The organism is Kitasatospora sp. NPDC058492 (genome assembly GCF_042720685.1).
In the GTDB taxonomy this organism is placed as follows: domain Bacteria; phylum Actinomycetota; class Actinomycetes; order Streptomycetales; family Streptomycetaceae; genus Kitasatospora.
Window position 1 is genome coordinate 163,357 of record NZ_JBHXMU010000006.1, and the last position, 43,464, is coordinate 206,820.

Consider the following 43,464-nt stretch of genomic DNA (forward strand, 5'->3'; position numbering starts at 1 on the left):
GGGTCCGCCCCCTCCTTATTCCGCGTGGGGCCCGGCGGCGTTATCCACCCTACCCACCACGGACCCCCCCCCCGGGCGGCCCCGGGCCCTTGCGCCGGCTTCCGGGAGGCCGTCGCAGGGCCATGCCGCTTGGCTCCCCGAGGGGGCTACCGCGAGCCGGTCGGCTGTCGCGGTTCTGTTTTCGCATCATCTTCCCTTGCCAACAATCCTCAGCCATCGTCTTGACCTCCACGTGCGAGTACGCTTCGAGAGCGTAGGCAACGACACTGACAACCAGCCCTGGGGCAAGGAGAGATGGCAGCGACGCATCGGCTGTTCGACGGCGCCTCTACCGATCGAACTGAATCAATCAGGCCCCTCGCCCGCTAATCACTGCAGGTCAGGAAGTATCGGCCCCGCGCTCGCGGGGGTTGCTCGCTTCCTGCTCGCGGCGGGCCCGCGCGTCCTCGATCGGCCCCGCGCTCGCGGGGGTTGCTCCGTCGACAACCCGCGCATCCCCGCCGTCAGCGCATCGGCCCCGCGCTCGCGGGGGTTGCTCCGCTCCTCGATGAAGCGCGCCCGACAAGCCGCAATCGGCCCCGCGCTCGCGGGGGTTGCTCCCGTGTCACGGCCTCGTCCGCCTTGTTGAGGATATCGGCCCCGCGCTCGCGGGGGTTGCTCCCCGGTCACCGACGACGTAGCGGCGGCGGCGTGATCGGCCCCGCGCTCGCGGGGGTTGCTCGGAAGAGGGCACTAAGCCGATGGCCTGGTATCTATCGGCCCCGCGCTCGCGGGGGTTGCTCCCACAGGTCGCCGCACAGGTCCTCGGCGGTGTCATCGGCCCCGCGCTCGCGGGGGTTGCTCCTGGCTTGGTACCGGAGGGTGTCATGGGGCTAGATCGGCCCCGCGCTCGCGGGGGTTGCTCCCCGTGGTGCTGGAGCAGGGTTCCGTCCGGCCGATCGGCCCCGCGCTCGCGGGGGTTGCTCAACCAACGCCTCCTCCGGCTCACACACCCGCAGATCGGCCCCGCGCTCGCGGGGGTTGCTCCGTGCCGCTGTTTCACAAGGCGCTGCGCTACGCATCGGCCCCGCGCTCGCGGGGGTTGCTCCTTCGGCCGCCCCTACACGGAGGCGCCGGACGGATCGGCCCCGCGCTCGCGGGGGTTGCTCCACCTCACGCTCCCGGCCGGAGAGGCCGGACACATCGGCCCCGCGCTCGCGGGGGTTGCTCTCGGGCCGCCGCCCTCCTCGACGACCACGGTCAATCGGCCCCGCGCTCGCGGGGGTTGCTCCGCGGCCCCCGAGGCCGGCCGCCCGGTCGCCGTATCGGCCCCGCGCTCGCGGGGGTTGCTCCCGGGAGATCGTCACCGTATGCGCCCTGTACGGATCGGCCCCGCGCTCGCGGGGGTTGCTCCCTGGTCAAGGCGTACGGGACAGCCGACGTGTAATCGGCCCCGCGCTCGCGGGGGTTACTCCGTCGTGCGGGACGCGTCATCGGGGTCGGGGGTATCGGCCCCGCGCTCGCGGGGATTGCTCCGGCGTGCTGGTGGACAGGATGCGCTCGCCGGAATCGGCCCCGCGCTCGCGGGGGTTGCTCCCGTGCGGACACGGTTCGAGCCCGCGATCCGCTATCGGCCCCGCGCTCGCGGGGGTTGCTCCTGCGAATTACGGCGGGCACGGCTCCGCCACTGATCGGCCCCACGCTCGCGGGGGTTGTTCCCTTGCCCGGCACCTGGGGGTGGAGCCGGTGCGATCGGCCCCGCGCTCGCGGGGGTTGCTCCGATCCGGGCCGGGGCGGGGAACGGCGAGCGCCATCGGCCCCGCGCTCGCGGGGGTTGCTCCGCCGTACAGCCCAAGGACGACGGCCCGAGATATCGGCCCCGCGCTCGCGGGGGTTGCTCGGTGCGCTTCGGTGCGCAGCTCGTCGATCTGCTATCGGCCCCGCGCTCGCGGGGGTTGCTCGGTGTCGGTCAGATCCCGGCGGATGCGGGCGTCATCGGCCCCGCGCTCGCGGGGGTTGCTCTACATGTACACGAAAGCCGAGTTGACCCGCGCGGTCGGCCCCGCGCTCGCGGGGATTGCTCCTGCGCGAGCAGCAGAAGCACGTCATCACCGTCATCGGCCCCGGGCTCTCGGGGGTTGCTCCGGCTGGGTACGCCTGGACTGGGTGCTGCCCATGTCGGCCCCGCGCTCGCGGGGTTGCTCCACTCTGTATTCACGGTCGACGTCCATGTGGGGTCCTCAGCCTCCCGGTGATGTCCCTTGCTGTCGCCGAGGGCGGTGGCTGGTGAGTTCCTGCCGCCGGTCGGGGGAGGGCTTCAAGCCGTTGCGCGCCTTCGAGGTCCGCTTGGTGCTCTTGGCCTTGCGCGGGCGCTTGTGGCCTGCGTCCGCCTGGCCGTGTCGGTGCTGGCTGCTCGGAGGATCGCGGGCGGTTCGGGGAAGACCGCAAGCCCCGCTGCGCCCCGCGCAGCGGAGGCCGGGGCGGCGCCGTTCCAGCGGGCCCGGGGCCGCAGCGCTTACCCGGCCTACACCTGAGAAGCGCCGGAGCCGCACACGTACGGTGCCCGGCCGGCGGCCGCGTGGCGGAGGAGGGTGAGGGCCTGTTCGGAGGGGGAGTTGGCGGGGGTGGTGCACACGATGAGCGCCTGGTCTGGTGAGCGGGCGATGGACAGGGTCTGCTGGGTCACCGTGACCGTGCCGACGACGGGGTGGTGCAGCTCGTAGGACGAGGCGTCGCACGGCACTACGCGGTGGTCTGCCCACAGGGCGACGAACTCCTGGCTCTTCATGGTCAGTTCGCCGATCAGACCCGCGAGCAGCGCGTCCTCCGGATGTCTGCCGACGGCGATGCGCAGGTTGCCGACCACCGCGCGTGCCTTGCGTTCCCAGTCCGCGTACAGGTCTCGGCAGTGCAGGTCGAGGAAGAGCATCCGGCTCATGTTCGGTCGTCGTGCCGGGTCGTCCGGGCTGAGGAGGTCGAGGTGGCCGGCCAGCAGGGCGTGTCCGAGGGTGTTCCAGGCCAGGACGTCGGTGCGGCGGCCGAGCACGATCGCGGGGACGCCGTCGACGGCGCGGAGGAGGTCCCGGGTTTCGTCGGCGAGCTTCTCGGGCCGTGGGCGGCGTGGCCGGGGCGTGTGGCGGGCGGTGTCGGCGAGCCGGTCGAGGTGGGCGCGCTCGTGGGTGTCGAGCAGGAGTGCGCCGGCGATGGCGTCGAGTACCTCGGCGGAGGCCCCGCGGGACAGGCCCTGTTCGAGCCGGGTGTAGTAGGAGACGCTGACGCCCGCGAGTTGGGCCAGTTCTTCGCGCCGGAGCCCGGCCACCCGTCTGCGGGGCCCGAGGTCGCGCAGGCCGACGTCCTCGGGCCGCAGCTGCGCCCGTCGGGCTTGGAGGAAGGCGCCGAGTGGGCCTGGTCCGTTCATCGCCCCAGTATTCGGTGGCGGCCCGGTCCCTGCCACACCCTGCGAGGGGTAGGACAAGCCGGGAGTGGTTGGTGCCCGTCCGGGTGTCCAGGATCGGTCTCATTCGGCCACCAACTCGGCCGCGTATCCCGGACCCGAGGACGGACCGCATGGATCAGAACATGAACGAGAGCATGGACCAGAACATGGATCAGGACCCCGACCAGATCACCCTGGGCGACGTCACCGTCACCCGCGTCAAGGAGTTCTACGGCTCGGCCGGGCTGGCGCCGGGCCAGTTCTTCCCGGACAGCCCCGACGGTTCGTGGGACGAGCACCGCGACTGGCTGGTGCCCGACTTCTGGGACCCGGAGACGGACGAGTGCCGTACGGCGATCCAGTCCTGGCTGCTGCGCAGCGAGGGGCGCACGATCCTCGTGGACACCGGCGTGGGCAACCACAAGGACCGTCCTTACGCGCCGGTGTGGAGCCGCCTGGACACGGGCTACCTCGACAACCTCGCCGCTGCCGGCGTGCGGCCCGAGGACGTCGACGTCGTGGTCAACACCCATCTGCACGTCGATCACGTGGGCTGGAACACCCGCCTGGACGGCCGGGACTGGGTGCCGACCTTCCCGAACGCCACGTATCTGATGCCCCGGCGGGACTTCGAGTTCTGGGACCCGGCCAACGGGCACAGGAGCGTACTGGGCCGGGGGAACCAGAACGTGTTCGAGGACAGCGTCGCGCCGGTCCACGCGGCGGGGCTGACACACCTGTGGGACGGGACGTACCGGATCGACGGGAATCTGCGTCTCGATCTCGCTCCCGGGCACACTCCCGGCTCGTCCGTGCTCACCCTGGAGTCCGGCGGCGACCAGGCCCTGTTCGTCGGGGATCTGGTGCACACCGCGTTGCAGATCGCGGAGCCGGAGACCAATTCCTGTTTCTGCGAGGACCCGGCGGAGTCCCGCGCGACCCGGCGCAGGCTGCTCGGCCGCGCCGCCGAGAACAACGCGCTCGTCCTCCCTGCGCACTTCGGCGGCCGAGGGGCGATGGAGGTCGCGCGCAGCGGGTCGAAGTTCGCGATCAAGGAGTGGGCGGGTTTCTCCCGGATCTCCTGACGTCCTGATCTCCTGACGTCCCGTCCGGAGATCCCTCAAACCATGTCCCTTTCCAGAGAGGAAGTCATCCCGTGTCCCGACAGGCAGATCCGGTCGCCGAAACCCCGGCGGGCGCCGTGCGCGGCGTCCGTGACGAGTCCGGCGAGCGCTTCCGCGCCCTTCCGTACGCGGCGGCGCCGGTCGGTGCCGGCCGGTTCGCCGCGCCCGCGCCGCACCCGGGCTGGTCGGGTGTCCGTGACGGCAGCAGGCCCTCGCCGACCGCTCCCCAGCCGGCCCGGGACTTCGGCCGGCTCGACATGAGCCCCTACTTCGGGCCGGGCTGGGTGCCCGGCGAGGAGTACCTGACCGTCGACGTCCACACGCCGGCCGCCGACGGGGGCGGGCGCCCCGTCATGGTCTTCGTGCACGGCGGCGGGTTCGTCACCGGTTCGAACCGTGCGGCGCTCTACGGCGGCGGCGCGTTCGCCCGCGACGGCGTCGTCCTGGTGACGGTGAACTACCGCCTCGGCGTGCCGGGGTTCCTGGAGCTGGCGGGTGCTCCGGCCAACCGCGGGCTGCTCGACGTGCTCGCCGCGCTCAGGTGGGTGCGGGGCTCGGTGGCGGCCTTCGGTGGCGACCCGGGGAACGTCACGGTCTTCGGCCAGTCCGCGGGTGCCACGCTCGTCGGCGCGCTGCTCGCGACTCCGGCGGCCGCCGGTCTGTTCCGGCGGGCGATCGTCCAGAGCGGCAACGGCTGCGGCGCGTTCACGCCGGAGCAGGCGCAGCGGGTCACCGCCGCGGTGGCGGCCGCGCTGGGCGTCGAGCCGACCGTGGAGGCGTTCGCCCTGGTCCCGGACGAGCGTTTCGTGGCGGTCCTGCCCGCGCTGGCCGGCCTGGATCTGCGGACCGGCACCGCTTCGGACCCGCTGGCCGGGCTCAGCCCGTTCAGCCTGGTCCTGCCGGCGCAGCCCGCCGACGCCCTCGCCGACGGCCCGGCCGCCGACGTCGATCTGCTCATCGGCACCACCACCGAGGAGGGGCACCTCTACGTCGTCCCGCAGGGCGGTCTGGGGTCCACCACGGACGCCGACGTGCTCGCCGTCGCCGCCCGGGTGCACGCGGACCCGGAGGCCGCCCTGGCCGCGCACCGCGCGGTTCGGCCGGGTGCGACACCGGGCGAGCTGCGCTCCGCTGTGCTCGGCCAGGCCCTGTTCGAGACCGGTACGGAGCGTCTGGCGCAGGCGCACGCGCGGGTCTCGGGCGGCCGTACGCACCGTTACTCGTTCGGGTACCGCTCGACGGCCCTGGGCGGGCGGCTCGGCGCCGCCCACACCGTCGAACTGCCCTTCGTGTTCGACGTCGCCGACGAACCGTGGCTGCACGGCGACACCGGGCTGCTCGGACCCGAACCCGCCCCGGCGGGGCTCGCAGCCCGGGTCCACGGTGCCTGGGTCGCGTTCGCCGGCACCGGGGACCCGGGCTGGGCCGCCTACGACCTGCGGCGACCCGTGGTGGAGGCCTTCGGCGGCTGAGCGCCGCCAGCAACCGCCAGGGGCTGCCAGTGGCCGCCCGAGACATGGCTCCCCCGAGGCCGGACGGGGGACGCGGACCTGGCTACTTCGGGTCCACGGTCCACCGTTCGGGCCTCGCCTCACCCAACGCCGAAGAGGTCACTCGGCCCTCAGCGGTTTGACGATCGTGTGGGTGATGATCTGTCCCTGGATGGTCTTGTTCCCTAGAGTCTGCTGACCGACCTGCTTGGCGGCGGGCTTGGCAACGGGCTTGGCGGCGACAGGCTGGGCGGGGGCCTCGGCGGTGGTGGTCTCGTCGGGCTGGTCGTCGGACATGGGCAGTCTCCTTCTGTTGTGCTCCGATCAGGCGTAGTCGATCTTGCCGTCCGAAGTCCTGGAACAGCCAGTCGATTACGAGCCATGGTCATCAGCAGCCGTAGCCGACCAGGCACACCAGCCCGGTGATCTTCAACTACGGGGTGCGAACAGCTCATTGGCTCTCCCCCAGCTGTCCGTCCACCCGGGTCGCCGGGTCGCCGGTGGTCGCGGGCCCGGTCAGGCGACCAGGCGCAGCCAGGCTGCCGCGAGTGCGGCGTGGCCGGCGGGCGTCGGGTGGACGCCGTCCTCGGACCAGTGTTCCGGGCCGGCCGCGGCGGCGAGTTCGGCGAACATGCCGTCGGCGGCGAGCAGGTGCGCGCCGTAGGTGCGGGCGAGCTTGCGCACGGCCTGGATCTTGGGGTCCAGGTCGGTGCGCCATTGCTGCCGCTGATGCTCTCCGATGAAGGCGGCGCCGGCCTCGATGACGCCGTGGATGGGCAGGAGGAACGGCTCGATGAGCATCAGCTGCGCGCCCGCCTCGGCGAGGGGCGCGAGCAGGCGGTCGTAGCCCGCTTCGAACTCCTCTGCGGGGATCACGCGCCCCGCCGGGTCCAGCGTGTGCCAGCCCATGTCGTTGACTCCGACGAGGATCGACACCACGTCCGGGCGGGCGTCGAGCACGTCGGTCTGCCAGCGGGCTTCGAGGTTCATCACCTTGTCGCCCGCGTTCCCGGTGTTCAGCCAGGTCACGGGCCGGTCCGGGTGCCGGAAGCCCCACTCGCCCGCGACGCGCAGCGGGTAGCCGTACCCGAGGCCGTCTTCGCTCTGCTGCCGTTGGCAGTCGGTGATCGAGTCGCCGGTGAACATCACGGTGCTTCCCGGTCGGATGGTGATCGTCATGTGCGCTCCTTGAACGTGAATATGGAGGCGGGCGTGGACGTGGACGTGAATTCGGTTGACGTGGAAGTGAATTCGGGCGAGGAGAGGCAAGGCCGGACCTCTCGAAGGTGCCGGACCTCGCCGTCATCGGGCTGACAAGCGCCGCCATGTCACCGCCATGCCCCCGTCATCGCGCTGACGGCCCCCGAGGCCGGTGGGCCGCCGCCACCCGGGCCGGTGGCTTTTCTGCTTCAGTCGAGGATTCAGAGGATTCGACAGCCCCGCGGATCCGACAGCAGAAGCCGCGAGACCGAGGTGCGGATGACGTCCAGCCCAGTTCCCAGTCCGTCCGCCAGCCCCTCTCCCAACCCTCCGGAGCGTGCGTCGGGCCGCTCGGCCGGCCGTCCGCTCGTGCCCGGTGCGGTCGCGTTGTCCGGGGTCAGCAAGGCGTTCGGCGTGGTCAGCGCCGTGGACGGGATCGATCTGGAGATCAGGCCGGGCGAGTTCTTCTCGATGCTCGGGCCGTCCGGGTCGGGAAAGACCACGGTGCTGCGCATGATCGCGGGCTTCGAGGCGCCGAGCGCCGGCCGGGTGCTGCTGGGCGGGGTCGACGTCACCGGCTTGCCCGCGTTCGACCGCGACGTCAACACGGTGTTCCAGGATTACGCCCTCTTTCCGCATCTGTCGGTGTGGCAGAACGTCGAGTACGGGCTGAAGGTCAAGCGGGTGCCGCGGGCGGAGCGGGCCGCACGGGTGGCCGAGGCGCTGGCGAGCGTGCAGTTGCCCTCCTTCGGTGATCGGCGCCCGGCCGAACTGTCCGGCGGGCAGCGCCAGCGGGTCGCGCTGGCCCGCGCGCTGGTCAACCGCCCGTCCGTGCTGCTGCTCGACGAGCCGCTCGGCGCCCTCGACCTGAAGCTCCGGCTGGAGATGCAGCTCGAACTCCAGCAGATCCAGCGCGAGGCCGGGATCACCTTCGTCCTCGTGACCCACGACCAGGACGAGGCGCTCACGATGAGCGACCGGATCGCGGTCCTCAACGCCAGCCGGATCGAGCAGGTCGGCACTCCCGCCGAGGTGTACGAGCGGCCGGCCACCGCGTTCGTGGCGGGCTTCGTCGGCACCTCGAACCTGCTCCGGGGCGCCTGCGCCGAGCAGGTCTTCGGCCGGCCCGGGACGTACTCGGTGCGCCCCGAGAAGATCCGCATCGCCCGTGCGGAGGACCCGCCGGGGCCCGACGAGTACGGCGTCACCGGGACGATCGGCGAGGTCGTCTACGCCGGCGCGCAGACCCGCTTCCTGGTCGACCTGGCGGCGGGCGGCCGGCTGGTGGCCGTCCGGCAGAACCTCGACGGCTCCGGTCTCGACGGCTCCGGTCTCGACGACTCCGGTGCCGACGCCTCCCGCCGCCGGGGGGCGAGCGTCCTCCTGGCCTGGCGGCGACACCACACCGTCCGTATCGACAACTCCTGACCCTCAACCCTTGACGAAAGCGATCGAGTTCATGAGCACAACGCGCCCCCTACGCCGCCGGACCCTGCTTCGCCGCCCCCGCCGCCCCCGCCTCCACCGCCGCCCCCTGAGCGCCCTGGCGGCCGCGGCCGCCCTGCTGCTTCCCGTGGCGTGCGCGTCGAACTCCGGTGGCGGCGGCGGCACGGGCACCGGGTTCACCGCACCGGACATCCCCGCGCAGAAGTCCCTCGGCCCGGGCGAGGGCACCGTCAACATCGTCGCCTGGGCCGGCTACGTCGAGTACGGGCAGGACAACAAGGCCGTCGACTGGGTCACCCCGTTCATCCGGCAGACCGGCTGCAAGGTGAGCCTCAAGGTGGCGGGCACCTCGGACGAGATGGTCGCGCTGATGAAGACCGGCCAGTACGACACCGTCTCGGCTTCCGGTGACGCGACGCTGCGCCTGATCGCGGGCGGCGACGTCGCGCCCGTCAACACCGCGCTCGTCCCCAACTATGCCGATATCTACCCCGGGTTGAAGAACCGCCCGTGGAACTCGGTCAAGGACGTACCGTACGGAATCCCGCACGGGCGCGGCGCCAACCTGCTGATGTACAACACCGACAAGGTCACCCCCGCGCCGACCTCCTGGGGTGCGGTCTTCACCCCGGACTCGCCCTACGCCGGGCACCTCACCGCGTACGACAGTCCGATCTACATCGCGGATGCCGCGCTGTACCTGATGAGGACCAGGCCCGAGCTCGGCATCAGGAACCCCTACGCCCTGACCTCCTCCCAACTGGACGCCGCGGTGGCACTGCTCAAGGTCCAGAAGAAGCAGGTCGGCTCCTACTGGAGCGACTACACCAAGGAGCAGGCGGCGTTCGACTCCGGCGACGCCCTGATCGGCACCACCTGGGAGGTGATCCAGCAGGCGGTCGCCGCCGACGGCAGGGTGCGGACGCAGGCGGTCCTGCCCGTCGAGGGTTCCACCGGCTGGTCCGACACCTGGATGGTCTCGGCGCACGCCCAGCACCCCAACTGCGCCTACGCGTGGATGGACTACATCGTCTCGCCGTCGGCCAACGCGCAGGTCGCCGAGTACTTCGGCGAGGCCCCGGCCAACTCCAAGGCCTGCGCGCAGATCACCGACAACCCGGGCTTCTGCGCCGACTACCACGCCACCGACGAGAACTGGTGGAAGGACGTCTACTACTGGACCACGCCCACCGCGCAGTGCGCCGACGGCAGCGGCCGCGACGACTGCACCGCGTACGCCCAGTGGGTCACCGCCTGGAACGGGATCAAGAGCTCTTGAGCGCCCCTGCCCCGGCGCACACCCCCGCGCGCACCCCGACACGCACCCCGATGCGCCGGCTGGCCGGGCTGCTCGACCGGCGCCCCGGTCTGCGGCTCGCGGCGCTGCTGGCGGCGCCGATGACCTGGCTGGTGCTGGCGTACCTCGGCTCGCTGGCGGTCCTCCTGCTGTCCGCGTTCTGGACCACCAACGCGTTCACCTCCGCCGTCGAGCAGCGCTGGACCGTCGACAACTTCCGGTCGCTGCTGACCGATCCCCAGTACCGGACGGTCGCCGTGCGTACGCTGGGCATCGCGGTGTCGGTGACGGTGATCGACGCGGTGGTCGCCCTCCCGATGGCCTTCTTCATCGCCCGCGTCGCTCGACCCGGGAGCCGGCGCCTGCTGCTGGTGGCGGTGCTGACGCCGCTGTGGGCCGGCTACCTGGTCAAGGCCTACGCCTGGTGGGTGATGCTCAGCCACGGCGGTGTCCTGGACTGGGTCGCCGCCCCCTTCGGCGGGCACTCCCCCGGTTTCGGCGTGCCGGCGGTGGTCATGGTGCTCGCGTACCTGTGGCTGCCCTACATGGTGCTGCCGCTGTGCACCGCGTTCGGGCAGCTGCCGGACAGCCTGCTCGCCGCGGCGGCGGACCTCGGCGCCGGCCCCTGGCGGACCCTGCGCACGGTGGTGCTGCCGCTGGCCAGGCCGGCGCTCATCGCCGGGTCGGTCTTCACCTTCTCGCTGAGCCTGGGCGACTACCTGACGGTGCAGATCGTCGGCGGCACCACGTCCATGCTCGGCAACGTCATCGCGTCCAACGTGACGCTGAACCTGCCCCTGGCGGCCGCGGTGTCCTGCGTCCCGGTGCTGCTGATCGTGGGCTACCTGCTCGCCGTGCGCCGCACCGGCGCGCTGGACAGTCTGTGAGGCCGACGCCCTGATGCAACTCTCCCGCGGTGCCCGGATCCTGCTCCGGACGGCGACAGCCCTGGGGTTCGCCGTCATCTACGCCCCGCTGCTGCTGGTCCTGGTGAACTCCTTCAACGCCTCGCGCTCCTTCGCCTGGCCGCCGTCCGGCTTCAGCACCCGCTGGTGGACGGCCGCCTGGCAGGAGACCGGGCTGCGCGAGGCGCTGGCCACGTCGCTGAAGGCCGGGCTCGGAGCCACCGGGGTGGCGCTGGTCCTGGGCACCATGGCGGCCTTCGCCGCGACCCGGTACCGGTTCTTCGGCCGGCAGTCGGTCTCCTTCCTGCTGATCCTGCCGATCGCCCTGCCCGGCATCGTCACCGGCATCGCGCTCAACGCCGCGTTCCGCACCGTGCTGACCCCGCTCGGGGTGGGCTTCGGCCTGTTCACCGTGGTCGTCGGGCACGCCACCTTCTGCATCGTGGTGGTGTTCAACAACGTGTCGGCGCGGCTGCGGCGCATCGCGCCGTCGGCCGAGGAGGCGTCGGCGGACCTCGGGGCGGACACCTTCCAGACCTTCTGGCACGTCACGCTGCCCGCCGTGCGCGGCGCGCTGCTCGCCGGGGCGCTGCTGGCCTTCGCGCTCTCCTTCGACGAGATCGTGGTGACCACCTTCACCGCGGGCCCCGGCACCCGGACGCTGCCGCTGTGGATCTTCGAGAACCTGGCCCGGCCCAACCAGGGCCCGGTGGTGGATGTCGTGGCCTCGGTGCTGATCGTCCTGGCCGTCCTGCCGGTCTACCTGGCGCAGCGCCTGTCCGGCGAGCCGCTGGAGGGGCACGGCCCCCGAGCGGCCCCCGGCCGCAGGCGCTCGCGGGGGGGGCGCGCCGGGCGCCGGGACCGCGCCGGGCACCAGGGCCGCGCCGGATTCCGTCGGCGCGGCCCCGCTCAGGACGAGCACGCCCAGAACGAGCCCGCTAAGGCAGCTGTACCGGGGTGAAGGTGCCCGCCGGGGTGTCGGCGAGGGCGCCGTTCATGGCGTCGCGCCAGATCGGGCCGGCCAGGGTGCCGCCGAAGGCCTGGCCCACGACGGTGCCGCCGATGCGCTGGCCGTCCAGGGGCTTGGGGTTGTCGGTGTCGCTGACGACGGTGGCGCCGGCCATCTCGGGGGTGTAGCCGACGAACCAGACCTGGCGGCTCGCGTCGGTGGTGCCGGTCTTGCCGGCGCTGTCGCGGCTGCTGAGGCCGGCGGTCTGGCCGGTGCCGTCCTCGACGACGCCCTTGAGCATCGCGGTGACGGTGTCGGCGGTGGTGGTCGACATCACGGCGGAGCAGTTCGCCTGCGGCACCGCGAGCTGCTTGCCGTCGGGGCCGGTCACCGAGGCGATGGCGGTCGGCGCGCAGTAGGTGCCGTGGGCGGCGAAGGCCGCGTAGACGCCGGCCATCTCCAGCGGGGTCAGGTCGTTGCTGCCGAGCGTCATCGACGGGACGACCTGGAGCTTCTCGCCGCCCGCCTGCTGGGTGATGCCGAGCTTGTTGGTCATCTGGGCGACGTTGCAGAGCCCGGCGTCGCCCTCCAGCTTGGCGAAGTAGGTGTTGACGGACTGCGCCATGGCCGTCTTCATGTCGAACTGGCCGGTGAGGCTCTGGCTGTCGTTGTGCACCTGCCCGGCGGAGGGGAACCGGCCGCCGGAGCAGTCCGTCATCGCCGGCCACGGGATGCTGTAGTCGGTGGTGTAGCTCTGGCTCGGCGAGATGCCGTTCTCCAGGGCCGCCGCGGCGACGATCGGTTTGAACGTCGAGCCGGTCGGGAAGCCGAGCCCGCCGCCCATGGCCTTGCCGACGTTGTAGTTGATCTGGGTCTGGTGCTGCTTGCCGTCGACTCCGTACGGGCGGCTCTGGCCCATCGCGAGGATCTTGCCGGTGCCCGGCTCGACGATGCTCATCGCGGTCGCGGCCTGGTCGCCGGCGTTCACGTGGGCGGTGACGGAGGCGTAGAGCGAGGCCTGGGCCTTGGGGTCGAGGGTGGTGTGGATCTGGAGGCCGCCGCGCTTCCACACCGCCTGCCGTTCGGCCGCCGACTTGCCGAAGGCCGGGTCGGTGAGCACCGTCTGGCGCACGTAGTCGCAGAAGAAGCCCTCGCCCTGCTTGGCCAGGATGCAGCCCTGCTGCGGCGCCTGGACGTTGAGCCCGAGCGGGGTCGCGATGGCCTGCTGGGCCTGGTCCTTGGTGATGTGCCCGTACTCGGCCATCTTGCGCAGCACGGTGTCGCGCCGGTCCTTCGCCGCGGTCGGGTTGACCGTCGGGTCGTAGCCGGTGGGCGACTGCACCAGGCCGGCGAGCAGCGCGGCCTGCGGCAGGGTGAGGTCCTTGGCGTGCACGCCGAAGTAGCGCCGCGCTGCCGACTCGATGCCGTAGGCCTTCTCGCCGAAGAAGGTGATGTTCAGGTAGTTGGTGAGGATCTGGTCCTTGCTCAGGGTCTCCTCGACCTTGATCGCGTACTTCAGTTCCTGGATCTTGCGGCCGACGGTCTGGCGCTGCGCCTCGGCCACCTTCTGCGGGTCGTCGCCCGCCTCGTCGACGAAGACGTTCTTCACGTACTGCTGGGTCAGGGTGGACGCGCCCTGCGCGGTGCCGCCGGAGGTGGCGTTCTTGTCCAGGGCGCGCAGCACGCCCTTGAGGTCGATCGCGCCGTGCTCGTAGAAGCGGTTGTCCTCGACGTCGACGAGTGCGGTCTTCACCAGCGGGGATATCTGGTCCGCCGGGACGACGGTGCGGTCGCGGTCGTACACGGTGGCGATCGTGCCGCCCTGCGCGTCGAGGATCGTCGAGGCCTGTGAGAGCGCCGGGGTCTTGAAGTCGTCGGGCAGGCTCTGGAAGTCGTCGGCCGCCGACCGGGCGCCGAGCCCGGCGGCCGCCACCGCGGGCAGGGCTATGCCCGCCGCCACGATCCCGGCGATCACGCTCACCCCGATCAGCCGCGTTCCGTGCCCCAGTTTCCGCATCTCCATCGCCTCCCGCTTCTCCGCCATGTCGTGCGCGACGTTACGTGCGCGTCATGAGGAACTCCTTGGGAGGCGGACCCCGCCGTGTCACAGCCCTGTGACAGTCCGCCGCTCGCCTCGGGTTCTGGCGGTTGTCGCGACACCCCGTCCAGCCCAGCTCCGGCGAACTCCGCGAAGTCCGTCATCCGAGGCGGCGGAATTGACACTTCCTGCCGTTGGCGCCGGAGAGGGCAAGGGCGGTCTTTCCGAATCCGGCAGCCCCGGGGGGAGGCTCCCGCGAAACCCGGGGCGACAAATTCGCCCGTGGCGGGCCCGAGCCTGCTAGAGTCGTACGAGTTGCAGTAGTGGTTCCCATGGACTTTGTGTGCGCCTGCTGATGTTTTGCAGGCGCATTTTTGTTTCCCGGCTCTTCCCCGGGTGGGTGCTCATCGCGGCGACTCGGAGCCTGCATGGTGCGGGCTTCGGACAGCCCTTGAAGGAGATTATTTTTATGGCTAATGGCACCGTGAAGTGGTTCAACGCGGAAAAGGGCTTCGGCTTCATCGAGCAGGAGGGTGGCGGCCCGGACGTCTTCGCCCACTACTCGAACATCAACGCCAACGGCTTCCGTGAGCTGCTCGAGGGCCAGAAGGTCGAGTTCGACGTCACGCAGGGCCAGAAGGGCCCGCAGGCCGAGAACATTCGCCCGCTGTAGTTTTTCTGCCACGGCACCCGCCTAGCAGCGAGGGGCCCGCACCGCGTACATGTTGCCCGGTGCGGGCCCCTCGGCATTGCGTCACGGACGCATTCCCGGCCGCTCAGGCCCCCTGGCTCCGCCACCGGCGGCCATCCCCACGCGAGACCCACAGCTCCGCGTCCGGATCGGCGCCCTGCCGTGACAGCTCACGGTTCGAGGTCGTTCGCTCCCGCCCCTCCCGGGTGAGCGCCGACCGTAGGTGACGTGCCGCACGGTTCTACCGTCCACGCTCCGCCCGTCACACTTCCGGCCCGTTCCCTTGCGGTCTCCGTCGGCGCCCCGCGCCACGGGGCCTTCCTCGTGACGCGCCGCCTTGAGGAAGGTTTCCACGTGAACCGCTCCAGTCGCTCCTCGTACCAGAACGCCAACTCCCGCTCCGGCGCAGGCTCCCGATCCGCCGCAGGCTCCCGCTCCGGCGGCAGTTCCTTCTACGGCTCCCGTCCGGCCGGCGGCCGGCGCTCCTCCGACCGGGGCCGCCGCCAGGACTCCTCCCCGCAGGGCGAGTTCGCGATGCCGGTGAGCACCACTCCCGCCCTGCCGGCCGTCGAGTCCTTCGCCGAACTGGACATGCCCGCAGCCCTGTTGAAGACGCTGACCCGCCAGGGCGTCACCTCGCCGTTCCCCATCCAGGCCGCGACGCTGCCGAACTCCCTGGCCGGCCGCGACGTGCTCGGCCGGGGCCGCACCGGCTCCGGCAAGACCATCGCCTTCGGTCTCGCCGTCCTGGCCCGCACCGCGGGGCAGCGGGCCGAACCCCGCCGCCCGTTGGCCCTGGTGCTGGTCCCCACCCGCGAGCTCGCGCAGCAGGTCACCGAGGCGCTCACCCCCTACGCCCACTCCGTGCGCCTGCGGATGGCGACCGTGGTCGGCGGGATGTCGATCGGCCGCCAGGCGCAGGTGCTGAACCGCGGGGCGGAGGTCGTGGTGGCCACCCCCGGCCGGCTCAAGGACCTGATCCAGCGCGGCGACTGCCAGCTGGACGGGGTCGGCGTCACCGTCCTCGACGAGGCCGACCAGATGGCCGACATGGGCTTCCTGCCCCAGGTCACCGAGCTCCTCGAACAGGTCGCCGAAGGCTGCCAGACCATGCTGTTCTCCGCCACCCTGGACCGCAACGTCGACCGCCTCGTGCGGCACTTCCTGAACGACCCGGTCACCCACTCGGTGGACCCGTCCGCAGCAGCGGTCAGCACCATGGAGCACCACGTGCTGCACGTGCAGAACCACGACAAGAACGCCACGATCGCCCACATCGCCTCCCGCGACGGCGGGGTGATCATGTTCACCGACACCCGGGACCGCGCCGACGCGCTGGTCGAGGACCTGCTCGCCAACGGGGTCAAGGCCGCGGCCCTGCACGGCGGCAAGTCCCAGCCCCAGCGCAACCGCACCCTGGAGCAGTTCCGCACCGGCCAGGTCACCGCGCTGATCGCCACCAACGTCGCCGCCCGGGGCATCCACATCGACGGCCTCGACCTGGTCGTCAACCTCGACCCGCCGAGCGACCACAAGGACTACCTCCACCGGGGCGGCCGCACCGCCCGGGCCGGCGAGTCCGGCACCGTCGTCACCCTCGTCCTGCCCAGCCAGCGCCGCCAGATGGCCCGGATGATGACCACCGCTGGCATCACCCCCGTCACCACCAGGGTCCTCGCCGGCGACGAGGACCTGACCCGCATCACCGGCGCCCGCGTCCCCACCGGTGTGCCCGTGGTCATCGCCGACCCCGTCGTCGAGCGTCCGCGCCGCAGCGCGGCCACGAACCGCGGCCGCCGCGGACGCCCCGCCCCCACCGGAGGCGACACCCGCGCGGCCTCCGGGCGCGACAACCAGGGCTCCTCAGGCCGTCGCCGGGCGCCCAGGCGCGTCACCCTCGCCGCGTAGCACCCCGGAGCGGGCCCGGTTCACCATGCGGACCGGGCCCGCTCAGCCGCTCCCAGGCCTCCCCAGTCCCTCCCAGCCCTCCGCGGCACCCCGGCAGCAGCGACACGAAGGAGCCCGCCCATGACCATCGCCCCCGGACACCCCGCAAGCACCGCCACGGTCGGCGACCTCATGAAACGCCCGGAACTGCAGATCAGCGACGACGTCATGGTCGACACCGCGATGGACGTCCTGCAGAGCTCCGGAAGCGACCACCTGCTCGTCCGCGACGACGACGGCCGCTGCGCCGGGCTGCTGACCCGCCTGCACCTCGCGCCGTTCCAGGCCCGGTCCTGGTACACCGAGCGCACTCCGGTGCGCGACATCGTCCTCGACCGCGCCCCGTTCGCCACCGCCGACATGCCCGCCACCACGGCGGCCACCGCCATGCGCGCCCGCGGCCTGGACGCGTGGCCGGTGGTGGACCACGACGGCCACGCCATCGGCCTGCTCAGCTTCTAGACACGATCCCCTCGACGATCCTCATCAGGCGCTCCCCCGCCTGGTCGACGCTGCCGTTCTGCGCGCAGACCTGCGCCCCTTCGAGCACGAAGGTGATCTCGGCTGCGGTCTGCGCCGGGTCGGGCAGCCGGGCCTCGGCGCACATGGCGACCAGCCTGCGCAGTTGGCGGGCCTTGTGCTCCTCGATGACCTGCCGCGCCGGGTCGGAGCGGTCGGGCAGTTCGGCGATGGAGTTGATGAACGGACAGCCCCGGTGCGAGATGGCCGGCAGCCCCTCGGCGATGAAGCGGGCCAGGCCCAGGATCTGCTCCCCGGGCCGGCCGGGGTGCGGCCGGGTTCCTCCGCCAGCCGCTGGAGCGTCACCGGGGCCGGCCACGACCGCCGCCTGGACGTCGCCCTCAACGACCGCGACTTCGCGTCGGAGATGGAGGAGATCCGGGAGGACGGCTACTTCATCTCCCGCCACCGCTACGAGTAGACGGACGTCGGCAGCGTCACCCGAGGTAGATCCTCTGCCACTCCAAGGACGTCATGGTCAGCGCTGCCTCCGCAAGGGTGCGAGCCGACTCGGTCTTGAGGCTGCCGAGACTGCTGTCAATCCACGGCTGGACGTTCTGGTAACCCTGCTCGCGGTACTCCACGGCCTGAATCAGGCACTCCAGCTTGTCCGCGTCATGGGCGACGGTGACTTCCAAGCTCTCGGCGTTCTCGTACTCCTCCACAATGGCCTGAACCCCGGCAACAACGGCCGGGTGAGCGGCGCTGACCTGGTCGGCGGTCACGCGCTCGTTCGAGACGGCGGTGAGGTAGCGCCGGCTGACGTGCGGGATATCGCTGACCCGGGTCTCCTGGGTGTCGTGGAAGAGACACAGGAGGGCGACCTTGGCCGGGTCGGCACCCTCCATCATCGCGAGCACCGCGCCGACTACGCCCGTGCGGAACGAGTGCTCCGCGACCGACTCAGGGTCTTTGACTCCAGCGATCCACCAGCCCTGGCGCTTCGCCCGCTTGAGCATGCCCGCCTCGAACAGGTAGCTCGCGGTGCCCTTCCCCTGCTTGTCGTCCGTCATAGCTGTCCTTCGCTGTTGGATCGGTAGTTGCTGGACCCACCTACCCGCAGACCGTAGTGCACAGACTCCAACTCTCGACGGGACTGTCGTGAAAGACCGTCACCATCAAGCAGCGTGCGCACTCGTGCGGCCAGGTCGCGGGCTGTACGGGGGTCCGCATCGGCCAGGCCGCGTCGGGTGAGCATGAGTGCCCAGATCGAATGGACGTACAGGTCGGTGTACTCGCCCGCGCGGTCCAGCCGGATGGCGAACTGCCGCAGCAGCGTGGAGGCGTCCCACACCGGGCGGTCCTGCTCGGCCATGAAGTCATCGCTGATCTGGGGACGTGAGTCGAGCCCGAGCCAGTGAGCCCAGTAGTTCAGGTTCGCGGCTTCGAAGTCGTCGTTGTCGGTGATCGAGCGGGCGATGAAGTCCCGGAGCAGCTCGGGGTCCCCTTGTCGCGCCAGTGCTGCCGCGACCGACCGCGCTTCGGCCCAGCGGGGTGACCACCCCGAACCGGCCGAGGGAATCCGGCCTCGGCGCTGCATCCCACTGAACCACTCGGCCACATCGCGTGCCCGATCGTAGGAGGACAGGTACCAGACCTGTCTCCGGAGTAGAGCGGTCTCCTCACCCCCGGCCTCCACCAGGTCGGCGGTGTGCCGGAGGTTGTCGAAGAAGCACGAGCGCACGTCCTGCCCAAGGAGCGGCGCAGTGGAGACGGGCCCGCGTCGTGCGGCAGGGATGCTCAACTCGGCGGCCACCGCACCGGGCAGAACCCCGCTGATGGCCCAGCCGATCATGTGCGTGGTGTCTCGGGTAAGCACCCAACCGGCCAGCGGATGCCCCAGAACCTCGGCCTTCGTGGGCCGGGACCGCAGTATCTCGCCGAGGACGAAGTCTGCGTCCATCGCGAGGCTGATCAGGTCCACCAGCCCAGTCGGCGCGCCGAGCAGGATCAGCTTCCGGCGCAGCACCACCAGGTTCCCGGCCCTGGTGGAGGAGAGCGGCCGACGGCCGGACTCCCAACCCTGGACAGTGCTCTTGTCGATGCCCAGGTCCACGGCCAATTCGTCCTGAGTCCTCGGGATCTGCTCCCGGATGACCTTGAACAGGAAGCCGGAAATCACCCCTTCGGGAACCCGAACGAGCGCGGGCTGACTGTCAGTCAGTGTTTCGCCGCGCCTCGGTGGTGTCCGAGCAGCCATTTCGGGCCCCCCTTTGCCTCGATCATCCGGGCAACTCGTACTGGCAGTCCGTCGAGCCCTGGATTCACCGACCGTAACTTCATGACTACGGCATCGCGGGGTGACAGCGGAAGCCTAGTACCAACTCCGTCTCCTGCGAACAGCCGTGATGCCCTGCCGTAGATCCCCGTGCGGCAGCCTCAACCACCCAGCAGGAGGACCAGCATGTCCACCAGCACCATGCCGGCGGCCGACAAGGTCGGCGAGCGCGCCCGCGAGATCCTGGCCGCCATCACCGCGGACCCCGAGTTCTCGGCGTTCGAGGCGGCGACCCTGGAGTACTCCAGTGACTGGCAGTGCTTCACCGGGTTCCCGACCATCAGCCAGTGGAACCTCGACACCGACAAGGTTCCGCTGTTCGCCGAGGGCCTGCGCGCCATCGCGCTCAAGGCGGCGGCCTACGAGCTGACCGGCAGCGAGACCGACGCCGAGCTGGCCTTGCCCGTCCCCGTGGACGAGATGACGCACGCGATGATCGCGCAGCCGCAGTTGCTCGCCCGCATCGCCGAGCGAACCGGCTTCACGCTGATCCACCAGACCGATCAGGAACACACCGACTACACCGGCGGCGAGTACACCCACGCGGCGTACCTGGCCGCGTGGGGCACCGAGCCGCCCACCCGCTACTGGCTCGACAAGGCCGAGGTGGACCGCCGCCTGGCCATCCTCGCCGAGAAGTACGGCTCCATCGGCTTCGGTCGCAGCGGGCGAGAGCACGCCATCACCTTCTAGCCCTCGGGCAGCTCCTGGCCGGCACTCGCGTACCGGCCGGGAGGCAGCCCGATGCGGTCTCCGTGCACACAGGCCGGGATTCCCTCCCGGCTGTACCGGAAGCCGTCGTCCGGGTTGAACGGGTAACCCCTGCTGGGGCGTTCGAGCACATCGAACGCCCCAGCAGGGAGCCGGAGGCTGGGGCAGATCCAGCACGCATCGTGATCGTCGTCATCGTTGATGAACGGCTCGGCGGACATGAACGCAGAGTAGCGATCGAGACACCGAAGCGCGCAAGCCCCAGGTGTCGCAGGAGTTCCGAGGGCCGCCGCGCCCCACAGCCGCCCTCGGCGAAGGAGCACAGACCGATGGCGCGACGCACCCCCAAGCGTGAGCACCGACCGAGGTCTGACCGCAGTCCCCAACTGATGTCGGCTAGTTGACGGCATGGGCGGGTCGGCGCGGGTGATCATCCGAGCCGACCCGCCACTCGGTGTCGCACACACACCCACTCAAGGAGAGTCCGCATTGAAGACCTCCATCACCACCCCACGTCCCCCGCCGGCTCCTTCTTCGACCTCGACCGGAAGGACCCGGCTGCTGGCCGACCTGCGCCACCAGACCGACCAGCTGTAGTGCCACGCTGAGCGGAACCGAACCACGGAGGGTCACGTGCTTGATCACCTCATCACTCACAACGGCAACCTGCGGATGGTCCCCACCGACCGGAACGAGCTGACCACCGCGGTCGGCCAACTCCACGAGGAACTGCGGGCCTTGCCCGAGGAGGCAGACCCCGCTCGTACTCAGGTCCTGACCAGATGGATCGGCATCGGCCAGATGTGCCTGGGCCACCATGAGGAGGCCCGGACGTTCCTCCGGCAGTCGCTCGACCTCGCCACAGCGATCGGCAACACCCGGGCCGTCCTCGCCACCGGGCTCAACCTCGGCGACGCGCACCGCTACGCCGGTGACGTGCAGGGTGCGGACGCGCTCTACCGCAGCGCGCTGAACACCGCGCGGAGCGAGCACCCGGAGCTCCTTGACTTCGCGCTCCAGCACACCGGAAAGCACCTCATGGAACGCGGCGACCTCGCAGGCGCACAGGCCCGTCTGCAAGAAGCGCTGCGCCTGCGGATCGCCAAGGGGGACACCGGGCTGGTCGATTCCACACAGGCCGCACTCGACCGGGTCGAGCTGCTGATCGGCCAGGCCGACGCGTCGGCGGCAGACAACGCGGCACCGCGCCAGCGGAGCGGCCAGTGGACCGCATAGCTCCAGTCCCGCACCACGGCCCGGACGCCGGCCCGGTGGGCACTCGAATGCGACCTCGCCGCAGGTGACTGCGCCGTATTCGACGGCGCGCTCACGCCGCACGGCCGGACGCCGCTCAGCGCCGGAGAGAGCGTCATCCTCATCTCCTTCGGGTTCCGCGCGCGCGACCAGGCTTCGCGCACGGTCACGAACCTTCCGCCGGCCCCTGCGTAGCGCCGGTGCGCCCTACGCCTTCCGCCCGCCGCTGACCATCTCGCACCCCCACCGCCCTCAACCCCCAGCGGCGGGCCCGCCTCCGCCCTGCGACTGCTCCCGCTGCCGCAGGGCGGACGACGATGCCCTGAGAAACACGCGCCGCAGGGCGGTAGAAGGGGCCACGCCAGGGTCGTGACCCCCACCACCTCGGCCTGTTTCCACAGGTCGAGAACAAGGTGCAAGGGTGGTACGTCTTTCCGGAATGCGGCTCAGACGAGCACGACCCGGCGCCCCCGGGTGTGGCCGGCGTGGCTGTCGATGTGCGCTGCCGCGGCCTCGGCGAGCGTGTACGACTTCTCGACCGGAATGTGGAGCCTGCCCCGCGCGATGAGGTCGACGGCCTCGGCGAGCGCCTCCGGCATGCTCCCGGCCACGCCGGAGAACCGGACGCCGAACTGCGGCGCCCCGAGATCGGCGATGGAGACCACCTTCTGCGGATCCCCGGTCAGCTCGACGAGTTCGCGGATCACGCCCGAACCGGCCAGGTCGAGCGCCGCGTCGACCTGGCCGAGTTGCCGCACCCGCTCGACCCAGCCCTCGCCGTACGTCGTGGCGACGGCACCCAGGCTGCGCAGGTAGTCCTGGTTCGCGGCGCCGGCCGTGCCGATCACCGTGATGCCGCGGTCGCGGGCGATCTGCAGCACTGCCGAGCCGACTCCCCCGGACGCGCCGCTGGCCAGCAGCGTCTGCCCGGGCCGCACGCCGACCTGACGGATGATGCGCAGCGCGGTCTCCACCACGGAGGGATAGCCGGCCGCCTCTTCGAACGTCAGCCCTTCGGGCATCCGGGCCCAGGCCGACAGCACGGCGAACTCGGCGTAGGTGCTCAAGCCCTCGCCGAACACGTGGTCGCCGGCCTCGATCCCGTCGACGCCCTCGCCGACCTCGTCGACCACCCCCGAGGCGTCCTGCCCGACGCCGGAGGGCAACTCGATCGGATGGGCCTGGAGGAACTGGCCTTCGCGGATCCTCCAGTCGACGGGGTTGACGCCCGCCGCCCGTACGGCGATGCGGATCTGGCCGGGGCCCGGGTGGGGCCGCTCGGCGTCGACGAGCTGCAGAACGTCCGGCCCGCCGAACTCGGCGAAGCTCACCTTCTTCATGTTCTTCATGCGATCGACCGTAGCACTAACGGTTAGTGTTTCGGAACTGTTCCACCTTCGTATCTGCTAGCGTGAGGGCATGACCGTGCCGCCCGGACGCCGCGAACGCAAGAAGGCCGCGACCCGCCAGAAGATCGCCGACACCGCCCTGCGGCTCTTCCTGGAACGCGGGTACGACGCGGTGGGAATCCGGGACGTGGCCGCCGAGGCCGACGTGGCCGTCACCACGCTCTTCTCCCACTTCGCCTCGAAAGAGGCCCTGGTGTTCGAACGGGACGACGACTTCGAGCAACGCCTCACCCAGGCGGCCACCGGCCGGGCGCCGCACGAGCCGCTCATCCCCGCGCTGCGCCGCGAGATCCACGCCCTGGTGCGCCATTGCACGGCGGACGCCGCCGCCCCGATCTGGCGCATGATCGAGGAATCACCTGCCCTGCGGGAGTACGAGGATTCGATGAGGCTGCGCCACGCGGACTCGCTGGCAACGGCCATCGCCACCGACCTCGGCCTGCCGCAGACCACGACGGCCTGCCGGGCGATCGCGAGGTTCGCGATCGACGCCTACACGCTGGCCCGCGAGGCGGCCGATCCGGAGGCCGCGGTGGACGAGATCTTCCGGATGATCGAGGCGGCCTGGGAGGTCACCGGCCCTGCTCGACGCGCGTGAAACGTCGCGGAGCAGCCCTGCGCTCGACGCGCGTGAAGCATCGCGGAGCAGCCCCACAACCGCACTGAAGGTCCCTTCGACAAATCGGAGGGACCTTCTTGTCTGCAACACATCTACTGCGGTTATTTGTGTTCAGGATCCGGGGCTGCAAGGGTGTTGCACCATGAGGATCACGATCACCGTGGAGAATCCGACCCCCGAGGCGCTGGAGAAGCTGCTCGCCTTCGCCACCATGCCGGACGCCGTCGTGACCGCGCTGCCCGACGACCGCTGGACACCGGAGCGGGCCCGCTCGTACTACGACCGCCTGCCGCCCCGGGCGCAGCAGATCCTGCTTCAGGTCGTCGAGGGCGACGGCGAGTGTGCCGCAGAGGAGTTGAAGGCGAACGGCCGCAGCCTGCGGGGATCCACCGGCGCGTTCCGCCGCGTCCTCTCCGAGGGCAAGCGGACCGGCCTCTGGCCGGACGCCCTGCCCGTGCCGCTGGTGTCCCACGTCGTCGGCGGGCAGCTCAAGAAGCTCGAAATGCCCGGATTCGGCACCGACCAGTACCCGTACTCGGCCTTCGAGGAGGGACTGCGCGACGCGCCGGCCCGCGATCGCTGATCGCTGACCGCTGACCGCTGACCGCTGACCGCCCGGGAAACCGCTCAGGCACGCACCCCCATCAGTCAGTTGTCACTGTTGACGTTGGTGAGGGCGGCGCTGTAACCCGTGGAACAGTACAGGGTGTCGGAGCCGTCGCCGGTGTGCCAGCGGCCGTTGATCGTCTGCCGGATGCCCTTGACGCTGTCGCTTTCACAGATCAGGACGAGTTGCCAGTGGTTCTTCGGGGCGCTGGTCTGGCAGTTGACGGAGCCCCAGTTCTGGCCCTGGTTGGTGACGCAGTAGGAGATCGCCGAGGCTGACGGCGCGGCGATCAGCCCCGCTCCCATGAGCAGTGCCGCCCCGGTGCCGATGGCTGCGATTCGACGCATGACCTTCTCCTTGTCGTAGATCCGACACAGCATGTGCGGTCAGCATTCCGAAGATGTGAATGCGTGTATACATGAACAGCACAACTGGCCGAAACCGACCCTTCCGCTTCGGTCCGGTGGCGCGCCGGCCTGCGGTGCAGGTGAGGGCTCGGGGAGGGCGTAGCAGTCTGGTGACATAGCAGGGTCTGTTTCGTCGACTGCTCACACTAACTTCGTTCCTGTATGCAGCCACGTTGCTCCTGGCCCCCGCAGGAGAGGCCACGGGCAACGAGCTGTTCCTCACCCGTACTTCGCTCAGGAGCACCGCATGTCGACCTTAACGAACCGTCGCTCGTCCGCCGTCCGTACGCTGGCCGGCTCCGCCCTGGCGGCCGCTCTGCTGGTGTCCACCGCGACAGCTTGCTCCAGCCCGTCCCCCGCGCCCGGCACCGCCGCGCCGGCCGCCGCGCCCACCACGCCCAGCGCGCAGGGCACCACCCCGCCGGCCGCCGCGCCCAGCGCTCCCACCACGCCCGACGCCGCCGCGCCGGCCAGCACTCCGGCCGCGCCTCCCGCGCCCGGCACCGCCGCTCCGGCCGCCACGCCCACCGCGCGCCACACCACCACCACGCCGCCGGCCGCCCCGCCCAAGGGGACGTCCCCGGTCCGCACCCAGAAGCTGGTGGACGGCAGCACGGCCGAGATCCGCGCGACCGACAACCAGAACTACACCGCGAAGATCGTCAACAACGGTACGGAGTACGGCACGTTGGAGACGCACGACTCCGACGCCGGGGTCGACTTCAACGACATGTTCATCGTGCTCTCGCTGGACGGCACGGCCCACTCCTGGATGGGCGGCGGGCACCAGGGGCCGGGCACGTTCAAGCTCGCGGGCGGCTGGACGGCCAAGGTCACGAAGATCGGCGAACTCCACTACCGCGCGCAGATCCTCGGCAACGACGGCGCGGTGAACGGCACGCTGGAGGCGAACCAGCAGGACGCCGGAGCCGTCGCCAACGGCGTGTACATGGTGCTCAGCACCGGCGGCGAGATCAGCGCCAAAATGTGAACATGAACAAGATCGTGCTATGAACGCCCAGGAACCCGTCGGCGGGCCGCCGGCGGAAACCTCTTGGACCGCCCGGCCAGCCGAACGAGTGAAGCCGGCGGCGACTGCTCCCCGCGCGGCCTCGCCGCCCACGCGGGCGTCAGCAGCAGGCTCGAAGCCCGCCTGACGACCGTGCTCGAACAGGCTCTCGCCGCCCGTGCGCTGGGCTCCGCCACCCTGCCGACCGCCGTTCGCGACCGACTGGAGGGCGTACCCGACACGGCGGCGCGGTGCTCGAAAACTCCCCGTTCGCCCCGGGCGCGCCCGGAGGTGGCCTGCTTGAACCCCCCGTGCGAACAGCGCCATCATCTGTCCCCTGCCGACCGCACGGCCGCCCCAACTCGGCTTCCCTGAGGCTGATTCGGCCCGCCCCGGCGCGCCGGCAGGAGGAGCGTCCCGGCGCCCCCGCTCAGCAGCCCCGTCGGCCCGAGGGAACGAGGAGTCCGCGCAGTGATCGACTTCAAGGTGCTGACCGCACTGGCCGCCCACGAGGACATCGAGCGGATCGGCGTCGGCGTGGTGGTCCGCGACGCCTCCGGCCGGATCCTGCTGATCCGCCGGGCCGCGCACGACGCCCTCCCCGGCCTGTGGGAGTACCCGGGCGGCGGCCGGGAGGACGGCGAGGGGATCGGCGGCCGGGAGAGCGGCGAGGGGATCGAGGCGGGCGCGGCCCGGGAACTGGCCGAGCAGACCGGGCTCGCCGGGCTGCCGCTGGAGTACGCGCGAAGCCTGGACCTCACCGACCGGAACGGCCGGCGGGTACGGCAGTTCGTGTTCACCGCCGTCGTGCCGGACGGCACCCCGGTCACGCTGTCGGCCGAGCACGACGACCACCAGTGGGCCCGTCCCGACCAGCTGCCGCAGGCCGGCGACGGAGAGCGCGAGGTGATCGGGTGGCTCACCCGCCGCCTGGCGATCCCGGGCTGGCGGCCGGTCGGCAGCTACCTCACCACCGTCGCGCGGCCCACGGTCTACGGATGCTTCCTGGTCACCGACCCGGACGACCGCATCCTCGGGATGCGCTCGACCATCAACCCGGCCGTGTGGAGCCTCCCCGGCGGCAACGTCGAACACGGCGAGGCCCCGTTCGGCACGGCGCTGCGCGAGGCTCAGGAGGAACTCGGCCTCGACCTCGCCGCGGAGAACCCCGAGGTGATCGCCCGGCGGCGCCTGGTCGCGGTCGTCCACGAGCAGGCCGGCACGGAGTACCCGGTGCCGGTGTGCGGATACGTCTTCGACGGCGGCGTCCTGACCCCGGAGCAGCAGGCCCGCATCCGGCTCGACCCGGCCGAGCACACCGAGTGGCGCTTCGAGACCGCCCACGACTGGTGCGACCTGATGCCACCGGACCGCTACCAGCGGCTCCTCCAGGTGCTGCGCGCCCACCGCTGCGGCACGCCGCTGTACCTGGAACGCCCCTCCCCGGAGGGCGAGTTCGAAGGAATCATGGTCCTCGTCACCGACCGGCACGGCCGGCTGCTGATGTACCACCGCGACGACAAGCCGGGCATCGCCTGGCCGGGCTACTGGACCCCCATCGGCGGCTGGCGCGAGGGCGTCGAGACCCCGCAGGAGAACGCGGCGCGCGAGGTCCGCGAGGAAGCCGGCATCGAGATCACGGGGCTCCGGATCCTGCCCGGCCCGCACCACGAGTTGGTCTCCCCGCTCACCCGCGTCCTGCACGCCGCCTGGGACGGCCCGGAGGAGGACCTCCGGCTCGGCGACGAGGGCCTGGCCGTCCGCATGGTCCCCCTGGCCGAGGTCCTCGACCTCAAGGTCCCGCCGTACCTCCAGCACTACCTGCCGCTGCTCGCCGACGGGACCGACAGGGCCGACCAGCCCCGCGAGGAGGACCTCGTGAACCAGCCCGGGCGCAGCGGAACCGGCCAGAGCGAAACCGGCCGGTCGGGCCGCCCGGCCCCGTCGCAACCGTCGGCCTGAGGATGGCCGGCCGCCACCGCCGCCCGCCCGAGCCGCAGCTGCCGGCCGACACCGATGCCCGGCTGCGGGCCATCGCCGACCAGCGGCCCGTCGTGGAGGAAGGCATCGTCACCTTCCCCGCCAGCACCGTCCCGTACGCCTACCGCACCGTGCACCGGCCCGACGGCGGCACCGACCAGCACCTCGTCCGCCTCGACCTGCCCCGACGACCACCCGGGTGACCGGCTCGACAGCCGACGTTCCTGACGAACCATCACCCCAGGTGGACCGCAATCCGGTACCAGGGCCCGCCCCTCTCGGCCTCAGCGCTGTCCGACCCGCTGTCGGCCGGTTCGCCGGGAGGCGGCCACGACGGAGAAGGCGTACTCCCGCATCCGGAGCTCGTAGGCGCGTACGCCGTCCACGAGCGGCGCGCCGGAGGCCGCGGCCCCGGCCAGGGCCCGCGTCAGCTCGGCGGCGTCGCGGATCGCGGTGTTCGCGCCCATCGCCAGCACCGGGCTCATGGCGTGGATCGCGTCCCCGAGCAGGGTGACGGGGCCCGGCTCCCACGGCGGTACGGGGCTCGCCGTGGAGATGCGCAGCGGGAACAGCGAGTCGGTCTCCCAGCGGTCCAGGAGGCGGTGCACGTCGGGGTGCCAGTCGTCGCCCACCAGGCGTCCGGCCAGCTCGCGCAGGGCGGGGCCGTCGAGACCGCGCAGCGCCTCGAACGAGGGCATGGCGGGGTGGTCCACCGGTGCTCCCACCAGGCAGGCGACGTAGTCGCCGACGGGGGTGAGGGGGACGGGCGGTGTGTGTGCCGGGCCGGCGGCGCCGGGAGGGCGGGCAAACCGCACGGGCCCGAACCCGACGTGCGGACTTCCCTGCCCACCGGTCACCACGGTGAAGATGCTGTCGAACACCCATGGCGGCAGCGCGGCCGCCTCCGCCCCTCCGGCCTCTCCAACCCCGGTACCCAGCCCATCCAGCGGAATCCTGCCGTAGATCAGGCGCAGTCCCGCGTCCTCGACCCGGGCGTGCGGCAGCAGCTGTCGGCGTACCGCCGATCCGACCCCGTCCGCGCCGACCAGCAGGTCGGCGCTCGCGCTGCGGCCGTCGGCGAACCGCGCGGTGACCGTTCCGTCCTGCTCCCTCTGCCAGCTCAGCAGTTCCGCGCCGTAGCGCACGGTGTCCGCCAGGCCGGAGAGCAGGATCTGGCGCAGCGTCGGCCGGTTGAACGCGTACGAGCGGTACGGGCGGGCCGCGCCGCCGGCGGGGTCGGGGTCCGGCGCGGTGGGCCGGCCCGCGAGCGTGCCCAGGTGGCGGTCGCGGACGGAGACCCGGGCGGGCGGCGAGGCCGCGGTCGCCAGGCCCAGCCGGAAGAGGTGCTCCGGCAGGCAGTGTTCCAGGCCCGCGAGCCCGGGTTCGTCGAGCTGGACGCGGTAGCCCTGCGGCCTCACGTCCGGGTGCGGGTCCCGCTCGTACACGGCGACGTCGAAGCCGCGGGCGCGCAGCCCGTGGGCGAGGGTGAGGCCGCCGAGTCCGGCGCCGGCGATGATGACACGGTGCTGGTGCACAGTCTTCTGCCTTCGTTGTGGTCACGAAGGAAGCACTGGGGTTCCCCGAAGGGAACAAACACCGCGAGGGCGCCGCTCAGAAACACCATTCAGGAGCGATTTTTCGCGCATTCCGTTGAATCTGGACCCACAGTAGCAGCGAGCCGCGAGGTGCGGGATCGCCAAGCGGGCCCTCGGCAGCAGGCCGGGGGCCCGCTTGGCTGTGGCAGTCCCCCGCCAGGCCGCTGCGGGTGCGCCGACGGCCGCCTCGGCGCACCGTGGACCCATGGCCCTCATCGGGCCGCCGGGGCCTGCGGACGCCTGGGTGATCTCGGGGCACGAAGAGCCGGTGGAGCCGCCAGGCCCCGCCCCGCAGGGCGCTTCGGACGTGCTCGGCGCCCTCGGGCCGAACGCCGCCGCCCTGTCCGGCACCGTCGGCAGCCGGCCGGGCACACGTCGTATGCGTCGCCGGGGCGACGGACCGGATCACCGACCAATCACGCGAATGTCTCGAAAGGGAAATCCGCCATGTCCTACCCAATGGCTCACTACTGGGGCGAATCGGGCGAGAATGCGGCAAATCTCCGGTTCGGCGCCGCCGCGCCGGACGTGTTGATCGGCGCGGGGGGCACAAGAGTCCACTACCTGGTCGACACGCCCTCCGCCAACAAGACGTTCGGCCTGTACCGACTGGACATGGGGCCCCGGCCGACAGGCCCCGCTCCACACTTCCACCGGACCATGTCCGAGTCGTTCTTCGTCCTGTCCGGGATCATGCGCCTGTACGACGGCGAACGGTGGATCGACGCCGAGGCGGGTGACTTCCTGCACGTGCCGGAGGGCGCCGTGCACGGCTTCCGCAACGAGTCCAACGAGCCGACCTCGATGCTGATGCTCTTCGTGCCCGGCGTGCCACGTGAATCGTTCTTCGAGGAGATCGCGGAGATCGCGGCCCGAAAACGCCCGATGAGCGACGCGGAATGGGCCGAACTCTACGGCCGGCACGACCACTTCCTGGCCTGACCTGCCCGTCCGGCCGGGGGTCGGCCGGGACAGGGAGACCCTGGACCGGGCCCGGGCGGTAGGGCCTGCGGCCTGCGGCTGTTCCCCGCCCTCGGGACGGGCGCGGCCGGTGTCAGCCGAAGCACCGGACAGTCGCCGGATCGGCGGGTTCGTAGGGGTGCCACTGGTCCGCGGCGGGGCGGCCGGTGGCGACGAAGGCGGCGATCGCGCGGGAGAAGGTGTCGCCGAGCGAGCGGACGGCGGCGGTGGCCTCGCCGAGCATGGGGCTGTCGGGGTAGGCGTCGAAGGTGTCGAAGAAGAAGGGGAGTTCGACGCAGTGCGCGGCGCCCAGGCCTGCGGGGTCGGGTACCGGGGCGCGGTCGAACCGGTAGACGTAGGTCGGGTTTCCGGCCGCGGCGTGGCGGTCGGCGATGGCGAGGGTGTCGTCACGGAAGACGAGCCCGGTCTCGAACTCGGTGAGGATGTCGGCCGGGGTCGCGTTCGGCTGCCGGGCCGCGATGCGGTCGTACCGTTCGTCGCCGCGGTCGGCCTGGCCGGCCGCGATCGAGCGGGCCCGGTCGGCGGTGATCTCCCGGATGCGGAGGTCGAAGGCGAAGAAGGAGGTCATCTCGTTCCTGGTGGTGCCGGTCAGCAGGCCTTTGCCGTCGAGGCGTCCGTCGACCACCGCCTGCTGCCACGTCGAGGGGATCCCGGGGGCGCCGAGGACGGGGTACATGGGCGGGGCGACGCTGCCCGGGCGGGCGGCGTCGCGGGAGAGCTGCTGGTAGGCGGCCAGGAGCCGGTCGGCCGGGACGGCGCGCAGCGCGGCACCCCGGTCCCGGGTGCCGTCCGGGCCGAGGAGGCCGAGGATGCCGAGGAAGCGCCGGGCGTGGTCGCTCGCCTCCTCGGGGTCCTGCGGGGCGAGCCCGAAGGGACCGCTCTGGGTGATGACCTGGTTGACGAGCGGGCCGGTGGTCGGGGAGACGGCGAGGTAGAGGGCGGAGAACGCCCCGGCGGACTGGCCGCCGACGGTGAGGCTGCCGGGGTCGCCGCCGAAGGCCGCGATGTTGCGCCGCACCCAGGCGAGGACGGCGGCCTGGTCCTGGGCGCCGAGGTTCTCGATGCCGAGGTCCGGCAGGTAGAGGTAGCCGAGCGAGCCGAGTCGGTAGTTGGCGGTGACGACGACGGCCCGGCCGGCGGCGGCCAGGTGCCGGCCGTCGTACCAGTCCCAGCCGCCGGACCCGCTGGTGAACCCGCCGCCGTGGAACCACACCAGGACGGGCAGGGCGTCCGGGGCGGACCCGTCCGCAGGTGGACGAGGGGTCCACACGTTCAGCGTGAGGCAGCCGTCCTCGTCCCAGTCGGGGGTGCGCGGCCCCATGACCGCTTCGAGCCGGGAGGGGCCCTGCGGGACGGACGGGCCCGGGCGGTCGGCGTTCCGGACGCCCGGCCAGGCGGGGTGCGGCACGGGGGCGGCGAAGCGCCGCTCGCCCACGGGCGAGGCAGCGTAGGGGATGCCGCGGAAGGCGGCGACGCCGTCCTCGACGGTGCCTCGGACGCTGCCGGACTCGATGGTCACGACGGGGCTCTCGATCAGGGTCATCGGTGTCGCCTTCCTTGCAGACGTGGGATGGCTCCGGTCTATCGCTATCGCCATGAGACGGGAAGATGCCGACGGTTCGGCTCTCTCTGCGCGGTCTACGGCGCCTGTCGAACTCGGCCGTAGGCGATGCATATCGGCCAAGATCGGATCGTTCCGTCACTATCCGCGCACGCCTCGGATACGCTGCGACAGTCCCGTGTCGGACGTGCACTCCGGACCTGGCGAGTCAAGGCCCCTGGTGCGCACGGCCGTTGTCGCCCTGGTTGATCCAGGGGGGCTCAATTGTCATGTCCCGAACCGGAATGGGCCGATGACGGGGACGCCCGACCGGTCGGGCAGGCCGGGGGGCCGGGACCGGATGGAACACAACCAGGGCGGGAGGCCGACCGGCTGATGACACTGAGCATCGACGAACTACGGCAGCGGCTGGCAAGCAGCCAGGGCAAAACGTTCGAGATCACCGGCGAGGAACTCGGGGCGGCCGATCTGGTCTCGCGCCACCTCGGCGATTCGCTGAAGGTCGGCAAGGCGACCGCCGACAGCGACGCCCTGACGGTCCACGGCACCGCCGCGCTGGGGGCAGCGGCCGGCCTGCCGGTCACGGTGGCCTTCACGGCCGACGCCGACGGCAAGCAACTCGTCGGCTTCGACATCGTGTTCACCCTGAGCCTGTGGACCTTCACCACGGCAGCAGCGACCGAGGACTTCACCTACCTGTCCAAGTTCGGCTTCACCCAGCCCAGGTTCGTCCTGCGCGGCGGCGACGTCGGCGCCGTCCTGGGCTGCACGCTCAACGGCGCCGCCTACCGCCTGCCGGTCGACGGCGCCGGCCCGTTGGTGCCGGACGGCGCCGGCGGCGGCGAGCTGCCGGACGTCACGCAGTCCTTCGGCTGCGCCCTGCCCGCGGACCTGGGCTTCCACCTCACCGACGTCTGGCTCCGCTACGTCCAGGACACGAAGACCCTGGTGCTGTCCGGGAGCGCCGCCCTGAGCGGCGGAGCCCCGGCCTCCAGCGTGGCCTGGGCGCTGCTGATCCAGGACCGCGGCGACGCGGGCAGGCGCTACCTCGGCGTGGTGCAGGCGGCCGTCAAGCTGTCGCTGTCCGGGCTGCCGATCATCAAGGCGCTGGTGCCGCCGGCCGACGACCTGGTGATGCAGCACGTGGCCCTGCTGTTCATCACGGAGGGGCTGGACGACACCGAGGTGGCGGACCTCAACAAGGCACTCAAGGCGGTCAAGGCCGACTTCCCCGTGGGAAACGCGCCCGAGCTCCCGGCCGGCCCGCTGGACAGCGGGGTCACGGCGTCCCTGGCCTACGACCTCGGCGGCACGCCCCGGGAGGCCGTGAAGGTCCGGCTCGGCGAGGCCTCGCGCACCTGGGCCGCCCTGCCGCAGGACAAGGGGCCCAGCGGCAAGGCCGACCAGCCGGCGAAGGCGGAGTCCAGCGGCCCGTTCCGGCTGGGCAAGCTCAACCTCGGCTACGCCAAGGGCGCGATCCAGGTCTCCGCGGACTTCAGCATCAACGCCCGCGCGCTGACGTTCGAGGCGAGCGGCTTCGGGGTCAGCATTCCGCTGGCCGACCCCGGCAAGGCAACCCCCGTGCTCAAGGGCCTGGGCATCAGCGCGAAGGCGGACCCGATCGCGCTGGGCGGCGCGCTGCGCACGAACCCGACTCCGGACTGGCCGGTGCGGTACGACGGCGACGGCATGCTGACGGCGCCCGTGATCAGCGTCGGGATCGCCGGCTCCTACGCGCGCAAGGCGGACGGCACGCTCTCGCTCTTCCTCTTCGGCCAACTCGGCACCGGCACCAACCCGGAGGCCGGCTTCGGCCCGCCGCCCTTCCGGGTCAAGGACGTCTCCCTGGGCTTCGGCTACCACAGCGAGGTCCGCGTCCCGGCGCTGACCGAGGTGGACACCTTCCCCCTGCTCAACCTGACCGGCGGCGCCGACTCGACCCCGATGAAGGTGCTGGACACGCTGACCGGCGGGCTCAAGCCCTGGGTCGCGCCCAAGGACGGCGAGATCTGGGTCGCGGCGGGCCTGCACTGGACGATGTTCGAGCTGGCCGACTTCCGCTCCATGGCGCTGGTCGAGTTCGGCGAGTCCCTGGTGATCGCGCTGCTGGGGCTCGGGGAGTTCGACTTCCCCAAGCTGACGGCGGCCGAGCAGAAGGCGGGCAAGGATCCGAAGGTGGCACGGATCCAGATCGCGGCCGAGGCGCTGTACCGGCAGAGCGAGGGCCTGCTCTCCCTGACGGCCCAACTGACCGACAAGTCCTACATCCTGGACAAGAACTGCAAGCCCACCGGCGGCCTCGCGCTCTGCGTCTGGGTGCCTCCGAGCCCGCACGCCGGGGACTTCGTGGTCTCCGTCGGCGGCTACCACCCGGCGTTCGTCAAGCCCGGCCACTACCCCGCCGTACCCCGGCTGGGGATCAAGTGGTCGATCAGCAACACCCTCACCCTGACCGCTCAGGCGTACGCGGCCATCACCCCGCACGCGGCGATGCTGGGCGGCGCGCTGGCGCTGGTCTTCGACACCGGTCCGCTGCGGGCCTGGTTCACCGCGCACCTGGACGCGCTGATCCAGTGGTCGCCGTTCTTCTTCGACGTCGCCATGGGCGTCAGCATCGGGGTGCGGTTCTCCCTCCACGTCTGGTTCGTCCACATCACGATCAGCCTGGAACTCGGGGTGGACGTGGAGCTGTGGGGCCCGCCCATCGGCGGCAACGCCACCGTCCACCTGTGGTTCATCAGCTTCCACATCGGCTTCGGCAAGAGCCGCCCGGACCACCTGCCGCCCGTCCCCTGGACCGACTTCCAGTCCCAGCTGCCGCCCAAACAGCAGGCTGTGCAGGCCAATCCGGTCGCCGGGCTGTCCTGGAAGCCCACCGCGCCCTCGTCCCTCGCCCGGGTGGGCGACGACGCAACGGACGCCGGCCCCTGGTACGCCTCCACCCACGGGTTCAGCTTCGTCACCTCCTCGGCGGTGCCGGCCAGCAAGGTGCTCTTCGGCGGCGCCGCCGTGACACCGGACGAGGACCCGCTGCACATCCGCCCGATGCAGCAGGGCGACCTGACGTCCACCCACAGCGTCACGATCACCAAGGACGGCCAGCAGGTCGACCACTCCACCTGGAGCGCCGAGCCGGTGCGCTCCAACGTGCCGCAGTCGCTGTGGGGCCCGGGCGAGAGCTCGCTGAACGGCACCGGGCTGCTGCCCGGCCGGCTGACCGGCCTGACGGTCACCGTCCCGGCACCGGCCTTCGGCGGACAGCTGACGGTCGCCCCCGGCGTCCTGGACCTCGACCCGCTGCTGCCCCAGGGCGCCCTGCCCCTGGACGCGGGAGCGGCCGCCGCCGGCCCCGTGGCACAGACGAGCACGCAGACCGTGGCCGCCATCACCGCCGCCGACAGCGGCATCGCCGCCCCCTCGACCGCCACGAAGCGCGAGGCCCTGCGCGCCCAGCTCGGCGGGCTCGGGTACCTGCTCGACCCCGCCGGCCCGCTGAGCGGCTACGCCGACCTCGCCCGCGGCGACCTGGCCGCCGAGCCGCTTCTCGTCCCGACCGGAAAGTGACCACCTGATGCTCAGTCAAGATTCCGGAACCGCCGGCGGCCTGGAGTTCCACGACAGCCTCGTACCGGCCCTGGAGGCGGGGACCTACCAGATCACCACCGGGCACGCCATCGACGGCCTGGACACCGGCGACTACTTCGCCACGCCGGTGGTGCGCACCCTTGAGGTGCAGGCCGCGCGGTTCGCGCTGCCCGACGGCGCGGTGCACGGGGTGTACCCCACCGACGGCGCCACCGGCACCTTCGACCAGCTGCTGCCGCACATCACCCTGGACACCCCGCCACTGCCCTGGGAGCGCACCCTCACGGGGGCGCCGCCCACCCCCGGGCAGCCGACCGTGCCCTGGCTGGCGGTGCTCCTCTTCGCCGAGGGCGAGTTGCCGGGCGACCCGTCCGCCACCGGCCGCACCGAGACGACGACCGTCGCCGACCTGCTGAACACCCCCGCCACCGAGGCCATCGCCCCCGCGCTGACCGACGTCGAACAGCCGGACCAGGCCACCGAGTGCCGGACGATCGACGTCCCCCCGCAGCTGTTCGCCGCGATCGCCCCGCGGACCGGGGAGCTGGGCCGGCTCGTCCACCTGCGGCGCGGCGAGGACGAGCCCAGCGGGGCGCGCTCACGCGGCGACCGCACCCGGGCCCGCTCGCTGCGCGGCGTCCACCGCGCCACCCCGCCCCGCTGGTGGCACACGCTGCGCGACGGCCCGTCCTACGAGGGGCTGCACGCGGTGGTCGTGGGCAACCGCTTCCCCACCACCACCGGCGGCCAGTACACGGCCCACCTGGTCTCCCTGGAGGGCTTCGCCGCGTACCTCGACGGCAGCACGGTGGCGAGCGCGCCGCTGCGCCTGGTCTCGCTGCGGTCCTGGTCGTTCCGCTCCCTGCCGGACTCCGGGGCGCACTTCGGCACCCTCGTCGAGAACCTGGCCGCACCCGGCAGCCAGGACGCCGCCGCGCTGGGGCTGCGGCTGCCGCCGAACGGCGCCACCGGCGAGGCCGGCGACCGGCTCACCCAGGGCTACACCCCGCTGGCCCACCAGCTCGACTCGGGCGAGCAGAGCTACGCCTGGTACCGGGGCCCGCTCACCCCGCTGCCCACCCAGCCGCTCCCGCAGACCGTGGAGCACAGCGCGAACGCGGACGCCCGGCTGGTGTACCTGGAGGAGCACGGCCTCTTCGACGTCAGCTACGCCGCCGCGTGGACCCTGGGCCGCTCCCTCGCGCTCGCGGACCCGCAGTTCCCGCCCGCGCTGATGGCCTGGCGCACGGTGGCCCGGGCCGGCGCGGGCCGGATGCTCGCCGCCCGCAGCCGGGCTGGCAGCGGCAGCCTCGCCGGCACCCGGGCCGCGACCGACCACGCGGGCGCGGCCGCGGCGATCGGCACCCGCCCGGCCCGGCAGGCGTTCGAGGCGAGCGCCCTGGGCGGCCTCGCCCACACCCTCACCACCGCGCTGGCGAGCCCGCTGGACCAGGCCGCCGCCGGCCCGCGGCTGGCCCAGGCGCGACCGGCCCCGCCCCTCCAGGCCGCCGCGCCGTGGCTGCGCGGCCAACTGGCCCGGCCCGAGGCACGCGAGGCACTGCGGGCGGCGACCGCCGACGCCGCGAACCCGGTGCTGGACTGGCTGGACCGCCTGGCCCTGCTCCACCCGGTGCCCCTCGAACAGCTCGTGCCCCGCCAGGAGCTGTTGCCCAACGAGAGCCTGCGCTTCTGCTACGTCGACCGGGCCTGGCAGACGGCCCTCGTCGACGGAGCGCTGAGCATCGGCATCGCCGGCAGCCTGGACAGCGACCTCAGCACGCTGCTGCACGACGCCCTCACCGACCTGCCCGCCCGCCTCTCGGGCTTCCTGGTCCGTTCCTGCCTGGTGCCCGGCTGGCCCGCCCTGCGCATGCACCTGTACGCCGGCGAGGACGAACTGACGGTGCTGCGCGCCGACACGGTGGGCGAGGACGTGCTGCTGGTGCTGGCCGACGGCATCGTGGACCGGCTCGTGGTGGCGGAGCCGCCCCAGGGCCTGCACTTCGGCATCCAGGACGGCGACGTCCTGCACCTGCGCAACCTCAAGGGCGACGGCATCGGCATCACGCTGCCGGGCGTCGAGCTGCCGCAGGTCAGCGGCTACCTCAACCCGGACACCCGGGTGCTGGACGTCGCCCGGATCGGCGACGCCATCACCACCGCCCTCGGCGACCATGCCCAGGAGGGCGGCCTCAGCGCGGCCGGCTGGGCGATCCAGATGGTCAAGGCGGCCCAGCAGATGACCTTCCAGCGATGACCCTCCAGCGATCCTGACGAAAGCGAGCACCATGCCGAACGACGACAAGGGACCGCTGATCGTCCCGGTCCAGGTCGACGCCCTGGCGGTCAACGACGAAGTCCGCTCCAGCGTGCCGTTCATCCGCTGGCAGGCCAACTTCAACCTGCTGGCGCAGAACCTCCCGCCCGAGGGCGAGCCCTTCGACAACAACCAGGCCGCGCACTGGAACACCGACACCACCGCAGGCGGCGTCTACCTCCAGTGGCAGCTGCCCCAGGCCCTGCGCAACGGCGCACACGACCCGGACACCGGCGACACCACCTTCCCGCTGGTACCCAACCGATGGCTGGTCGTCCGCTACAGCGGCCCGGCCACCGACCGCACCGCCCACTCCTGGGTGATCGAGAGCGACTGGCTGCCCGCCGACGGCGACACCGCCACCGCCACCACCCCCTACCTGCGCCCCGGCACCGCCAGGAGCGTCCACATCGGACGGCGCACCGCCGCCGCCGACTGGCCGGGCGAGAGCGGCACCCAGGACCCGTACGTCACCGCCGCCGGGCCGGGCCTGCTCACCTTCTCCGCCTTCCAGCCCTTCAACGAGAACGTGCTCTCCCTGCACGACGACCTCGCGGGCGTCGCGGACCAGGACACCCTCGGCTACCTGGTCACCGGCTGGTACTCCGCACCCGGCGCCGACCCGCTGCACGAGGCGACCAGCCTGGCCGCCCTCGGCTGGGCCCTGGCCGCCGACCCCACCGCCGACACCCCGCCCACCGACCGCACCCTCTACACCGGCCAGGTGCTGGGCCTGAGCTGGGACAAGACCGGCAGCGTGCCCGCCTCGGACCGCCCCCAGGGCGTGGACGTGGACGTCGCCGTGGGCAACAGCTCCGTCGACGCGCTCACCGCCCTGCTGGTGGCCAAGGGCACCGACGCCGACGACGCCGCCCGGCTGGAGGCGCTGGCGCACGGCCTGCTCGACGGCCTGGACGACGCGGGCACCGAGTCCGTCGACCAGTCCATCCACCGCGCCTGGTTCGGCTCCACCCACGGCGGCTACACCTGGGACCTGGTGGACGGCACCGCCGGCACCGAACTCTGCGCCAAGCTCAACACCGACCAGGCCGCCCACGACGACCAGGTGCGCCAACTGGCCGACACCCAGTGGAAGTTGTACGGCGCCTGGTGGCTCAACCGCCTCGACGACGTCCCTGACGCCTACACCGACACGCTGCCCGCCACCCTGAAGCCCACCGAGCAGGACAGCCTCGCCGCCCGGGTCACGGCACTGGCGGCCGACATCGCCGCCCGCCGCGATCCCGGCTCCGGGCACCCGCAGCCGATCCCCTGGGGCGCCACCGACGAGGACCTCGCCACCGCCGCCCAGGCCTACCTGGCCGCGCACGGCGCCGACCCGACCTGCACGCTCAAACGCTCCCCGCTGGGCGAGTTCCACCACGCGCAGGACCCGGTGGTGCTGCTGAACGGGATCAAGACCCCGGCCCCGGCCGACCTCACCGCCGCACTGCCCTGCCGCACGCCGGACCAACTGCTGACCGGCATCGACCTGGGCAACGGCCTCGCCCCCGCCCCGGCCGCCGTACCCGGGCCGCCCCTGACCCACCTGTCCGAGGCCGCCACCGTCGCCACCCTGCTCGGCGAGTTCTGGCTGCTCGACCAGGCCCAGGCCGCCGGCACCCTCGCCGACGCCGTGGCCCACCCCGACCAGCGGGTCACCGGCACCCTCCCGGCACTGGGCACCAGCAGCTGGCGGCAGCCCTGGAAGCCGCTCTACCTGCTCTACGAGCTGTCCTACTACCCCATCCCGCACGACACCGCCGACGGCGACTGCTGGCAGTTCGACGGCACCCGCTACCACTGGACGAAGACCGGCCCGGCCGACCCACCGGCCTACCAGTCCTACACCGGGCGGATCTACCTCACCCCGCACGCCACCTTCAACCTCGCCGCCCAGATCAAGCAGTACCGCGCCACCCACCCCGACGCGCCCCAGGACGAGCTCCAGCAACTCGCCGACCAGGTGGCCGGCTGGGACCTGCTCAGCCAGGCCCTCGACGGACTCACCCCGCGCATCACCCTGCGCGACCCGGCCCTCGCCGCCCACCCCGACGACGCCAAGGGCCTGGCCACCCTGATCGGCTCCCAGTACCAGACCACCCCCGTCCCCGGCGCCCTGCCCTCCCGCAGCGGCAAGTGGCCCGCCTCGGACTTCCCGCACCTGCGCGCCGGCCAGTTCTACTTCGACCGGATCGCGGTCGTCGACCAGTTCGGCCAGGTCACCGACCCCATCAACCCGCAGGGCAGCGGCAGCTCCACCGACACCGACAAGAAGCACCTGGTGCTGGCCGACAGCGTGCGCCCGGACGACGGCGCGACGATCCTGCCGGAGTTCCCCTACCGCTACGCCGAACTGCGCCCCCGCCTCCTGCAAGGAGCCCGGCTCCGCTTCGACGCCGTCAGCGCCACCGACGACAGCCAGGTGCTCGACCTGCACGCGGGCGTCAACCCGGTCTGCGGCTGGCTGCTGCCCAACCACCTCGACGCCGCCCTCGCCGCCTTCGACCCCGACGGCGGCGCGCTCGGCCAGTGCCGGACGGTCTACACCGACGGCGGCCGGCAGCAGGTCGTCTGGGACCCGGCACCGGGCTCCAGCTACCCCACCCTGGACAGCCTCGCCCCCGAACTCCCGCACCTGGCCTCCTTCCTGACCGGCCTGCGCGACGCCGGCCCGTCGGCCCTGGCCGCCACCCTGAAGGCCGTCGACGAGACCCTCTACACCGTCAACCCGCTCGGCGGCTGGGACGACACCACCATGACCGTGCTCGCCGGTCGGCCCCTGGCCCTGCTGCGCACCCGGCTGGCCCTCGAACTCGACGGACCGCCGGTCATGGACCCCAGCTGGGAACAGTGGCAGTACGTCCTGGACCCGAGCAGCACCGCGCCCCGGCCGGCCTCCCTGGACTACCGGTGGGGCGTGCGGCTCGGCGCGCTGGAGAACCTCGCCGACGGCCTGATCGGCTACACCAGCGGCGACGACTACACCACCCTGCACACCGTCCACCTGCCGTCGGACGCCCCGTCCTACCTGGCCGGCATCGGCACCGGGTTCCCGCTCACCACCGCCGGCACCCCGCAGTACCTCACCCTGCTCGCCGACCCCCGGGGCGCCGTCCACGCGGTCAGCGACATCCTGCCGGTCTCCGTCTTCACCGTCCCCGCCGAGTTCGTCAGCACCGCGCTCTCCCGGATGGAGGTCTCCTTCCGCCTCGGCCCGGTCCTGACCACCCCGCAAGGCGTCACCGGCGCCGACGGCAGCCCCGCCACCGGCTGGGTCCTGCCCCGCCCCCCGGCCCGCCACGGCGACTGGAGCTGGGCCGAACCCACCACCACCGGCTGGCAGGACAGCCCGCTGGCACCCGCCGGCACCCCCGGCCACATCCCGACCCCGACCGCCCCCCTCAGCGCCCGCACCGGCCGACTGCGCCTGCGCGGCGCGGTCGCCGACGAGCAGTGACCACCGACCCACGCACCACCGATCCACGAACCACAGAGCCACGGATTACCGACCCAGGAGCAGCAGTGTTCGTCCGCGCCGGAGCCAGCGCCTCCACCGCCCTGAACTACCTCGTCACCACCGCACCTTCGCCCCTGGAGATCACCCCGGCGGACACCACGCCCACCCCGGCCACGATCTCCGTCACCGCCGCCAACCCCGGCCCCGACCCGGTCCGCGTCGTCTCCGTCAAGTTCACCCTCGTCGCAGGCACCGGCGCCGGCGCCCTCACGGAACACCTGGACCAGATCCACGCCACGGTGACCCCCGGCGCCGACTGGACCTTCGCCCGCGAGGACGACGGCACCTTCCTCGCCGTGCCCACCGGCGACCAGGGCTACGTCGAAGTCACCGACAAGGCCGTGCTGTTCGAGCTCACCAACATCGCCGTCAACGGCGAGATCGGCGTCACCACCCTCGACATCCTGGAGAGGACCCAGGACGACGAGGGCGACACCTCCAAGGGAACGGCCGAGTTCCAACTCGGCAAGTGCTTCCCGGGCTTCCAGTTCAGCGACCTGACACCCGCGTTCCTCGACGACGGCCACACCACCGTGACCAACGGCAACACCGTCACCCTGACCTGGACCGCCTCCCACGGCGCCGCCTACACCATGCTCCACGAGAACAAGTCCTACGACGTCACCAACACCCGCACCTGGACCTCCCCGACACTCACCCGCGACGCCACCTTCCACCTGCGGGCCAGCCTCACCACCGACGGCCACACCGTCACCCACTACCTGCACACCAACGTCACCGTGGACAAGCCCGACCTCACACTCGGCACCCTGACGGTGAACGGGGACGTCCAGGTGTCCGGGCAGAGCAACGTCCAGGGCCTGCACTGCGCGCAGACGCTGGAGGTCGGCGGTGAGATCCACGCCGCGGGGACCGTGTACGGCGGCGACCGCACCAAGCCCGTGACCCTGTACGGCGCCCATGTCACCAGCGACCTCACCGTCGACGGCAACCTCAACGCCATCGGCGCCGACGCCATCGTCCGGATCCGGGACCTGCGAGGCCCCTCCAGCGTGAAGCTCAGCATCAACAGCGACACCGAGGTCCTCACCGGAAACAGCGTCACCATCGCCGACGCCCTCACCGTCGGCGGACTCCTGACGGCCAACGGGGACCTCGACGTCTGGTACAGGGACAACAACGTGCAGAAGATGACGACGTCCGGCGTCACTGGCGGCGTGAAGTTCCTCGGCCCAGTCGTGTTCAACAACTGCACCATCAACCAGGGCGACTGGGCCAAGCTCAAGAACTTCAGCGATGGCCAGGCCAAGTTCCAGATCTGGAACACCATGTACACCGACGAAAGCAAGGAGGCGGTCGTCTTCGTCTACGACGGCAAGGGCGACCACCGCAACGTGACGGCCGACTTCGGCAGCCCGGGTTACGGACACAAGGGCCAGACGTTCCGATTCGTGTTCGAGTAGTACGGCGGCCGGGCGGGTTGAGCCAGCTGAACTGTCTCCCGATCGGACAGGCCCTGGAACTCTCCTGAGCCGGCGCCGCGATGGCCTGCGGGACCGAACCGCGCGGCGCCCGGCCCACCAGGGGCCGGGCGCCGCGCCGTTGGGCCCGGTCAGGTGGCTGCTCTCCCAGTTCCTCTCCCCGCTGGTGAACACCCGCACCGATGCCTGGGGCGGCTCACCGGCCAACCGCGCCCTGCGCCCGGTGACTTGGTCCGACAAGGCGCTCGCCTCCGGCCGGGCTCCCGCCCCCGGCACCCGCCCGGCCGTGGCCCTGCTCGTCGAACAGCTCCAGCAGCGCGAGGCCCTGGGCCGCTACCGCGCCTGGCTGGACACCCGCCGGCCCGAAGCGGCGTAGCCACGCCCCGGCACGGCGCACACCACCCCCGCCGCGCCCTGGCTTCGACCCCTGCGCGCCCGCGCTGGACCTTCACCGAGCAGGCCGAAGGCCTGACGTTCCGTTACGGCCGTCGCAGCCACGGCACCCATAAAGGATCGCTCAGCCGCCGCGCTCCGGTCTCTGCCCAAGTGGTGACCGGGTTTCAAACCATATGTCGCCCTATGGAATGACTGTGGTTCGTACCCGGGCGTGTCGCAACTGACCGCTGCGAACCTTGCCCATACCAGGCAGGACCTGCCGGCTACACCTTCCGGCAGGCCTGCCCAGGTCCGACCACCCCACCGAGAGCCGACACCCGTCGGCGCACCTGCGGAGGTACATCATGTCCCGTTCCACCACCGCGCTCGCTGCCCTGGCCGCCGCCGGCCTGATCGCCCTGACGGCGCCCACGGCTGCCGTCGCCGCGCCCCGCGTGGCCACCAACACCATGTGCCTGGACGTGGGCGGTTCCCGCAACAACGGCGACCACGTCAAGATCTGGCAGTGCCAGAGCCCCGGCTTCGGCAACCAGAACTTCGTCATCGACAGCGGCCAGATCAAGGTCAAGGACACCATCGGAACCGACCGAGAGATGTGCCTGGACGTGGGCGGTTCCCGCAACAACGGCGACCACGTCAAGATCTGGCAGTGCCAGAGCCCCGGCTTCGGCAACCAGAACTTCGTCATCGACAGCGGCCAGATCAAGGTCAAGGACACCATCGGAACCGACCGAGAGATGTGCCTGGACGTGGGCGGTTCCCGCAACAACGG

The 43,464-nt window shown here is 71.8% G+C and carries 35 protein-coding genes, 1 pseudogene and 1 CRISPR repeat array; of the genes and pseudogenes, 23 read left to right on the forward strand and 13 right to left on the reverse strand.

Going from position 1 to position 43,464, the window contains the following annotated elements; all coding sequences use genetic code 11:
• The first annotated feature begins 388 nt into the window (after positions 1 to 388).
• A CRISPR array of direct repeats spans positions 389 to 2,184; the repeat unit is 28 nt; unit sequence ATCGGCCCCGCGCTCGCGGGGGTTGCTC.
• A gap of 319 nt (positions 2,185 to 2,503) precedes the next feature.
• Positions 2,504 to 3,397: a helix-turn-helix domain-containing protein gene (locus ACFWPI_RS06495; RefSeq protein WP_380368645.1), complete on the reverse strand. Its 894-nt coding sequence runs from the start codon at positions 3,395 to 3,397 to the stop codon at positions 2,504 to 2,506.
• A gap of 185 nt (positions 3,398 to 3,582) precedes the next feature.
• Between ACFWPI_RS06495 and ACFWPI_RS06500 the strand changes: the two genes are divergently transcribed.
• Positions 3,583 to 4,500, forward strand: a complete 918-nt coding sequence (locus tag ACFWPI_RS06500; RefSeq protein WP_380368727.1) for an MBL fold metallo-hydrolase — start codon at positions 3,583 to 3,585, stop codon at positions 4,498 to 4,500.
• Between the two features lie 71 nt (positions 4,501 to 4,571).
• Positions 4,572 to 6,011, forward strand: coding sequence for a carboxylesterase/lipase family protein (locus ACFWPI_RS06505; protein WP_380368648.1), 1,440 nt, complete (start codon positions 4,572 to 4,574; stop codon positions 6,009 to 6,011).
• Positions 6,012 to 6,149: 138 nt separating this feature from the next.
• Here the strand turns inward: ACFWPI_RS06505 and ACFWPI_RS06510 are convergent, their stop codons facing one another.
• The 3 genes from ACFWPI_RS06510 to ACFWPI_RS06520 form a co-directional block, all read right to left on the reverse strand.
• Positions 6,150 to 6,326, reverse strand: coding sequence for a hypothetical protein (locus tag ACFWPI_RS06510; RefSeq protein ID WP_380368650.1), 177 nt, complete (start codon positions 6,324 to 6,326; stop codon positions 6,150 to 6,152).
• Between the two features lie 219 nt (positions 6,327 to 6,545).
• Entirely contained in the window at positions 6,546 to 7,208 is a 663-nt protein-coding gene (locus tag ACFWPI_RS06515; RefSeq protein WP_380368653.1) for a GDSL-type esterase/lipase family protein, read from the reverse strand.
• Positions 7,209 to 7,450: 242 nt separating this feature from the next.
• The gene (locus tag ACFWPI_RS06520) at positions 7,451 to 7,744 is read right to left on the reverse strand and encodes a hypothetical protein (protein ID WP_380424629.1); all 294 of its coding nucleotides are present in this window, start codon (positions 7,742 to 7,744) and stop codon (positions 7,451 to 7,453) included.
• Between ACFWPI_RS06520 and ACFWPI_RS06525 the strand changes: the two genes are divergently transcribed.
• The 4 genes and pseudogenes from ACFWPI_RS06525 to ACFWPI_RS06540 form a co-directional block, all read left to right on the forward strand.
• Positions 7,656 to 8,657, forward strand: a complete 1,002-nt coding sequence (locus ACFWPI_RS06525; RefSeq protein ID WP_380424626.1) for an ABC transporter ATP-binding protein — start codon at positions 7,656 to 7,658, stop codon at positions 8,655 to 8,657. The genes ACFWPI_RS06520 and ACFWPI_RS06525 overlap by 89 nt on opposite strands.
• A gap of 31 nt (positions 8,658 to 8,688) precedes the next feature.
• Complete coding sequence (locus tag ACFWPI_RS06530; protein ID WP_380368658.1) at positions 8,689 to 9,954, forward strand: ABC transporter substrate-binding protein; 1,266 nt, start codon at positions 8,689 to 8,691, stop codon at positions 9,952 to 9,954.
• Positions 9,955 to 10,004: 50 nt separating this feature from the next.
• Entirely contained in the window at positions 10,005 to 10,859 is an 855-nt protein-coding gene (locus tag ACFWPI_RS06535) for an ABC transporter permease (protein WP_380368731.1), read from the forward strand.
• Between the two features lie 13 nt (positions 10,860 to 10,872).
• Positions 10,873 to 11,676, forward strand: a pseudogene (locus ACFWPI_RS06540) (ABC transporter permease); the annotation flags it as partial.
• A 139-nt stretch (positions 11,677 to 11,815) separates the two neighbouring features.
• On the opposite strand, the gene ACFWPI_RS06545 reads toward ACFWPI_RS06540, so the two are convergent.
• Positions 11,816 to 13,870: a transglycosylase domain-containing protein gene (locus tag ACFWPI_RS06545; protein ID WP_380368661.1), complete on the reverse strand. Its 2,055-nt coding sequence runs from the start codon at positions 13,868 to 13,870 to the stop codon at positions 11,816 to 11,818.
• A gap of 463 nt (positions 13,871 to 14,333) precedes the next feature.
• Between ACFWPI_RS06545 and ACFWPI_RS06550 the strand changes: the two genes are divergently transcribed.
• The 3 genes from ACFWPI_RS06550 (at position 14,334) to ACFWPI_RS06560 (ending at position 16,964) form a co-directional block, all read left to right on the forward strand.
• Entirely contained in the window at positions 14,334 to 14,537 is a 204-nt protein-coding gene (locus ACFWPI_RS06550) for a cold-shock protein (protein WP_030918248.1), read from the forward strand.
• Between the two features lie 372 nt (positions 14,538 to 14,909).
• Positions 14,910 to 16,463, forward strand: coding sequence for a DEAD/DEAH box helicase (locus tag ACFWPI_RS06555; protein WP_380368664.1), 1,554 nt, complete (start codon positions 14,910 to 14,912; stop codon positions 16,461 to 16,463).
• Positions 16,464 to 16,583: 120 nt separating this feature from the next.
• On the forward strand, positions 16,584 to 16,964 hold the full coding sequence (locus tag ACFWPI_RS06560) for a CBS domain-containing protein (RefSeq protein ID WP_380368667.1): 381 nt from the start codon (positions 16,584 to 16,586) through the stop codon (positions 16,962 to 16,964).
• Here the strand turns inward: ACFWPI_RS06560 and ACFWPI_RS06565 are convergent.
• From ACFWPI_RS06565 to ACFWPI_RS06575, 3 genes are read right to left on the reverse strand one after another with little or no spacing between them, the layout of a single operon-like run.
• On the reverse strand, positions 16,954 to 17,430 hold the full coding sequence (locus ACFWPI_RS06565; RefSeq protein ID WP_380368670.1) for a TetR family transcriptional regulator C-terminal domain-containing protein: 477 nt from the start codon (positions 17,428 to 17,430) through the stop codon (positions 16,954 to 16,956). The genes ACFWPI_RS06560 and ACFWPI_RS06565 overlap by 11 nt on opposite strands.
• Positions 17,431 to 17,458: 28 nt before the next feature.
• Complete coding sequence (locus tag ACFWPI_RS06570; RefSeq protein ID WP_380368672.1) at positions 17,459 to 18,034, reverse strand: HD family hydrolase; 576 nt, start codon at positions 18,032 to 18,034, stop codon at positions 17,459 to 17,461.
• The gene (locus ACFWPI_RS06575) at positions 18,031 to 19,221 is read right to left on the reverse strand and encodes a helix-turn-helix domain-containing protein (RefSeq protein WP_380368674.1); all 1,191 of its coding nucleotides are present in this window, start codon (positions 19,219 to 19,221) and stop codon (positions 18,031 to 18,033) included. The genes ACFWPI_RS06570 and ACFWPI_RS06575 overlap by 4 nt, the downstream gene beginning before the upstream one ends.
• A 204-nt stretch (positions 19,222 to 19,425) precedes the next feature.
• Between ACFWPI_RS06575 and ACFWPI_RS06580 the strand changes: the two genes are divergently transcribed.
• Entirely contained in the window at positions 19,426 to 19,992 is a 567-nt protein-coding gene (locus ACFWPI_RS06580; RefSeq protein WP_380368676.1) for a hypothetical protein, read from the forward strand.
• Here ACFWPI_RS06580 and ACFWPI_RS06585 read toward each other — a convergent pair.
• Positions 19,989 to 20,231, reverse strand: coding sequence for a hypothetical protein (locus ACFWPI_RS06585; RefSeq protein ID WP_063352322.1), 243 nt, complete (start codon positions 20,229 to 20,231; stop codon positions 19,989 to 19,991). The two genes, ACFWPI_RS06580 and ACFWPI_RS06585, sit on opposite strands and share 4 nt — an antisense overlap.
• Before the next feature lie 412 nt (positions 20,232 to 20,643).
• Here ACFWPI_RS06585 and ACFWPI_RS06590 point away from each other — a divergent pair, with 412 nt between their 5' ends.
• Positions 20,644 to 21,246, forward strand: coding sequence for a tetratricopeptide repeat protein (locus ACFWPI_RS06590; protein WP_380368680.1), 603 nt, complete (start codon positions 20,644 to 20,646; stop codon positions 21,244 to 21,246).
• A 464-nt stretch (positions 21,247 to 21,710) separates the two neighbouring features.
• Here ACFWPI_RS06590 and ACFWPI_RS06595 read toward each other — a convergent pair whose 3' ends face one another.
• Complete coding sequence (locus ACFWPI_RS06595; protein ID WP_380368734.1) at positions 21,711 to 22,604, reverse strand: NADP-dependent oxidoreductase; 894 nt, start codon at positions 22,602 to 22,604, stop codon at positions 21,711 to 21,713.
• A gap of 79 nt (positions 22,605 to 22,683) precedes the next feature.
• On the opposite strand from ACFWPI_RS06595, the gene ACFWPI_RS06600 reads away from it, so the two are divergent.
• Positions 22,684 to 23,271 carry a TetR/AcrR family transcriptional regulator gene (locus ACFWPI_RS06600; protein ID WP_380368682.1) on the forward strand — a complete coding sequence of 196 codons (588 nt, stop codon included), beginning with the start codon at positions 22,684 to 22,686 and terminating at the stop codon, positions 23,269 to 23,271.
• A gap of 163 nt (positions 23,272 to 23,434) precedes the next feature.
• Positions 23,435 to 23,875, forward strand: coding sequence for a hypothetical protein (locus tag ACFWPI_RS06605; RefSeq protein WP_331744487.1), 441 nt, complete (start codon positions 23,435 to 23,437; stop codon positions 23,873 to 23,875).
• 65 nt (positions 23,876 to 23,940) lie between these two features.
• On the opposite strand, the gene ACFWPI_RS06610 is transcribed toward ACFWPI_RS06605, so the two are convergent.
• Positions 23,941 to 24,246: a hypothetical protein gene (locus ACFWPI_RS06610; RefSeq protein WP_159398696.1), complete on the reverse strand. Its 306-nt coding sequence runs from the start codon at positions 24,244 to 24,246 to the stop codon at positions 23,941 to 23,943.
• Positions 24,247 to 24,553: 307 nt separating this feature from the next.
• Between ACFWPI_RS06610 and ACFWPI_RS06615 the strand changes: the two genes are divergently transcribed.
• From ACFWPI_RS06615 to ACFWPI_RS06625, 3 genes are all read left to right on the forward strand, one after another.
• A complete protein-coding gene (locus ACFWPI_RS06615; protein ID WP_380368685.1) occupies positions 24,554 to 25,297 on the forward strand; it encodes a hypothetical protein in 744 nt (247 codons plus the stop codon).
• A 489-nt stretch (positions 25,298 to 25,786) separates the two neighbouring features.
• Complete coding sequence (locus ACFWPI_RS06620) at positions 25,787 to 27,277, forward strand: NUDIX domain-containing protein (RefSeq protein ID WP_380368687.1); 1,491 nt, start codon at positions 25,787 to 25,789, stop codon at positions 27,275 to 27,277.
• Positions 27,278 to 27,279: 2 nt separating this feature from the next.
• Entirely contained in the window at positions 27,280 to 27,498 is a 219-nt protein-coding gene (locus ACFWPI_RS06625) for a hypothetical protein (RefSeq protein ID WP_063352329.1), read from the forward strand.
• A gap of 81 nt (positions 27,499 to 27,579) precedes the next feature.
• Here the strand turns inward: ACFWPI_RS06625 and ACFWPI_RS06630 are convergent, their stop codons facing one another.
• Positions 27,580 to 28,830, reverse strand: a complete 1,251-nt coding sequence (locus tag ACFWPI_RS06630; protein ID WP_380368691.1) for an FAD-dependent oxidoreductase — start codon at positions 28,828 to 28,830, stop codon at positions 27,580 to 27,582.
• A 675-nt stretch (positions 28,831 to 29,505) separates the two neighbouring features.
• Between ACFWPI_RS06630 and ACFWPI_RS06635 the strand changes: the two genes are divergently transcribed.
• The gene (locus ACFWPI_RS06635; RefSeq protein ID WP_380368736.1) at positions 29,506 to 29,832 is read left to right on the forward strand and encodes a cupin domain-containing protein; all 327 of its coding nucleotides are present in this window, start codon (positions 29,506 to 29,508) and stop codon (positions 29,830 to 29,832) included.
• Positions 29,833 to 29,944: 112 nt separating this feature from the next.
• Here the strand turns inward: ACFWPI_RS06635 and ACFWPI_RS06640 are convergent, their stop codons facing one another.
• The gene (locus ACFWPI_RS06640; protein WP_380368693.1) at positions 29,945 to 31,414 is read right to left on the reverse strand and encodes a carboxylesterase/lipase family protein; all 1,470 of its coding nucleotides are present in this window, start codon (positions 31,412 to 31,414) and stop codon (positions 29,945 to 29,947) included.
• Positions 31,415 to 31,807: 393 nt separating this feature from the next.
• Between ACFWPI_RS06640 and ACFWPI_RS06645 the strand changes: the two genes are divergently transcribed.
• The 6 genes from ACFWPI_RS06645 to ACFWPI_RS06670 form a co-directional block, all read left to right on the forward strand.
• On the forward strand, positions 31,808 to 34,996 hold the full coding sequence (locus ACFWPI_RS06645) for a DUF6603 domain-containing protein (RefSeq protein WP_380368697.1): 3,189 nt from the start codon (positions 31,808 to 31,810) through the stop codon (positions 34,994 to 34,996).
• 7 nt (positions 34,997 to 35,003) lie between these two features.
• Positions 35,004 to 37,274: a hypothetical protein gene (locus ACFWPI_RS06650; protein WP_380368699.1), complete on the forward strand. Its 2,271-nt coding sequence runs from the start codon at positions 35,004 to 35,006 to the stop codon at positions 37,272 to 37,274.
• Between the two features lie 31 nt (positions 37,275 to 37,305).
• Positions 37,306 to 40,794, forward strand: coding sequence for a hypothetical protein (locus ACFWPI_RS06655; RefSeq protein WP_380368702.1), 3,489 nt, complete (start codon positions 37,306 to 37,308; stop codon positions 40,792 to 40,794).
• A 65-nt stretch (positions 40,795 to 40,859) separates the two neighbouring features.
• Complete coding sequence (locus ACFWPI_RS06660) at positions 40,860 to 42,278, forward strand: hypothetical protein (RefSeq protein WP_380368705.1); 1,419 nt, start codon at positions 40,860 to 40,862, stop codon at positions 42,276 to 42,278.
• Positions 42,279 to 42,417: 139 nt separating this feature from the next.
• Complete coding sequence (locus ACFWPI_RS06665; RefSeq protein WP_380368707.1) at positions 42,418 to 42,672, forward strand: hypothetical protein; 255 nt, start codon at positions 42,418 to 42,420, stop codon at positions 42,670 to 42,672.
• A gap of 364 nt (positions 42,673 to 43,036) precedes the next feature.
• Positions 43,037 to 43,464, forward strand: a 428-nt coding sequence (locus ACFWPI_RS06670; protein ID WP_380424623.1) for a ricin-type beta-trefoil lectin domain protein, incomplete at its 3' end; no start/stop codon positions are given.

Bases quoted from the DNA above. Each gene is read 5' to 3' on its own strand.
- ACFWPI_RS06495 (WP_380368645.1), bottom strand. From the start codon at position 3,397: ATGAACGGACCAGGCCCACTCGGCGCCTTCCTCCAAGCCCGACGGGCG.
- ACFWPI_RS06500 (WP_380368727.1), top strand. From the start codon at position 3,583: ATGGATCAGGACCCCGACCAGATCACCCTGGGCGACGTCACCGTCACC.
- ACFWPI_RS06510 (WP_380368650.1), bottom strand. From the start codon at position 6,326: ATGTCCGACGACCAGCCCGACGAGACCACCACCGCCGAGGCCCCCGCC.
- ACFWPI_RS06515 (WP_380368653.1), bottom strand. From the start codon at position 7,208: ATGACGATCACCATCCGACCGGGAAGCACCGTGATGTTCACCGGCGAC.
- ACFWPI_RS06520 (WP_380424629.1), bottom strand. From the start codon at position 7,744: ATGCGCAGCACCGTGGTCTTTCCCGACCCGGACGGCCCGAGCATCGAG.
- ACFWPI_RS06530 (WP_380368658.1), top strand. From the start codon at position 8,689: ATGAGCACAACGCGCCCCCTACGCCGCCGGACCCTGCTTCGCCGCCCC.
- ACFWPI_RS06535 (WP_380368731.1), top strand. From the start codon at position 10,005: ATGCGCCGGCTGGCCGGGCTGCTCGACCGGCGCCCCGGTCTGCGGCTC.
- ACFWPI_RS06545 (WP_380368661.1), bottom strand. From the start codon at position 13,870: ATGGCGGAGAAGCGGGAGGCGATGGAGATGCGGAAACTGGGGCACGGA.
- ACFWPI_RS06550 (WP_030918248.1), top strand. From the start codon at position 14,334: ATGGCTAATGGCACCGTGAAGTGGTTCAACGCGGAAAAGGGCTTCGGC.
- ACFWPI_RS06560 (WP_380368667.1), top strand. From the start codon at position 16,584: ATGACCATCGCCCCCGGACACCCCGCAAGCACCGCCACGGTCGGCGAC.
- ACFWPI_RS06570 (WP_380368672.1), bottom strand. From the start codon at position 18,034: ATGACGGACGACAAGCAGGGGAAGGGCACCGCGAGCTACCTGTTCGAG.
- ACFWPI_RS06575 (WP_380368674.1), bottom strand. From the start codon at position 19,221: ATGGCTGCTCGGACACCACCGAGGCGCGGCGAAACACTGACTGACAGT.
- ACFWPI_RS06580 (WP_380368676.1), top strand. From the start codon at position 19,426: ATGTCCACCAGCACCATGCCGGCGGCCGACAAGGTCGGCGAGCGCGCC.
- ACFWPI_RS06585 (WP_063352322.1), bottom strand. From the start codon at position 20,231: ATGTCCGCCGAGCCGTTCATCAACGATGACGACGATCACGATGCGTGC.
- ACFWPI_RS06595 (WP_380368734.1), bottom strand. From the start codon at position 22,604: ATGAAGAAGGTGAGCTTCGCCGAGTTCGGCGGGCCGGACGTTCTGCAG.
- ACFWPI_RS06600 (WP_380368682.1), top strand. From the start codon at position 22,684: ATGACCGTGCCGCCCGGACGCCGCGAACGCAAGAAGGCCGCGACCCGC.
- ACFWPI_RS06605 (WP_331744487.1), top strand. From the start codon at position 23,435: ATGAGGATCACGATCACCGTGGAGAATCCGACCCCCGAGGCGCTGGAG.
- ACFWPI_RS06610 (WP_159398696.1), bottom strand. From the start codon at position 24,246: ATGCGTCGAATCGCAGCCATCGGCACCGGGGCGGCACTGCTCATGGGA.
- ACFWPI_RS06615 (WP_380368685.1), top strand. From the start codon at position 24,554: ATGTCGACCTTAACGAACCGTCGCTCGTCCGCCGTCCGTACGCTGGCC.
- ACFWPI_RS06625 (WP_063352329.1), top strand. From the start codon at position 27,280: ATGGCCGGCCGCCACCGCCGCCCGCCCGAGCCGCAGCTGCCGGCCGAC.
- ACFWPI_RS06635 (WP_380368736.1), top strand. From the start codon at position 29,506: ATGGGGCCCCGGCCGACAGGCCCCGCTCCACACTTCCACCGGACCATG.
- ACFWPI_RS06640 (WP_380368693.1), bottom strand. From the start codon at position 31,414: ATGACCCTGATCGAGAGCCCCGTCGTGACCATCGAGTCCGGCAGCGTC.
- ACFWPI_RS06645 (WP_380368697.1), top strand. From the start codon at position 31,808: ATGACACTGAGCATCGACGAACTACGGCAGCGGCTGGCAAGCAGCCAG.
- ACFWPI_RS06650 (WP_380368699.1), top strand. From the start codon at position 35,004: ATGCTCAGTCAAGATTCCGGAACCGCCGGCGGCCTGGAGTTCCACGAC.
- ACFWPI_RS06655 (WP_380368702.1), top strand. From the start codon at position 37,306: ATGCCGAACGACGACAAGGGACCGCTGATCGTCCCGGTCCAGGTCGAC.